The 56,052-nt window shown below is 67.1% G+C and carries 52 protein-coding genes (2 of these 52 running past the window's edge); 32 read left to right on the top strand and 20 right to left on the bottom strand.

Annotated elements, in window-relative coordinates; genetic code table 11:
- Positions 1-613, bottom strand: the 5' portion of a protein-coding gene (locus tag ACSFCA_RS30545; protein ID WP_258351659.1) for a transporter substrate-binding domain-containing protein. 191 nt of this gene lie to the left of the window's left edge; the window shows 613 of its 804 coding nt (coding positions 1-613); its start codon is at positions 611-613; its stop codon lies beyond the left edge, outside the window.
- Between the two features lie 418 nt (positions 614-1,031).
- Here ACSFCA_RS30545 and ACSFCA_RS30540 point away from each other — a divergent pair, with 418 nt between their 5' ends.
- The 3 genes from ACSFCA_RS30540 to ACSFCA_RS30530 all read left to right on the top strand — a co-directional run bounded on the left by ACSFCA_RS30540 (position 1,032) and on the right by ACSFCA_RS30530 (position 5,936).
- Positions 1,032-2,174, top strand: coding sequence for a saccharopine dehydrogenase family protein (locus ACSFCA_RS30540; RefSeq protein ID WP_258351658.1), 1,143 nt, complete (start codon positions 1,032-1,034; stop codon positions 2,172-2,174).
- Between the two features lie 73 nt (positions 2,175-2,247).
- Positions 2,248-3,507, top strand: a complete 1,260-nt coding sequence (locus ACSFCA_RS30535; protein ID WP_435462107.1) for an NAD(P)/FAD-dependent oxidoreductase — start codon at positions 2,248-2,250, stop codon at positions 3,505-3,507.
- Positions 3,508-3,683: 176 nt separating this feature from the next.
- Positions 3,684-5,936, top strand: a complete 2,253-nt coding sequence (locus ACSFCA_RS30530) for a LamG-like jellyroll fold domain-containing protein (RefSeq protein ID WP_435462106.1) — start codon at positions 3,684-3,686, stop codon at positions 5,934-5,936.
- Between the two features lie 7 nt (positions 5,937-5,943).
- Here ACSFCA_RS30530 and ACSFCA_RS30525 read toward each other — a convergent pair whose 3' ends face one another.
- The 9 genes from ACSFCA_RS30525 to ACSFCA_RS30485 form a co-directional block, all read right to left on the bottom strand.
- On the bottom strand, positions 5,944-7,428 hold the full coding sequence (locus ACSFCA_RS30525; protein ID WP_435462105.1) for an NAD-dependent succinate-semialdehyde dehydrogenase: 1,485 nt from the start codon (positions 7,426-7,428) through the stop codon (positions 5,944-5,946).
- A 21-nt stretch (positions 7,429-7,449) separates the two neighbouring features.
- Positions 7,450-8,538: a tartrate dehydrogenase gene (locus ACSFCA_RS30520; protein WP_258355380.1), complete on the bottom strand. Its 1,089-nt coding sequence runs from the start codon at positions 8,536-8,538 to the stop codon at positions 7,450-7,452.
- A gap of 11 nt (positions 8,539-8,549) precedes the next feature.
- Positions 8,550-10,178 (bottom strand): ABC transporter ATP-binding protein, encoded by a 1,629-nt coding sequence (locus ACSFCA_RS30515; protein ID WP_435462104.1) that lies wholly within the window; start codon positions 10,176-10,178, stop codon positions 8,550-8,552.
- Positions 10,178-11,095, bottom strand: coding sequence for an ABC transporter permease (locus ACSFCA_RS30510; protein ID WP_258351653.1), 918 nt, complete (start codon positions 11,093-11,095; stop codon positions 10,178-10,180). The genes ACSFCA_RS30515 and ACSFCA_RS30510 overlap by 1 nt, the downstream gene beginning before the upstream one ends.
- A gap of 16 nt (positions 11,096-11,111) precedes the next feature.
- Complete coding sequence (locus ACSFCA_RS30505; protein ID WP_097200506.1) at positions 11,112-12,068, bottom strand: ABC transporter permease; 957 nt, start codon at positions 12,066-12,068, stop codon at positions 11,112-11,114.
- 10 nt (positions 12,069-12,078) lie between these two features.
- Positions 12,079-13,701: an ABC transporter substrate-binding protein gene (locus ACSFCA_RS30500; protein WP_258351652.1), complete on the bottom strand. Its 1,623-nt coding sequence runs from the start codon at positions 13,699-13,701 to the stop codon at positions 12,079-12,081.
- A 69-nt stretch (positions 13,702-13,770) separates the two neighbouring features.
- Entirely contained in the window at positions 13,771-15,063 is a 1,293-nt protein-coding gene (locus ACSFCA_RS30495) for an NAD(P)/FAD-dependent oxidoreductase (protein ID WP_435462103.1), read from the bottom strand.
- Positions 15,064-15,091: 28 nt separating this feature from the next.
- On the bottom strand, positions 15,092-15,757 hold the full coding sequence (locus ACSFCA_RS30490) for a haloacid dehalogenase type II (protein ID WP_097200503.1): 666 nt from the start codon (positions 15,755-15,757) through the stop codon (positions 15,092-15,094).
- A gap of 216 nt (positions 15,758-15,973) precedes the next feature.
- The gene (locus tag ACSFCA_RS30485; protein ID WP_435462102.1) at positions 15,974-17,455 is read right to left on the bottom strand and encodes an aldehyde dehydrogenase family protein; all 1,482 of its coding nucleotides are present in this window, start codon (positions 17,453-17,455) and stop codon (positions 15,974-15,976) included.
- Positions 17,456-17,678: 223 nt separating this feature from the next.
- On the opposite strand from ACSFCA_RS30485, the gene ACSFCA_RS30480 reads away from it, so the two are divergent.
- From ACSFCA_RS30480 to ACSFCA_RS30450, 7 genes are all read left to right on the top strand, one after another.
- Entirely contained in the window at positions 17,679-18,557 is an 879-nt protein-coding gene (locus ACSFCA_RS30480) for a GNAT family N-acetyltransferase (protein WP_435462101.1), read from the top strand.
- A gap of 180 nt (positions 18,558-18,737) precedes the next feature.
- Positions 18,738-19,670, top strand: coding sequence for a 2-hydroxyacid dehydrogenase (locus ACSFCA_RS30475; RefSeq protein WP_435462100.1), 933 nt, complete (start codon positions 18,738-18,740; stop codon positions 19,668-19,670).
- Positions 19,671-19,832: 162 nt separating this feature from the next.
- A complete protein-coding gene (locus ACSFCA_RS30470; RefSeq protein WP_435462099.1) occupies positions 19,833-21,236 on the top strand; it encodes an aspartate aminotransferase family protein in 1,404 nt (467 codons plus the stop codon).
- Between the two features lie 78 nt (positions 21,237-21,314).
- Complete coding sequence (locus ACSFCA_RS30465) at positions 21,315-21,809, top strand: Lrp/AsnC family transcriptional regulator (RefSeq protein WP_097200498.1); 495 nt, start codon at positions 21,315-21,317, stop codon at positions 21,807-21,809.
- 19 nt (positions 21,810-21,828) lie between these two features.
- On the top strand, positions 21,829-22,209 hold the full coding sequence (locus ACSFCA_RS30460; RefSeq protein WP_435462098.1) for a (2Fe-2S)-binding protein: 381 nt from the start codon (positions 21,829-21,831) through the stop codon (positions 22,207-22,209).
- Entirely contained in the window at positions 22,206-23,621 is a 1,416-nt protein-coding gene (locus ACSFCA_RS30455; RefSeq protein ID WP_435462097.1) for an FAD/NAD(P)-dependent oxidoreductase, read from the top strand. The genes ACSFCA_RS30460 and ACSFCA_RS30455 overlap by 4 nt, the downstream gene beginning before the upstream one ends.
- On the top strand, positions 23,618-24,775 hold the full coding sequence (locus ACSFCA_RS30450; RefSeq protein ID WP_435462096.1) for an NAD(P)/FAD-dependent oxidoreductase: 1,158 nt from the start codon (positions 23,618-23,620) through the stop codon (positions 24,773-24,775). Before ACSFCA_RS30455 ends, ACSFCA_RS30450 begins: the two co-directional genes overlap by 4 nt.
- A gap of 16 nt (positions 24,776-24,791) precedes the next feature.
- Here the strand turns inward: ACSFCA_RS30450 and ACSFCA_RS30445 are convergent, their stop codons facing one another.
- From ACSFCA_RS30445 to ACSFCA_RS30430, 4 genes are all read right to left on the bottom strand, one after another.
- Positions 24,792-25,145, bottom strand: a complete 354-nt coding sequence (locus tag ACSFCA_RS30445; RefSeq protein ID WP_258351644.1) for a cupin domain-containing protein — start codon at positions 25,143-25,145, stop codon at positions 24,792-24,794.
- A 5-nt stretch (positions 25,146-25,150) separates the two neighbouring features.
- Positions 25,151-25,849 carry an HAD-IA family hydrolase gene (locus ACSFCA_RS30440; protein ID WP_435462095.1) on the bottom strand — a complete coding sequence of 233 codons (699 nt, stop codon included), beginning with the start codon at positions 25,847-25,849 and terminating at the stop codon, positions 25,151-25,153.
- A gap of 140 nt (positions 25,850-25,989) precedes the next feature.
- Entirely contained in the window at positions 25,990-26,388 is a 399-nt protein-coding gene (locus tag ACSFCA_RS30435) for a GFA family protein (RefSeq protein ID WP_258351643.1), read from the bottom strand.
- 21 nt (positions 26,389-26,409) lie between these two features.
- A complete protein-coding gene (locus tag ACSFCA_RS30430) occupies positions 26,410-27,123 on the bottom strand; it encodes a YebC/PmpR family DNA-binding transcriptional regulator (RefSeq protein WP_258351642.1) in 714 nt (237 codons plus the stop codon).
- A gap of 114 nt (positions 27,124-27,237) precedes the next feature.
- Between ACSFCA_RS30430 and ACSFCA_RS30425 the strand changes: the two genes are divergently transcribed.
- The 5 genes from ACSFCA_RS30425 (at position 27,238) to ACSFCA_RS30405 (ending at position 31,873) form a co-directional block, all read left to right on the top strand.
- On the top strand, positions 27,238-28,941 hold the full coding sequence (locus ACSFCA_RS30425) for a M14 family zinc carboxypeptidase (RefSeq protein WP_435462094.1): 1,704 nt from the start codon (positions 27,238-27,240) through the stop codon (positions 28,939-28,941).
- 95 nt (positions 28,942-29,036) lie between these two features.
- The gene (locus ACSFCA_RS30420) at positions 29,037-29,873 is read left to right on the top strand and encodes an isocitrate lyase/PEP mutase family protein (protein WP_435462093.1); all 837 of its coding nucleotides are present in this window, start codon (positions 29,037-29,039) and stop codon (positions 29,871-29,873) included.
- Between the two features lie 42 nt (positions 29,874-29,915).
- Complete coding sequence (locus ACSFCA_RS30415; RefSeq protein ID WP_435462092.1) at positions 29,916-30,662, top strand: energy-coupling factor ABC transporter ATP-binding protein; 747 nt, start codon at positions 29,916-29,918, stop codon at positions 30,660-30,662.
- Positions 30,655-31,248, top strand: a complete 594-nt coding sequence (locus ACSFCA_RS30410; protein WP_435462091.1) for an energy-coupling factor transporter transmembrane component T family protein — start codon at positions 30,655-30,657, stop codon at positions 31,246-31,248. The genes ACSFCA_RS30415 and ACSFCA_RS30410 overlap by 8 nt, the downstream gene beginning before the upstream one ends.
- Before the next feature lie 31 nt (positions 31,249-31,279).
- Entirely contained in the window at positions 31,280-31,873 is a 594-nt protein-coding gene (locus ACSFCA_RS30405; RefSeq protein WP_435462090.1) for a biotin transporter BioY, read from the top strand.
- A gap of 1 nt (position 31,874) precedes the next feature.
- Here ACSFCA_RS30405 and ACSFCA_RS30400 read toward each other — a convergent pair whose 3' ends face one another.
- Positions 31,875-32,351 carry a DUF6314 family protein gene (locus tag ACSFCA_RS30400; RefSeq protein WP_435462089.1) on the bottom strand — a complete coding sequence of 159 codons (477 nt, stop codon included), beginning with the start codon at positions 32,349-32,351 and terminating at the stop codon, positions 31,875-31,877.
- Positions 32,352-32,606: 255 nt separating this feature from the next.
- Here ACSFCA_RS30400 and ACSFCA_RS30395 point away from each other — a divergent pair, with 255 nt between their 5' ends.
- Entirely contained in the window at positions 32,607-32,987 is a 381-nt protein-coding gene (locus ACSFCA_RS30395; RefSeq protein WP_258351635.1) for a helicase SNF2, read from the top strand.
- An 85-nt stretch (positions 32,988-33,072) separates the two neighbouring features.
- Here ACSFCA_RS30395 and ACSFCA_RS30390 read toward each other — a convergent pair whose 3' ends face one another.
- Complete coding sequence (locus tag ACSFCA_RS30390; RefSeq protein WP_258351634.1) at positions 33,073-33,765, bottom strand: hypothetical protein; 693 nt, start codon at positions 33,763-33,765, stop codon at positions 33,073-33,075.
- Between the two features lie 279 nt (positions 33,766-34,044).
- Between ACSFCA_RS30390 and ACSFCA_RS30385 the strand changes: the two genes are divergently transcribed.
- Genes ACSFCA_RS30385 through ACSFCA_RS30365 form a run of 5 tightly spaced genes read left to right on the top strand, consistent with a single transcriptional unit; the run spans position 34,045 to position 39,817 of the window.
- Positions 34,045-34,650: a DUF6891 domain-containing protein gene (locus ACSFCA_RS30385; RefSeq protein WP_435462088.1), complete on the top strand. Its 606-nt coding sequence runs from the start codon at positions 34,045-34,047 to the stop codon at positions 34,648-34,650.
- A complete protein-coding gene (locus tag ACSFCA_RS30380; RefSeq protein ID WP_435462087.1) occupies positions 34,647-36,437 on the top strand; it encodes a VanW family protein in 1,791 nt (596 codons plus the stop codon). The genes ACSFCA_RS30385 and ACSFCA_RS30380 overlap by 4 nt, the downstream gene beginning before the upstream one ends.
- Positions 36,438-36,450: 13 nt before the next feature.
- Positions 36,451-37,047, top strand: a complete 597-nt coding sequence (locus ACSFCA_RS30375; protein ID WP_435462086.1) for a hypothetical protein — start codon at positions 36,451-36,453, stop codon at positions 37,045-37,047.
- A gap of 46 nt (positions 37,048-37,093) precedes the next feature.
- The gene (locus ACSFCA_RS30370) at positions 37,094-38,776 is read left to right on the top strand and encodes an FxLYD domain-containing protein (RefSeq protein ID WP_435462085.1); all 1,683 of its coding nucleotides are present in this window, start codon (positions 37,094-37,096) and stop codon (positions 38,774-38,776) included.
- 45 nt (positions 38,777-38,821) lie between these two features.
- The gene (locus tag ACSFCA_RS30365) at positions 38,822-39,817 is read left to right on the top strand and encodes an LLM class flavin-dependent oxidoreductase (RefSeq protein WP_435462084.1); all 996 of its coding nucleotides are present in this window, start codon (positions 38,822-38,824) and stop codon (positions 39,815-39,817) included.
- Positions 39,818-39,820: 3 nt separating this feature from the next.
- On the opposite strand, the gene ACSFCA_RS30360 is transcribed toward ACSFCA_RS30365, so the two are convergent.
- Complete coding sequence (locus tag ACSFCA_RS30360; protein WP_435462083.1) at positions 39,821-41,548, bottom strand: long-chain-fatty-acid--CoA ligase; 1,728 nt, start codon at positions 41,546-41,548, stop codon at positions 39,821-39,823.
- Positions 41,549-41,732: 184 nt separating this feature from the next.
- Here ACSFCA_RS30360 and mnmA point away from each other — a divergent pair, with 184 nt between their 5' ends.
- Positions 41,733-42,839, top strand: a complete 1,107-nt coding sequence (gene mnmA / locus ACSFCA_RS30355) for a tRNA 2-thiouridine(34) synthase MnmA (protein ID WP_435462082.1) — start codon at positions 41,733-41,735, stop codon at positions 42,837-42,839.
- A gap of 8 nt (positions 42,840-42,847) precedes the next feature.
- On the opposite strand, the gene ACSFCA_RS30350 is transcribed toward mnmA, so the two are convergent.
- The 3 genes from ACSFCA_RS30350 to ACSFCA_RS30340 form a co-directional block, all read right to left on the bottom strand.
- A complete protein-coding gene (locus tag ACSFCA_RS30350) occupies positions 42,848-43,336 on the bottom strand; it encodes an NUDIX hydrolase (RefSeq protein WP_435462081.1) in 489 nt (162 codons plus the stop codon).
- Between the two features lie 23 nt (positions 43,337-43,359).
- The gene (locus tag ACSFCA_RS30345; protein ID WP_435462080.1) at positions 43,360-43,794 is read right to left on the bottom strand and encodes a DUF4019 domain-containing protein; all 435 of its coding nucleotides are present in this window, start codon (positions 43,792-43,794) and stop codon (positions 43,360-43,362) included.
- A 76-nt stretch (positions 43,795-43,870) separates the two neighbouring features.
- Positions 43,871-44,584 carry a response regulator transcription factor gene (locus ACSFCA_RS30340; protein WP_258351624.1) on the bottom strand — a complete coding sequence of 238 codons (714 nt, stop codon included), beginning with the start codon at positions 44,582-44,584 and terminating at the stop codon, positions 43,871-43,873.
- A gap of 441 nt (positions 44,585-45,025) precedes the next feature.
- Here ACSFCA_RS30340 and ACSFCA_RS30335 point away from each other — a divergent pair, with 441 nt between their 5' ends.
- From ACSFCA_RS30335 to ACSFCA_RS30290, 10 genes are all read left to right on the top strand, one after another.
- Positions 45,026-46,156 carry a Re/Si-specific NAD(P)(+) transhydrogenase subunit alpha gene (locus ACSFCA_RS30335; RefSeq protein WP_435462079.1) on the top strand — a complete coding sequence of 377 codons (1,131 nt, stop codon included), beginning with the start codon at positions 45,026-45,028 and terminating at the stop codon, positions 46,154-46,156.
- Between the two features lie 20 nt (positions 46,157-46,176).
- Positions 46,177-46,509 (top strand): NAD(P) transhydrogenase subunit alpha part 2, encoded by a 333-nt coding sequence (locus ACSFCA_RS30330; protein ID WP_093053957.1) that lies wholly within the window; start codon positions 46,177-46,179, stop codon positions 46,507-46,509.
- Positions 46,506-47,930: an NAD(P)(+) transhydrogenase (Re/Si-specific) subunit beta gene (locus ACSFCA_RS30325; RefSeq protein WP_258351622.1), complete on the top strand. Its 1,425-nt coding sequence runs from the start codon at positions 46,506-46,508 to the stop codon at positions 47,928-47,930. Before ACSFCA_RS30330 ends, ACSFCA_RS30325 begins: the two co-directional genes overlap by 4 nt.
- 102 nt (positions 47,931-48,032) lie before the next feature.
- Positions 48,033-49,712 (top strand): long-chain-fatty-acid--CoA ligase, encoded by a 1,680-nt coding sequence (locus ACSFCA_RS30320; RefSeq protein WP_258351621.1) that lies wholly within the window; start codon positions 48,033-48,035, stop codon positions 49,710-49,712.
- Between the two features lie 63 nt (positions 49,713-49,775).
- Positions 49,776-50,780 carry an ABC transporter permease subunit gene (locus ACSFCA_RS30315; protein ID WP_093053963.1) on the top strand — a complete coding sequence of 335 codons (1,005 nt, stop codon included), beginning with the start codon at positions 49,776-49,778 and terminating at the stop codon, positions 50,778-50,780.
- Positions 50,781-50,784: 4 nt separating this feature from the next.
- A complete protein-coding gene (locus tag ACSFCA_RS30310; protein WP_435462078.1) occupies positions 50,785-51,690 on the top strand; it encodes an ABC transporter permease subunit in 906 nt (301 codons plus the stop codon).
- Positions 51,691-51,707: 17 nt separating this feature from the next.
- Positions 51,708-52,733: an ABC transporter ATP-binding protein gene (locus ACSFCA_RS30305; protein WP_258351618.1), complete on the top strand. Its 1,026-nt coding sequence runs from the start codon at positions 51,708-51,710 to the stop codon at positions 52,731-52,733.
- Positions 52,730-53,776 (top strand): dipeptide ABC transporter ATP-binding protein, encoded by a 1,047-nt coding sequence (locus ACSFCA_RS30300; RefSeq protein WP_258351617.1) that lies wholly within the window; start codon positions 52,730-52,732, stop codon positions 53,774-53,776. The genes ACSFCA_RS30305 and ACSFCA_RS30300 overlap by 4 nt, the downstream gene beginning before the upstream one ends.
- 35 nt (positions 53,777-53,811) lie before the next feature.
- The gene (locus ACSFCA_RS30295; RefSeq protein WP_093076939.1) at positions 53,812-55,443 is read left to right on the top strand and encodes an ABC transporter substrate-binding protein; all 1,632 of its coding nucleotides are present in this window, start codon (positions 53,812-53,814) and stop codon (positions 55,441-55,443) included.
- 3 nt (positions 55,444-55,446) lie between these two features.
- Positions 55,447-56,052, top strand: partial view of a 5'-methylthioadenosine/adenosylhomocysteine nucleosidase gene (locus tag ACSFCA_RS30290; protein WP_258351615.1) — the 5' portion only. 165 nt of this gene lie beyond the right edge of the window; 606 of the gene's 771 nt are visible here — the first part of the coding sequence; it begins with the start codon at positions 55,447-55,449; its stop codon lies off the right edge, out of view.

Raw genomic sequence — 56,052 nt, 5'->3', positions numbered from 1 at the left:
GGATGTACATGGTGCCGATGGAGCCGCGCTTGGCGAGCAGCGGCTGGGCCAGCAGGATCACCAGCACCTGGCAATCGGAGCGGCCGGCCTGCAGCGACATCGTGGCGGCGCCGGAGTTTTCCAGGCGCGAGACATCGGCCTTGGGCAGCACGCGCGTTGCCAGCTGGTCGTGGCTGGAGCCGACGTCCACCACGATCTTCATGTCGGGCGAGTTCAGCTGCTCCCAGGTCTTCTGCGGAATGCCCTTCTTGCACACCACCGTGTAGGTGTTGTCGAAGAGCGTGTCGGAGAAGCCCACCACTTCCTTGCGGGCCGGCGTGGGGGCCATGCCGAACATGGCGTCGATCTTGTTGGACTGCAGGTCGAGCACCGCGTTGCCCCAGGTGGTCTCGACGTACTCGACCTTGGCGCCGAGCTTCTGCCCCAGGCTTTCCGCGAAGTCGGGGCCGAAGCCTTCCCACTTGCCGGTGGTGATGTCCTTGGCGAAATACGGAATGGCGCCTGCGACCGCACCGACGCGCAATACCTTGGTGCGCTGCACGCGGGCCAGCGAGCTTTCTGCTGATTCCTGCGCGAAGGCCGAGCCCAGCGCGCAGACGGTTGTCACAGCCACGAGGGCACGGAAAAGGATTCGTTTGGTAAGCACGTTCACTCCAAGCAAGAAGCTCGCCATAAAAAGAAAAGGAAAGTATCGCTTCCCAGCCCGAGTCCGAGTCTAGAAGTGCGGACTGTCACAAGCAACGCGGCACATCGTCAGGACGACGGATTTCTCTCGTCATACCGTCAGAGTCTTCGGCGATATGCAGTCTGCCGCGTCGTTTCGACGGTTCCGGCCGGGCACGCAGCGCTTCGTTGCGCGCGGCGACTTCGGATCTGAAAAGACGTTACTCCTGCCGATAGTCCAAGCTGACGAACGGCGTCGTCGTATCGACGAAGCGCGCAGCCCTTTCGCCGATCTGCTCTCTATCAACTGCCAGGACTCACTTTTACAGTTCTTTTACAGGGCAACGGTGCCCCGCAGGAGAAATGAAATGACCAAAGTGAAGATCGAGAAAGTTCTGGTTCTGGGTGCCGGCAAGGTCGGCAGCACCGTGGCCGACATGATTGCGGAATACCACCGCCTGCCCGTGACGCTGGCCGACGTGAGGCCGGGCCGCGGCGACGAAAACGACCCGCTGGTGCAGCGCATCGCGCTCGACGTCGAAAGCACCGAAGACCTGCGCACGGCGCTGCGCGCGCACTCGGTGGTGATCAACTGCCTGCCGTTCTTCCTCGCGCAGCGCGTGGCCACCGAAGCCGCTGCATGCGGCGTGCATTACTTCGACCTCACCGAGGACGTGGCGGCGACCAAGGCCATCCGCGAGATCTCGAAGACGGCGACCTCGGTCCTCATGCCCCAGAGCGGCCTGGCGCCCGGCGTGATCGGCATGCTCGGCGGCTACCTCGCCAGCCGCTTCGACGAGCTCTACGACCTGCGCCTGCGGGTGGGCGCACTCACGCGCAATGCCACCAACAGCCTGCGCTACAACTTCACCTGGAGCATCGACGGCGTCATCAACGAGTACTGCAATCCGTGCGACGCCATCGTGAACGGCCAGCTGGTGTCGGTGCAGCCGATGGAAGGGCACGAGACCTTCACGCTCGATGCCGAGGCCTTCGAGGCCTTCAACACCTCCGGCGGCCTGGGCACGCTGTGCGAGACGCTCGAGGGCAAGGTCCGCAACCTCGACTACAAGACCATCCGCTATCCCGGCCATCGCGACGCGATGAACTTCCTGCTGCACGACCTGCGCCTGATCGAGCGGCGCGACCTGCTGCGCCAGGTGCTCGAGCATGCGGTGCCGCACAGCCGCGAAGACGTGGTGATCCTGTTTGCATCGGCCTCGGGCATGCGCAATGGCCGCTTCGAGCAGGAGACGCGCGTCGGGCGCGTGTTCGGAGCGCCGCTGCGTGGCAAGGACCGTACCGCCATCGAACTGACCACGGCCGCCGGCGTCGTCGGCGTGTTCGAACTGCTGCGGCAGGGCCAGCTTCCCGCGCACGGTTTCGTCGGGCAGGAGCAGGCGCCGCTCGGGCAGTTCCTTGCGACCAAGGTCGGCCACTACTACCAGGGCCTGGGCGTGGCGTCGTTCGCTCCCGCGCCAAGGCCCAAGGGCGAACCCGCGCACGCCTGATCGATCCGTCCATCTGCAGGCCGAGGACGTCGCGTACCTGGCCTGGCCCTCGCCGCCGACGAAAATCGAGGGAATGAACAAGAACACTGTTGCCATTCTGGGCGCCGGCATCGTCGGCGTGTCGTGCGCCCTGGAGCTTCAACGCAGAGGGCATGAGGTCACGCTCTTCGACCGCACTGCCCCGGGCCGAGAGACCTCGTATGGCAACGCTGGAGTAATCGCACGCAGCTCGCTGATGCCGTTCAATCATCCCGGGTTGTGGTCGGTACTGCCGAAGCTTTTGAAGAACACTGCGGCGAGCTTTCGCTACGACCCCGCGTTCCTTGCGAAGAATCTTTCGTGGGCCGTGCGCTTTCTTGCCAGTGCGCGCGTCAGCGTGTTCCAGGAAACCACCACCGCGCTGGATGCGCTGATCCGGCTCTCGACGTCGGAACACCGGCGCCTGCTCGTCGAGGCCGAGGCGGCGCATCGCCTGCGCACCAACGGTTGGCTGTTTCTCTACCGCAACGAAGAAGGCTTTGCCGGCAGCCGTCTTTCGCGCGAGACCTTCGATCGCTTCGGCGTTGCCACGCGCGTGCTGGATGCGAAGGAGCTCTCGGACATCGAGCCTCATCTGAAGCCTCTTTTTCCGCGCGCGCTGTGGATCCAGGACACCGATTCGGTGGACAGCCCGGGCCGCGTCGTGGAGGCGTACGCCAGGCTTTTCGTCTCACGCGGAGGGCAGATCAAACAGGCGTCGATCAGCGGACTCGGCCGCTCCGGCGCAGGCGATGCCTGGCAGCTCCGCGAGGAGGGCGGCGCGATGCACGAGGCGTCGAAGGTCGTGCTCGCGTTGGGGCCGTGGACCCGGGAGTTCGCGAAGAAGTCGCTCGGCATTTCTGTGCCGATGGCGTTCGAGCGCGGCTATCACATGCACTACAGCGCGGTGGGCAACGCCTCGCTCGGACGGCCCGTGTACGACACCGGCGGCGCCTATGTGCTGTCGCCCATGGAGCAGGGCCTGCGCCTTTCCACCGGCGTGCAGCTCGCGCAGCGCGATGCGCCCAAGAACTTCGTTCAACTCGACCTTGCGGAACGCGCGGCACGCGAAGCGTTTCCGCTGGAAAGCCGTCTCGAACCGGAGGCCTGGATGGGAAGCCGGCCCACATTGCCGGACAGCCGGCCGATCGTCGGTGAATGCCCGCGGCATCCCGGCCTGTGGCTTGCGTTCGGCCATCAGCACATCGGCTTCAACACCGGTCCGGGAACAGCCCGCCTGCTGGCATCGCTGATGCACGGTGAGCCTTGCGACATCGATCCGCTGCCGTTCGCGCCCGGTCGCTTTCTTCGATAGCCGACATTTCTGGCGCTGTCGCAAGCCGCCTGTGACATCAATGTCATGGGATTGCGCGATTCGCCAAAGCAATCCGCGCCCAATGCATTCGTCCGTGTTACCAATGGCACGCGGTTGTGCGGCGCAAACGATTGGCATGCATGTTGCTGAATTAAATTTTTACAAAAATTTGGCAGATGGCACATCCGTTGGACGACAAGAGCGGCTTTTCTCTGGACCGCCGTACGTTTTTTCTGGGCACGGCAAGCGCCCTGGCACTGGGAACAACGGCTTGCGGCGGTGGAGGAGGCAGCTTCTCGGTCGCGTCGGGCGCTGGCACCTCTGGCGCCGCACAGCAGGGAACGGTCGCGGCAGGGTCGGCCGATGCAGCAGCCGTTGCCGATGTCGTTGTCCCTGAATCGACGACCCCATCCGTGGAGGCGCGCAAGTTCGTGCACCCCGGCCTGCTGCACACCGAAGCCGACTTCGAACGCATGCGCCAGAAGGTCAAGGACAAGGCGCAACCCTGGCTCGACGGCTGGAACGCATTGACGGGCAACGGCCGCGCGCAGCTCGGTGCGAAGCCGCGCCCGCTGGCCACCGTGATCCGCGGCGGCGACGGCCAGAACTTCGCGCAGATGTACATCGACATCGCGCGCGCCTATCAACTGGCGCTGCGCTGGAAGGTCTCGCAGGACACGCGCTATGCCGATCTGGCCGTGGTCTTCCTGAACGAATGGTCATCCACGATGACCACGCTCACCGGCAATGCGGACCGCTTCCTGGCCGCTGGTATCTACGGCTACCAGTTCGCCAACGCGGCCGAGATCATGCGCACCTACGAGGGCTGGGCCGCCTCCGATTTCGCGCGCTTCCAGAAGATGATGCTGGACATCTTCTACCCGCTCAACCACAGCTTCCTCACCGACCATAACGGCACCAACGTCACTGGCATCACCAACTACTGGGCCAACTGGGACCAGTGCACCCTGGCCGCGATGCTGGCCATCGGCGTGCTGTGCGACCGGCAGGACATCTACGACGAGGCAATGAGCTACTACAAGACAGGCCAGGGCAACGGCGCGGGCCTGCAAGCGGTCTATTACGTACATCCCGGCTACCTTGGCCAATGGCAGGAAAGCGGGCGCGACCAGGGGCACAGCACGCTCGGCATCGGGCTTGCGGGCGCATTCTGCGAGATGGCCTGGAACCAGGGCGACGACATCTACGGCTACGAGAACAACCGCTTCCTGGCCGGTGCCGAGTACGTGGCGAAGTCCAATCTTCGCGATGGTGCGGGCGCTTTCTACACGGTGCCGTACGTCACCAACATCAACAGGCAGGGCACGCAATCCGTGCTGTCGACGGGAAGCCAGGGGAGCCGCCGACCTGTCTGGGAGAGCGTGCACAACCACTACGCGAATCGCCTGGGCATCGCGACGCCCTACACCGCCCTGCAGGTCGCGCAGATGTACCCTGAGGGGGACGGTGGCAACGGCGACCAGTTGGGCTTCGGCACGCTGACCTTCACGCGCGATCCGCTCGCGGCACAGGGAAAGCCGAGCGGGCTCACGGCCCGGGTGCGCGGCACGCAGGTGGTGCTGTCATGGTGGGGCTGCCCCGACGCGCAGAGCTATTCGGTCAAGCGCGCGAGCACCGCGGGCGGGCCGTACAGCACCATCGCCCCGGACATCACTGACACGCTCACGTTCACGGACAGCAGCGTCGTTGCCGGAGAAGTCTGGTACTACGTGATCGTTGCGGTGACTGCGTCGGGTGAGAGCGCTGCCTCCAATGAAGAGAGGGCAGCGATCAAGGCCGAGCTGCTGATGCAGCTCAAGTTCGATGAAGCGAGCGGCACCACAGCTGCCGACGCGACCGGCCGGTTCGGCGCCAGCGCATTGCAAGGCGGCGCGGCCTGGGTTGCCGGACGCGAAGGCAATGCAGTTGTGCTCGACGGCAAGGCCGGCAGCTATGTCGCCCTGCCTGCGGGCGTGGTGTCGAAAGACCTTGCCGACTTCAGCATCACCGCATGGCTGTACATCGACAGCCTCGCGACGTGGTCGCGGGTCTTCGACTTCGGCTCCGGCGAGCGCCGCTACATGATGCTGACCGCCCGCAGCAACAGCGGCACGCCGCGTTTCGCGATCTCCACCGTCCACGGCTACAACGAGCAGGTGATCGACGGATCGGCGGCGCTGCCGACCGGCAAGTGGGTGCACGTTGCGGTGACCGTGTCTGGCGCGCTCGGCACCTTGTACGTGGACGGCGTCGAGGCCGGCTCCAACGCGCAGATGAGCCTGGGGCCCTTCGACCTCGGCTCGACAACGCAGAACTGGCTGGGGCGTTCGCAGTTCTCCGGCGATTCGTATCTCAAGGGGCGCATCGACGACTTCCGCATCTACAGCGGCGCGCTGGGCAGCGCGGACGTGGCGGCGCTGGCCCAGTAGGAAGTTTCTAGCCCAGCCCGCCCTGGCAGACGTACTTGATGTGCATGTAGTCCTCCAGGCCATGCACCGAGCCTTCGCGGCCGTAGCCTGATTCCTTCACGCCGCCGAAGGGCGCGGCCTCGGCGGCCAGCGCGCCTTCGTTGATACCGACGATGCCCGACTCCAGCGCATCGGCCACGCGCGAGATGCGGCGCACGTCGGTCGAATAGAAGTACGCCGCGAGCCCGAAGGGTGTGTCGTTGGCTGCGGCAATCACTTCGGCCTCGGTCTCGAAGCGCATGACGGGCACCACGGGGCCGAAGGTTTCCTCGCAGCTGCATTCCATCGTCGAGTCGGCATTCACCAGCACGGTGGGCGCGTAGTAGTTGGGCCCATCGCAGCGTGCATTGCGCAGCCGCTCGCCGCCGACGACGATGCGCGCGCCCCTGGAGACGGCGTCGCGCACGTGGCGCTCGATCTTGTCGACCGCGCGCGCGTTGATCATCGGACCGATCTGCGAGTCTGACTCGGTGGCGGGCCCCACGCGCAGCGCACCGACCCGCGCGGCCAGCTTGTCGACGAAGGCGTCGTGCACCCGGGCCTGCACGAACACGCGGTTCGGGCACACGCAGGTCTGGCCGCCATTGCGGAACTTGGAGGCCATCAGGCCTTCCACCGCGGCGTCGATGTCGGCGTCGTCGAACACGATGAAGGGCGCGTTGCCGCCGAGCTCGAGAGAGAGCTTCTTCAGCGTGTCGGCCGAAGCCCGCGCCAGGTGCTTGCCCACGGGCGTGGAGCCGGTGAAGCTGATCTTGCGCACGCGCGCATCGGCCAGCCACACGTCCACCACCTCGGGTGTGCGTTCGCGTGATGCGGTGACGATGTTGAGCACGCCTGGCGGCACGCCGGCTTCCTGCGCCAGCTTCACGAGGGCCAGCGAAGTCAAGGGCGTGTCTTCGGCCGGCTTGCACACCACCGTGCAGCCCGCTGCGAGGGCTGGTGCGATCTTGCGCGCGATCATGGCTGCCGGAAAATTCCAGGGCGTGATCGCTGCGACCACGCCGACCGGCTCTCTCAACGCGAGCATGCGGCGGCCAGTTACCGGCGCGGGAATCACTTCGCCATTGGCGCGCGTGGCCTCTTCGGCAAACCACTCGACGTAGCTGGCCGCGTAGGCGATCTCTCCAACTCCCTCGGCCAGCGGCTTTCCTTGCTCGCGCGAGACGAGGCGGCCCAGGTCCTGCTGATGCGCCAGCATCAGGTCGTTCCAGCGCTTGAGGATCTGCGCGCGCTGCTTCGCAGGCACTGCGCGCCATGCGGGGAAGGCCGCGTGCGCGGCGTCGACGGCCGCGCGTGCGTCGGCGGCCGTGCCGTCGGGCACGCTCGCGAAGACGGCGTCGGTTGCGGGGTTGGTCACGTCGAGGCGGCGGGCGTCGCTGGCCTCGCGCCATTCGGCGCCGATGAGATGCCGGCCGGGCATCAGGTCTTTGTGTTCGAGTTCGAGTGTCGTCATGGTCGAAAAGTCTTTCTTGTTTCAGGCGGCCGCAACGAGCTCGGCAATCGCGATGCCCACTTCGGTGGTGCTCGCCGTACCACCGAGATCGCGCGTGCGCGGACCCTCGCGCAGCACCGCCTCGATGGCGCCCAGGATCGCATCGTGCGCCGCGCGGCCTGCGCCTTGCCCCTGCGTGAGAAAGTCCAACATCAGCGCGCCAGACCAGATCATCGCGATCGGGTTGGCGATGTTCTGGCCGTAGATGTCGGGCGCCGAGCCGTGCACCGGCTCGAACAGCGACGGAAACTTGCGCTCGGGGTTCAGGTTGGCCGACGGCGCAAGGCCGATGGTGCCGGTGGTCGCGGGCCCGAGGTCGGAGAGGATGTCGCCGAACAGGTTGCTCGCCACCACCACATCGAAGCGCGTGGGCTGCAGCACGAAGCGCGCCGACAGGATGTCGATGTGCTGCTTGTCGACCGTCACGTCGGGGTAGTCGAGGCCCACCGCATCGGCACGTCCGTCCCACCAGGGCATGCTGATCGCGATGCCGTTGCTCTTGGTGGCCACCGTCAGGTGCTTGCGCTTGCGCGCACGCGCGGTCTCGTAGGCGTACCGCAGCACGCGGTCGGCGCCGTGGCGCGAGAAGACCGATTCCTGGATCACGATCTCGCGCTCGGTGCCCTCGTACATCACGCCGCCGAGCGAGGTGTACTCGCCCTCGGTGTTCTCGCGCACCACGAGGTAGTCGATGTCGCCGGGCTTGCGGCCGGCCAGCGGGCAGGGCACGCCCTCGAACAGGCGCACCGGGCGCAGGTTGATGTACTGGTCGAACTCGCGGCGGAACTTCAGCAGCGATCCCCAGAGCGACACGTGGTCGGGCACCGTCGCGGGCCAGCCGACGGCGCCGAAGAACAGCGCATCGACGCCCTTGAGCTGTTCCTTCCAGTCGTCCGGCATCATCTGGCCGTGCGCTGCGTAGTAGTCGGCGCTGGCCCAGTCGATGGTGCGGCAGTCGAGCTCGAAGCCGAAGCGCTCCGCGGCGGCCTGCACCACGCGCAGGCCCTCGGGCATTACTTCCTTGCCGATGCCGTCGCCGGCAATCAGCGCGATGCGGAAGGTCGGTGTCATTTCGGTCCTTCTCATGATGTGAGGGCCGCCGTGCGGTCCATGTCGTCGAGCCAGCCCTGGCGCAACTCGGGGACCGAGCGCGCCAGCAGTTCGTAGTAGGGGTGATGCGGGCCGCGGTCGTAGTCGGCGCGCGCCACCTGCGCGAGCTTGCGGCCGTGCTGCATCACGACGATTTCGTCGCACACCGCACGCACCGTGTGCAGGTCGTGGCTGATGAAGAGGTAAGACACGCCCAGTTCGCGCCGCAGCTCCGCCATCAGGTCGAGCACCGCCGCACCGACCACGGTGTCGAGCGCCGACGTGACTTCGTCGCACAGGATCAGGTCGGGGTCGGCCGCGAGCGCGCGCGCCAGGTTCACGCGCTGCTTCTGCCCGCCAGAGAGGCCGCCCGGCAGGCGTCCGGCCACGGTCTGGGGCAGCTTCACCAGGTCCAGCAATTCACGGATGCGCTTGCGCAGCGGCTCGCCGCGCAGGCCTTTGTAGAACTCCAGCGGCCGCGCCAGGATGCGCTCGATGGTCTGCGACGGGTTCAGCGCCGTGTCGGCCATCTGGAACACGATCTGGATGCGGCGCAGCTCGTCGCGCTCGCGCCGCTGCAGCGTCGGTTTCAGTTCGCGGCCGTGGAACAGCACGCTGCCGTGGCTGGGCTTCAGCAAGCCAGCCACCGCGCGCGCCAGCGTGGTCTTGCCCGAGCCCGATTCGCCGATCACGCCGATCGCCTGGCCGCGGTAGAGCTTCAGGTCGATGTCCTGCAGGATCGGCTTGGCCGGGCGTCCCTGCGCATCCACCGGGCCGTAGCCGGCCGAGAGCTGGCGCACCTCGAGCAGCAGCTCCCGGCCGTCGTCGGTGGCCCCGGCTGAAGCACGCGGCACCGGCCGCGCGGCGGCCAGCAGGCTCTTCGTATATTCGTCGGCCGGCGCGGCGAGGATCTGCCCCGTCGCGTTCATCTCGCGCATGCGGCCGTTGCGCAGCACCAGGATGTGGTCGGCCATCTGCGCCACCACCGCCAGGTCGTGGCTCACGTACACCGCGGTGGCACGGCGCTCGCGCACCACGCGGCGGAAGGCGCGCAGCACTTCGATTTGCGTGGTCACGTCGAGTGCGGTGGTCGGCTCGTCGAGGATCACGAGGTCGGGGTCGCCGATCAGCGCCATCGCCGCCATCAGCCGCTGCAACTGGCCGCCCGACACCTGGTGCGGATAGCGCGCGCCGATGCTTTCCGGATCGGGCAGCGCCAGCTCGCGGAACAGCTGCACCGCTTTCGCCTCCGCTTCGGCCCGCTTGCACAGGCCATGGATCACGGTCGGCTCGACCACCTGGTCCATGATCGTGCGCGAGGGGTTGAAGGAGGCCGCCGCACTTTGCGCGATGTAGGCCACGGTGCGCCCGCGCAGCGCGCGCTGCGCACGTGCATCGAGCGCCAGCACGTCGGTGTCGCCGATCTGCACCCTGCCCGCCGAAATGCGGCAGCCGTGGCGCGCATAGCCCATCAACGCCAGCGCAGTGGTGGTCTTGCCGGAGCCCGACTCGCCGATCAGCGCCAGCACTTCGCCGGGCTGCACGGAGAAGCTCAGGTTGTCGACCAGCGTGCTCGCGCCGGCGCAGATGCTCAGGCCCCGGACTGTGAGTGGTGCTCCCATCAGCGTGTTCCTTTTTCTCGCGCGGCGCCGCCGGGCAGGTTGTCGATGACGAGGTTGACCGCGATGGTCAGGCTCGCGATGGCCAGCGCCGGCACGATCACCGAGGCACCGCCCATGGCCAGCGCGCCGATGTTCTCGCGCACCAGCGATCCCCAGTCGGCGGCCGGCGGCTGGATGCCCAGGCCGAGGAAGCTCAGGCTCGCCAGCAGCAGCACGGTGTAGACGAAGCGCAGGCCCAGGTCGGCCAGCATCGGGCCGACGATGTTGGGCAGGATCTCGCGCAGCATGATGTAGAGCGTGCCTTCGCCGCGCGTGCGCGCCACCGTCACGTAGTCGAGCGCGTTGATGTTCACGGCCAGCGAGCGCGCGATGCGGTAGGCGCCGGGCACGTAGATGATGGCCGCGGTAACCACCAGCATCGGCACCGAGGAGCCGAAACCCGCCACCATGATGAGCGCGAACATCTTGCTCGGAATGGCCGTCAGGGTGTCGAGGCAGCGGCTGAGCGTTGCGTCGATCCAGCGGCCGCTGGCGGCTGCCAGCAGCGCCAGCACGGTGCCGGTGCCGCTGGCCACGAGCGTGGCGAGCAGCGCGACGCCGACCGTGTAGCGCGCTCCTTCGATCACGCGCGCCAGCATGTCGCGGCCGAGGTAGTCGGTGCCGAGCCAATGCGCTGCGCCGATCGGCATGAAGACGTTCGAGGTGCCCGTGGATGCCGTGCTGTACGAGAGCAGCCAGGGGCCGAACACCGCAGCGAGCATCCAGAAGAGCAGCACCGCGAGGCCGAGCAGGCCGGAGACGCCGAAGCCTGCAAGCCAGTGCAGACGGCTGCGTTTCCGCTCGGGCGGCGGCACGGCAGCAGCGGAGGCCGCGGCATTCACGGCCGGAGAAGAGGAGGGGGAAGTGGACGGTTCCATGCTTGCTGCCTCTTCTTCAGCGGTGCCGCAGCCGCGGGTTGGCGACGATGCCGCAGATGTCGGCGGCAGTCACCAGGATCAGGTAGGCGCAGCAGAAGATCATGGCGCAGGTCTGCACCAGCGGCATGTCTCGCTGCGAGACACCGTCGACCATCAGCTTGGCGATGCCCGGGTAATTGAAGATGGTCTCGACGATGATCACGCCGCCGAGCAGGTACGACAGGCTGAGCGCCACCGCATTGGCGATCGGCCCCACCGCGTTGGGCAGCGCATGCGCCAGCACCATGCGCATCGGCGAGGCGCCCTTCAGGCGCACCATCTCGATGTAAGGCGCTTCGAGCTGGTCGATGACCGCGGCGCGCGTCATGCGCATCATCTGCGCGACGATCACGCAGCACAGCACCAGCACCGGCATCGCGAAGGCCTGCAGCATCTGGCCCAGCGAATCGATGTCGCTGACGAAGGAAAGCGCCGGCAGCCAGCGCAGCTTGACCGCGAACACCAGCACCGCCAGCGTCGCGACCAGAAACTCCGGCACCGACACCACCGCCACAGCCGAGGTCGAGGCCACTCGATCGAACCAGGAGCCGCGCCACACCGCCGAGGCGATGCCCAGCGCAAGCGCGATCGGCACCGAGAACAGGGCCGTGACAGCGGCCAGCAGCAGCGAGTTGGGCAGGCGGCTGGCGACCAGCTCCGACACCGGCATCTGCGTGGTGGCCGAGCGGCCGAGATCGCCCTTCGCGATGCCCAGCAGCCACTGCGCATAGCGCTTGGGCGCGGGCACGTCCAGGCCCATCTGCGCGCGCAGCGCGGCCAGCGCCTCTGGCGTGGCGTCCTGGCCGAGTTGCTCCTGGGCCGCGTCGCCGGGCAGCACCGCGGTGATCGAGAACACGATCACCGACACCGCCAGCAGCGACAGCAGCGCCAGCGCAATGCGCTGGCCGAGCAGCTTGAGGATCTGTCGGTTCATGTCAGCAGGCTCATGCTTCGAGCCATACGTTCTCGGCGAAGTTGTAGCCCATGAGGCCGCCGAGCGGAATCGGCGACAGCCCCTTGAGCTTGGAGGTGTGGCCGTCGATGCTCGCCAGGAAAAGCGGAATGCCGATGCCGGCGTCCTGGTGGATCATGGTCTGCATGTCGGCGTACATCTGCTTGCGCTTGGCCAGGTCGGTCTCGGCGCGCGAGGCGAGCAGCAGCTGGTCGAACTTCTCGCTCTTCCAGCGCGACTCGTTCCAGGCCGCACCCGACTGGAAGAACTGCGTGAGCAGCACATCGGCGCTCGGGCGCGGGTTGACGTTGCCGAAGCCCACCTGGCTGTTGAGCCAGTGGTTCGACCAGTAGCCGTCGGCCGGCATGCGCTTGATGTCGAGCTCCAGGCCGGCGCGCTGCGCGGTCTGCTGCAGCATCAGGGCAATCTCTACCGAGTAGAGCGCCGCGGGAGACGCCACCACCGGCACCTTGCCCGTGACGCCGGCCTTCTGCAGGTGGAACTTCGCCTTGTCCAGGTCGAAGGGGCGCTGCGGCAGGCCGCCGAAGTAGAAGCGGTTGGTCGGGTCGATCGGCTGGTCGTTGGCGACCACTGCGTAGTCGAGCGCGATGGTCTTCTTCATCTGCTCGCGGTCGAACAGGTGCTTCATGCCGAGCACGAAGTCCGGGTTGGCGCCGGGGCCCACGTCCTTGCGCATCACCAGGTCGGAATACTGGCCCGACTGCGTGACGAAGATGCCGAAGCCGGCCGTGCCCTTCACGCGTTCCACCGAGCGCGGGTTGACCGAGCCCACCAGGTCCATGCCGCCCGACAGCAGCGCGTTGACGCGCGCGCTCTCGTCGCCGATGCCGACAAACTCGATCTCGTCGAGGTAGGGCTTGCCGGGTTTCCAGTAGGCCTCGTTGCGCACCACCAGCGAGCGGATGCCGGGCTTGAACTCCTTGAGCTTGTAGGGGCCGGTGCCGATGCCGGCGTTGAAGTCGGTGGTGCCGTCCTTGACGATGTGGAAGTGGAAGGTGCCCAGGATCACCGGCAGGTCGGCGTTGGGCGCGCTCAGCACTATCGTTACCTCGTTCGCGCCCGTGGCCTTGACGCTCTCGATCTGGTCGGCGAGCACCTTGGCCTTGGAGGCGATGGCCGGGTCCTTGTGGCGCATCACCGAGAAGACAACGTCGGCGGGCGAGAGCGCCTTGCCGTCGTGGAACACCACGCCCTTGCGCAGCGTGAACACCCAGGTCTTGGCGTCCTTCGTGGTGAACGACTCGGCCAGCGCAGGCTGCGGCGTGAGGCTGCCGTCCAGCGAGGTCAGGCTGTTGTAGATCATGTTGCAGCGCGAGTAGTCGGTCTGGTTCGACTGCTTGGCCGGATCGAGCGTGTCGGTCGCGGCGGCGGTGGCCCCCGCCACCCGGATGCGCCCGCCGCGCCGCGGCGTCTGCGCGTGGGCCGACACCGCCATGCCCGCCAGGCTGCCGGCCAGCGTGGCCTGCATGCCGCCGGCCATCAGCATCGTCAGGATGTCGCGCCGCGAGGCGCCGCGTCGCAGCGATGCCATCACGCGAAGGCTTTCGTCTGGGCCGACGAGGTTTTCGAAGCTCTTGTTGCTGCTGTCGCTCATGGTGGGTGCTCCTGAGGGGCCGTGGGGTGGAAGAAATCGGAAACGAACGAAAGAGATGACTGCAAGCCTTCAGGCCAGCCTGTCCTTGAGCCGGTAATAGAAGCCCACCGCCGGCAGGAACCACGGTGGGCCGAAGTGGCCGGGAATGGCGGGCCACTCGCGGCCCTGCCAGGGGTTGGCGCCCGCGTTGCCGCCCATCACGGCGGCCATGCGTTCGCCCATGTGCACCGACATCTGCGTGCCGTGGCCGCTATAGCCCATGGCGTAGTAGAGGCCGTCGCGTTCGCCGGCGTGCGGCAGGCGGTCTTGCGTCATGTCGACCAGTCCGCCCCAGCAATAGTCGAGCCGCACCGCGCCGAGCTGCGGAAAGGTTTCGGCCAGCCCCGCGCGCAGGATGTCTCCGCTCGCGGCATCCGACTGCGGGCTGGAGACCGCGAAGCGCGCGCGCCCGCCGAACACCAACCGGTGGTCGGCCGTGAGCCTGAAGTAGTGGTGGATGTTCGCGATGGTCGTGTACGTGCGGCGGGCCGCAAGCAATGCCTGCGCGCGCTCGGCGCCCAGCGGCTCGGTGACGACGATGAAGCTGCCGATCGGCACGATGCGCCGGCGCAGCCAGCCGAAGCTGCCGTAGCCGCCATGGCGCGTCGCGCCTGTGGCCAGCAGCACCTGCTGCGCCGTGACCATGCCGCGCCCGGTGTGCAGCCGGTGCGCATGGCCCTGGCCCACGCGTTCGATGCGGCTCACCTCGGTGCCGGTGTGGATCTGTGCGCCGTTGCGCTGCGCGGCCATCGCCAGTCCGTGCGCGAAGCGGCCCATGTGCATCTGGCCGCTGCGCTTGTAGAGCAGGCCGCCGTGAAAGCGCTCGCTCTGCACCTCGGCGCGCACGCGTGCCGCGTCGAGCAGTTCGACGTCGCAGTCCACGCCGTCGTCGACCAGGCGCCGGGCGCTGTGTTCGAGCGCGGCCATCTGGTTCGCCCGCGTGGCGAGCTTGAGCTTGCCGTGGCGCATGAAGTCGCAGTCGATGGCTTCCTCGCGCACCAGTCGCGCTACCGTGTCGACCGCCGCGTCATACGCGTGATACCAGCCGCGCGCGCGCTCGACGCCGACCTTGGCCGCTACATCGGCATAGTCGACAGCCAGCCCGTTGTTGACGTGCCCGCCGTTGCGCCCCGAGGCTTCGGCCGCCACCCGCGTGCCGGCTTCGAGCACAGCGACGCTGGCGCCGCGCCGTGCCAGCGCCAGCGCCGCCGACAGGCCGGTGAAGCCGCCACCGACGATCGCGACATCGACCTGCGCCGGCAACGCATGTGCCTCGGGGACGAAGGCTGGCGCCGAATCGGTCCAGTAGGAGTCGAGCTTCATGGCGTGAGAGCGGTGCTTGAAGAAAAGATCAGAGACCGACGACGCCGGGCAGGCCGCCGATGTCCTGGATCTCGGTGTAGCGATACGCCGGGTTGCCGGGGCCATGGCCACGATTCACGAACACCTTGTTGACGATGCCCAGGTCGTCCGCCGACATCAGGTCGTAGCGCAGGCTGGACGACACGTGCAGCACGTCTTCCGGGTTGCAGCCGAGCGAATCGAGCATGTATTCGAAGGCCGTCAGGCGCGGCTTGTAGGCTTGGGCCTGCTGCGCGGTGTACACGCGGTGGAAGGGCGCGCCGAGCATCGCGACGTTCTTCTGGATCTGGTCGTCCGATGCGTTCGACAGAATCACCAGCGGGATTTCCTTCGCGACCTTGGCCAGGCCGGCCGCCACGTCGGCGTGCGGGCCCCAGGTGGGCACCGCGTCATAGATCTTCTGCGCGTCCAGGTCGAAGTACTGGATCTTCCATTTGCGGCACAGGCGGCGTACTGCGTTTTTCAGCACCACCTCGTAGGGCTGCCAGGCACCCAGCACTTCATCGAAGCGGTAGGCCGCGAAGTCGGCGATGAACTGCTCCATGTGCTCGGCCGGAATGCGATCGGCGAAGAGATCACGCGACATCTCTTTCATGCGGAAACGCGTCAGCGTTCCGTAGCAATCGAAGGTCACGTATTTGGGCTTGAAGGTCATGGTCTCGAGTCCTTGGGTTCATTCAAACCGGTCGCCGGCCGGGTCGGGTCGCTTGCTTTGGATGGCAATTGCGACAAGCTCATTACGAATTGATTGCAGCACGCAGCCGCTCTGGAGTTGTAGGGAAAAACGTTGCCCGCCGCGACAAAGCTGCGGTTTGAAGGGGGCGCGGCGGCATGCCATGCGGTCTGCCCTCCATGCGTGCGGCGGCGCACCTCAGTGCGTCGCAGCGAAGTCGATAAGCACGCTTTTGAAGCGCAGGTTGGCCTCGACCGCCTGGCGCCCCAGGTCCTTGCCGATGCCCGATTGGTGATAACCCCCGGTAGGGATCACGAAGTCGGCGCTGCGCCCGTAGCGGTTGATCCAGACCGTGCCGGCGCTGATGCCGCGCATCGCCCGCAACGCGCGGCCGATGTCAGCGGTGTGCACGCCGGACGCGAGGCCGTAGTGCTCGTGCGCGGCAAGCGCCAGGCCTTCTTCTTCGTCGGCAAAGGTCTGTACCGTGAGCACCGGGCCGAAGATCTCTTCGCGCACTGCGGGGTTGGCGCCGTCCACGCCCTCGATCAGCGTGGGCTGGAAGTAGGCGCCACCTGGCCCGCCGTCGAACAGGCCGCCGCCGCAGCGCACGGTGGCGCCGGCGTCGCGCGCGCGATCGACGATCTCCAGGATGCGGCCGGCCTGCGGCGTCGAGATGATGGGCGGCAGCGTGGCCGTGTCGTCCCAGGTCGCGCCCGGACGCATCGCCGCGAAGCGCGCCGCGATGCGCTCCACCAGCGCCTCGGCGACGCCGCGCTGCACGATCAGCCGCGACCCGGCCACGCACACCTGCCCCGCGTTGCCGGTGATGGCGCCGGCGATCATGCCGGCCAGGCGGTCGATGTCGGGCGCGTCGTCGAACACCAACTGCGGGCTCTTGCCGCCGAGCTCCAGCGTCACCGGCTTGGGGCCGGTCATGGCGCAGGCGGCCATGATGGCGGCGCCGGTGCGGGTGGAGCCGGTGAAGGTCATCTTCGAGATCAGCGGGTGCCGCGAGAGCGCGTCTCCAGTCGTACGGCCGTCGCCCTGAACGACGTTGAAGAGCCCGGGCGGCACGCCGGCCTCGATGGCCAGCTCAGCCAGCCGCAGCGCCGACCATGGCGTGAGCTCCGATGGCTTGAGCACCACCGCATTGCCGGCCGCGAGCGCCGCGCCCACCTTCCACGACACCATGACCAGCGGAAAATTCCACGGCGTGATCGCACCGATGACGCCGTAGGGCTCGGCCACCACCATGCCGAGGTGGTCGTGGCGCGTTGCCGCGACCTCGCCGCCGAGCTTGTCCGCGTACTCGGCGAAAAAGCGCAGGCCCTCGGCCGTGAACGGAACGTCCCACGCGATGGCGTCGCGCACCGGCCGCGTGGAGCACACGGCTTCCAGCGGGCCGAGATTCGCCGCATCGGCCTCGATCAGCTCGGCCCAGCGGCGCATCACGCGAGCACGTTCGCGTGGCGCGCGGCGTGCCCAGTCGCTGTGGCGCCAGGCATTCCATGCGTCGCGCACGGCGGCGTCCACCGTGTCGGCGTCGGCCAGCGGGAGCTCGGCATGCGCCTGCGCATCGGAGGGCCTGTGCACCACGATGCGGCCGGTGTCGGGCACGAGGCGCCCACCGATGAAATGGCCCGAAGGCACGTGGATCTGTCGCGGGTCGAAGGCTTGCATGGGCGTAGGTTGCGAGAACACCGCAAGAGCGGCGATCGATCCTAGGCAGATTGGCACAGCATTTGTATGCGTACGCAGGCACCGCACCGCAGCGAATTGCAAAACCCGGCCACGCGACAGCCGAAGCTTGCAAGTTGCAATGAACGTCGATTTCGGTCTGGCACCGTGCGCCGATGTCGTCCAAGATGGAAGGAACATCCTCTTCGCTACCGAGACTTTTCCAATGCCCGATCAGACCCCGAATGCATCCACCGGCGACGGCGTGGTGCTGAGACCGATGACGCCTGCCGACCTGCCGTTCGCGCAGGCGCTGACGGACCTGTTGCGCTGGCCGCACCGGCTGGCAGACTGGGAGCAGGTGTTCGCGCACGCCGAGGGCATCGTGGCCGAGCGTGACGGCGAAATCGTCGCCTCCGCCCTGCGCTGGCGCTGGGGCGAACGCCACGCCACCCTCGGCCTCGTGGTCGTGACGCCGGCCTGCCAGGGGCGGCGCATCGGGCACCGTTTGATGAGCGCGCTGCTCGAAGGCCTGGAAGACCACACGGTGCTGCTGCATGCCACCGCCGAAGGTCGCGGCCTCTACGAGCGGCTGGGGTTCGTGCGCACCGGCGAATTGCGGCAGCACCAGGGCATCGCGCAGTCGGCGCCGCTGGTGGCCTTGCAACCGGGCTGGCGTCTGCGACCTGCTGGCGTTCACGAGGCAGCGGCGTTGCAGGCCCTCGACACCGCGGCGCGTGGCATGCCGCGCGATGCACTGATCGCCGACCTGCTGGCCAGCGCCGAAGCCTGCGTGGTGCTGGACCACGACAACGAACCGCGCGGTTTCGCGATGCTGCGTCGCTTTGGACGCGGTCATTCGATAGGGCCGGTGGTTGCGCCTGATGTCGATGGTGCCAAGGCGTTGATTGCGCATCTGGCCAGTGTGAATGCCGGGCACTTCACGCGCATCGACATCGACTTCGACAGTGGGCTGTCCGAGTGCCTGGAGAGCATCGGGCTGCTGCGCGTGGATGCGCCCACGACGATGGTGCGAGGGGCACCGCTTGTCACGCCGGCGGGTGGGCCTTCGCTCTTTGCCATCGTTACTCAGGCTGTTGGATGAGCGCTTGCTGTTCAGGGAGCGATCACGCCGATGGGGTGCCTTGCTCCGCGAATGTCCCCCGGCCTTCGGCCTCCTCCTTTATTTCGCTGCGCAAGGCACCCCATCGACGTGATCGTCGGGCGCTGCGGTCGAACCACCGGCACGCACCCTGAACGCGTTCCCAGTCGAGTCCAGTCGATCATGAAAACTACTTTCCTCTACAAGTCCGACCCGGCGAGAGGCCGCCTGTGGGCCGAAGTGTTCCGCCGCCGCGCGCCGGACATCGACTTCCGCATCTGGCCCGACATAGGCGATCCGGCACAAGTGCGCTTTCTCGCAGCGTGGGAGCCGCCGGAAGATCTGGCGACGCGCTTTCCCAATCTGGAAGTGCTGTTTTCTTCCGGTGCGGGCGTCGACCAATTCGACTTCGCGGCACTGCCAGCCTCGTTGCCAATCGTGCGCATGGTCGAGCCCGGCATCGTGCGCGGCATGGTCGAGTACGTGACGCATGCGGTGCTCGGCCTGCATCGCGACATGCCGCAATACCGACGCCAGCAGCAGGAAGGCCTGTGGAAGCCGTTGCCCGTGCGGCCCGCTGGTGAGCGGCGCATCGGTGTGCTCGGACTGGGCTCGCTCGGGCAGGCCGTGCTGGCGCAGCTTGTTGCACTGGGCTTCGACTGCGCGGGGTGGAGCCGTTCGCGGCACGAGGTCGACGGCGTGCAATGCCATGCCGGCGCCGATGAGCTGCCGGCCTTTCTGGCGCGCACCGACATCCTCGTGTGCCTGCTGCCGCTGACCGATTCGACACGTGGCTTTCTCGATGCGCGGCTGTTCTCGCTGCTGCCCACGGGCGCCGGGCTGGTGCATGTGGGGCGCGGGCCGCAGCTGGTGGATGCCGACCTGCTGGCCGCGCTCGCAAGCGGGCATATCGGCGATGCGGTGCTCGACGTGACCGACCCCGAGCCGCTGCCGCCAGAGCATGCCTTCTGGCGCCATCCGCGCATCCAGCTCACGCCGCACATCGCGAGCATGACGCAGCCGCTGAGCGCGGCGGAAGTGGTGCTCGACAACCTCGAGCGCTTCGAAGCCGGCGAGCCGATGGTCGGGCTGGTCGATCGCGCACGCGGCTATTGAAGAAGGGAAGAAGGAAGACCGACCGCACGATCTGCTGCGTGCCATGCACACAACCGCAGCCTGCTTTGTGCGGCACCCCCAAAGCAGCACCACCTCGCGCGGTGCGCCGCCTAAGCTGAGGGCATCGAAAGCTCCTTCGCTCTCGCTCCCTCCAACACCGCCATGACGCACCCCACCGCATTGCCCCACCAAGCCGCACTCGACGCGATCGACCGCGCGCATCTGATCCACCCCGTCTCGCCCTGGCGCGTGCACGAGCAGCGCGGCCCCACCGTGCTGTCTTCGGGCCGTGGCGCCTGGCTGACCGACGGCAACGGCCACGAACTGCTCGACGCCTTTGCGGGCCTGTGGTGCGTGAACGTGGGCTACGGGCAAGAGAGCGTGGTGCAGGCCGCCACCGAGCAGATGCGCAAGCTGCCGTACGCGACCGGCTACTTCCACTTCAGCAGCGAGCCGGCCATCCGTCTTGCTGAAAAACTGGTGCAGATCACGCCTGCCTCGCTGACGCGCGTGTACCTCACGCTGGGCGGCTCCGAGGCCGTCGATGCCGCCGTGCGCTTCATCGTGCAGTACTACAACGCGACCGGCCGGCCGTCGAAGAAGCAGTTCATTTCGCTGGAGCGCGGCTACCACGGCTCGTCGTCCACCGGCGCGGGCCTCACGGCGCTGCCGGCCTTTCATCGCGGCTTCGACCTGCCGCTGCCCACGCAGCACTACATTGCGTCGCCCTACGCCTATCGCCATGCCGACGGCGCCGATCCGCAGGCGCTGATCGCCTCGTCGGTCGCGGCCTTGCGCGCCAAGGTGGCGGAGCTGGGCGCGGACAACGTGGCTGCCTTCTTCTGCGAACCCATCCAGGGCTCGGGCGGCGTCATCGTGCCGCCCAAGGGCTGGCTGAAGGCCATGCGCGAGGCCGCGCGCGAGCTCGACATCCTCTTCGTCGTGGACGAAGTCATCACCGGCTTTGGCCGCACCGGTCCCATGTTCGCCTGCGAGGCCGAAGGCGTGGAGCCCGACCTGATGACCATGGCCAAGGGTCTCACGGCCGGCTACGTGCCGATGGGCGCGACCATGATGTCGGAGAAGGTCTACGCCGGCATCGCCGACGGCGCGCCCGAGGGCGCCTCCATTGGCCACGGCGCGACCTATTCGGCGCACCCGGTCGGCGCCGCTGTTGCGCTCGAAGTGCTGCGGCTCTACGAGGAAGGCGGCATCCTCGCCAACGGCCAGCGCGGCGCGGCGCACTTCGCGGCCGGGCTCGACGCACTGCTCGTGCATCCGCTGGTGGGCGATTCGCGCCACCGCGGCCTGCTGGGTGCGCTGGAGCTGGTGAGCGACAAGGCCAGCAAACGCCGTTTCGATGCGGCGCTGGGGCTGTCCGATCGCATCTTCGCCGCCGGCTACCGCAACGGCCTGGTGTTCCGCTCCTTCGGCGACCACATCCTCGGCTTTGCGCCCGCGCTTACCTTCACCGAGGACGAGTTCGCGCAGACGTTCGCGCGGCTGAAGAAGACGCTCGACGAAGTGCTCGATGCACCCGACGTCCGCGCCGCGATGGCTGCCTGAACGAACAGGCACGCAAAGCCCGCAAGACCGGCGGCCGACGACGCAGAATCGGGCTTTCTCTCGTTATCAGGCACCGCCATGTCAGAAGCTTTCAAGATCGACCGACTCGACCTTCGCATCCTGGCCCAGTTGCAGAAGAACGGGCGCATGACCAACGTCGACCTGGCGGATGCGGTGGGGCTCTCGCCCAGCCCCTGCCTCATTCGCGTGAAGCGGCTGGAGCAGGCCGGCTACATCGCCGGCTACGGCGCGCACCTGCGGCTCGAAAAACTCGGCGACACGCTGACCGTGTTCACCGAGGTCACGCTGTCCGACCACCACCGCGAGGACTTCGTGCGCTTCGAGTCCGCGATCCGCGAGGTCGACGAGGTGCTCGAATGCCACCTGGTCAGCGGCGGCTACGACTACCTGTTGCGCTTTCTCACCCGTGGCGTGAACCACTACCAGGAAGTGATCGAGGGGCTGCTCGAACGCAACATCGGTATCGCGAAGTACTTCAGCTACATCGTCATCAAGTCGCCGTTCATCAAGACGCACTGTCCGATCGAGCGGCTTTTTCCTCACGAGCGCTGACTGGCGCCTTCGACCGTCCATGCCCGAACCCAAGCCTCGCTTCCAGCCACCCGCCCGCTTCGTGCGGCTCGCGGAAACCAACCGGCCCGAGCTGACTCTGCACATCGACGGCGAGGCCCGCACCGCGCTGGCCGGCGACACGCTGCTGGTGGCGCTGCTGAGCAACGGACGGCGAGTGCGCGACAGCGAGTTCGGCGACGGGCCGCGCGCCGGCTTCTGCCTGATGGGCGCCTGCCAGGACTGCTGGGTGTGGACGCCGGCCGGCGAGCGTTTGCGCGCCTGTTCGACGACCGTGGAGGCGGGCATGTCGGTGCTCACGCGCCCGCCGGCGGACCACTGGTTGCCGACACCGGACTTGCAGCAGTCGCTGTCTCGCCATGCGCCGGAGGGCGGCGCATGAGCGGGGCGCCTCCTTCTTTTCCTTCTGCTTCACCGCGCATCGTGGTGGTTGGCACCGGCCCCGCCGGCGTGCGCGCCGCGCAGGCGCTGGTGCGTGCCGGCGTGCGGCCCATCGTCGTCGACGAAAGCCGGCGCGACGGCGGCCAGATCTACCGTCGCCAGCCCGAAGGCTTCAAGCGCCCCTACGCCAAGCTTTACGGCACCGAGGCCGAGAAGGCGCAGGCGCTGCACCGCGACTTCGACGCGCTGCGCGATCACGTCGACTACCGCGGCGACACGCTGGCCTGGAACGTGAGCGAAGGCGCGCTGCACGTCGTGCATGCCGGCGAGCCGCAGACGCTGCCCTTCGATGCCTTGCTGGTGTGCAGCGGCGCGACCGACCGGCTGATGCCCGTGGCGGGCTGGCACCGCGCCGGCTGCTACAGCCTGGGCGCTTCGCAGATCGCACTGAAGGCGCAGGCCTGCGCCATCGGTTCGCGCGTTGTCTTCCTGGGCAGTGGCCCGTTGCTGTATCTCGTGGCCTCGCAGTACGTACAGGCCGGCGCGCAGGTGGCGGCGGTGTTCGACACCGCACCGGCCGCCAAGCCCTGGGGCGCAGTGGCCGGTTTGCTTGCAAGGCCGCGATTGGCGCTGCGCGGGCTTGCGCTGATTCGCAGCCTGCGCCGCGCGGGCGTGCCGGTGCTGCAGGGCGTGGCGCCGCTGCGCATCGACGGCGACGACAGCTTGGGCGTGCAGGCCGTGGCCGTGCGCGATGCGCAGGGGCGCGAGCAGCGCTTCGAATGCGACGCCGTGGGCCTCGGCTGGCATCTGCGCGCCGAAACGCAGCTGGCCGACATTGCGCGCTGCGACTTCGAATTCGAGCCGCTGAGCCGGCAGTGGCTGCCACGCATCGACGCCGATGGCCGCAGCAGCACCAAGGGCGTGTACCTGGCCGGCGACGGGGTTCGCATTCTCGGGGCCGATGGCGCGGAGGCCGCTGGCCGGCTGGCAGCGCTCGCCGCGCTGGCCGATCTCGGCCATGCGCCGGGCCGTGCGCTCTACGACGCCGAGTCCACCGCGCTGCGCCGCACGCTGGCGCAGATGAATCGCTTCCGTGAAGGCCTGGCACGTGCATTTCCGTGGCCGCATGCACAGGTTGCAGCACTGCCCGATGACGCGGTCGTGTGCCGCTGTGAGGCCGTGACGGCAGGCGAACTGCGCCGCTGCGTCAATGAGATGGACAGCCATGAAGTCAACCGCGCCAAGGCCTTCAGTCGCGTCGGCATGGGGCGTTGCCAGGGCCGCTTCTGCGGCCACGCATCGGCCGAGATCGTGGCGCAGGCCAGCGGCGTGCCGGTGCAACTGGTGGGGCGCCTGCGCTCGCAGGCGCCGGTCAAGCCGCTGATGATGAACACGCGCGAGGTGCAGGCATGAGCGATACGACGACCACCACCGACGTGCTGGTGCTCGGCGGCGGCCTGATGGGCACCACTGCCGCTTTCTTCCTGCGCCGCCAGCATGGCCTGTCGGTCACGTTGCTCGAACGCGAGCTCGTGGGCCGCCAGGCCAGCGGCACCAACTTCGGCAATGTGCGCAGGCAGGGCCGCGCGCTGGCGCAGATGCCGCTGGCCAACCGCGCGCGCGCTGTCTGGGGCCGCGTGAAGGAGCTGCTCGGCGAAGACCTGGAGTTCGTGCCCTACGGCCACCTGCGCGTCTGCTACACCGAGCAGCAGGCCGCGGTGCTGGAGCAGCACGCAAGAGACGTGAAGCCGCTCGGCCTCGATCTCGAACTGTTCGATGCGGAGCATCTGCGCCGGCGCTGGGGCATCTTCGCGCCCGGCATCGTGAGCGGATCGCTGTCGCCGAACGACGGCCATGCCAATCCGCGCCTGGCCGGCCCGGCATTTGCGCGGGCAGCGCGGCGCGCGGGCGCGAACATCGTCGAGCAGGCCGAGGTGATGCAGGTCGAGCGCGATGGCGCGGGCTTCGTCGCCCACACGGCGGACGGCCGGCGCTTTCGCGCGGCGCAGCTTTTCGTGGCCTGCGGCGCGTGGTCGAACCGCATGGCCGAACAGTTCGGCGAGGCCGTGCCGATGGATGCGCGCGGGCCGCAGATGGGCGTGACCGAGCCGCTGCCCTACGCCATCGGCCCATCCATCGGCATCTCGTCGCCCATCGAGCATGAAGGCCTGTACTTCCGGCAGATCGCGCGCGGCAACATCGTCTTCGGCGGCGGGCTCAAGGGGCCGGCGCATGCGGAGCACATCCGCGCCTATGTGAAGCCCGACAACGTGCTGCGCCAGCTGCGCGAGCTGCGCCGCTCCGTGCCGGCCTTCGAGCATGTGCAGCTGATCCGCGTGTGGAGCGGCATCGAGGGCTACACCGCCGACTGGCAACCCGTGATGGGCCCGAGCGCCCGCGTGCCGGGCCTGCACTACGCCTTCGGCTTCAATGGAGAGGGCTTTGCGATCAGCCCGGGTGTGGGCGAGACGATGGCCGAGCTGATCGCCACCGGCCAGACGTCGACGCCCATCGAGAGCTTCTCGATCAGCCGGTTTGCGCAAGAGCTGACGAAGCAGGCGGCCTGAGGCCGCGACCGCTTGCCTACAGCGTCATCACGACGAAGACCTTGCGCAAGGTCTCGTGCACATGCCACTCGCCGGTGGTGTGCGCCGGAAAGAACAGCGTGTCGCCCGCGCGAATCTCCAGCGCGGCGCCATCGGTCGGCGTGAAGGTGCAGGCACCGGCCAGGATGTGCATGACCTCGGCATTGGCCAGCTGGCGCTCGAAGCGGCCGGGCTCGCATTCCCAGATGCCGCTCTTGTTGTCGCCTGCGCCTGCAAGTTCGACATCGATGCCGCTCAGCCGGCAGGGCGGCTGGCTCAAAGGGCGCGCAGGCGTGCCCTGGTCTTGCAGGCCGCCGATGGTGGCCGATTGGCGCAGGATGGTGATACCCACGGTGCTCAACGCCCCGCCTCGACCGCATCTGCCAGCTCGGCCAGCGTGTGGAAGTGGTAGTCGGGCACGGTGTGCTTCGACTCGATGGTGCCGCCCGAACCCTTCTGCGCATGGCGACGCTCGATCCAGCAGGTGGTGATGCCCAACTGCTTGGAGATGCCGATGTCGTGGTACTGGCTTTGCGCCACGTGCAGGTTGTCGGCCTGCTTGTAGCCCCAGGCGCCTTCGAAGCGGCCGCGGGCATAGGCGAAGTAGCGCGCGTCGGGCTTCTCGCACAGCGCGTCGTCGCAGCTCAGCAGCATGTCGAAGGGCGAGCCCAGGGTCTTGTCGAAATGCGCCAATGCCCAGGCCTGCGCATTGGTCATCGTCACCAGCTTGAAGCGCTTGCCGAGCCGCTTCAGCGCGTCCACCGAATCAGGGAAAGCCGGCCATTGCGCGACCGAGTCGCGCAGGCCCTGTGCGATGGCGTCGGTGTCGGGCAGGCCCAGTGCGGGCGCGACGGCGTGCCAGCAGCGCTCCAGGTCGTCGGGGTACCAGCCGGCGTTGCCGTCGGCGCGCGCGCGCCGGTAGGCGGCGAGGAAGTCGTCGTCGCTCACGTCGGCATCGGGCGCCGCGCTGCGCAGGTAGGCGAGCATGCCGCCCTCGAAATCGATCAGCGTGCCGACGACGTCGAAGGTGAGGACCTTGAAATCTTGCAGGGACATGGAAACGCTCCAGGGATGAAGAAGAGGACTTCATCGAGCATAGGTGCGCACCCTGCGAATGCCGGCCCGAAGTGGGGCCGCGTCACGGCACAGGATGCGGTTGTCGGCGCCGCGGTGGCATCTTCTTGCGCGGGCGGCGCTCAGTTCTCGCCGACGTGGCCCTTGTGCTGCGGCAGGTCGTCCGTGATCGTGAACCACGGCGCCTTCGAGCCGACGAAGATGTGCGCGGTCGGGCGAATCGCTGGCGCATCGACCAGCGTGCCCAGCGTGACGTGCACGAACTGGCCGTCGCGCACCACCGAATAGAGCAGCGAGCCGCACTTTGCGCAGTGAATGTCGCCCGCGTCCTTCTTGCCGTAGATCATCACTGCGTCTTCGCCCTGCGTGATGGCGAGCTTGCCGCGCTCGATGCCCGCGAAGGGCTTGAAGGCTGAGCCCGTCGCGCGCCGGCAGTCCGAGCAGTGGCAGTTCAGGGCGTAGGCGAATTCATCCGCCACCGTGTAGTGGACGGCACCGCAGAGGCACTTTCCCGCGAGCATGCGGCCGATGAAGAAGCTGCCTCAGCCCGCCAGGCCCACGAACACGTTCTGCACGTCGTCGTTCGCGTCGATGGCCGCCAGGAAGGTTTCGACTTCTTCCAGGTCGTGCGCGCTCAGGCTCGCCGGATCGACCGGGTTCTTGGGCTTGTAGCCCAGCTTGGCCGACAGCACGGTGAAGCCCTGGGCCGGAAGTGCGCGGCTCACGAGGTCGAGGTCGGTGGGGTCGGTCAGGAAGACTGCGGGATGGCCTTCGCTGGCCGGTTCGAAGTCTTGCGCGCCGGCTTCGATGGCGGCCACTTCGGGGTCGGCGTCGGGCTTGGCGGGCTCGGCTTCGATCATGCCGACGTGGTCGAAGTCCCACGACACCGAGCCCGAGGTGCCCAGCTGGCCCTTGCGGAACAGCACGCGCATTTCAGGCGCGGTGCGGTTCACGTTGTCGGTCAGGCATTCGACCATCACCGGCACGCGGTGCGGCGCGAAGCCTTCGTACATCACATGCTCGAAATGCACGGCCTCGCCAGTGAGGCCCGCGCCTTTCTTGATGGCGCGGTCGAGCGTGTCCTTGGGCATCGAGGCCTTGCGCGCCTGCTCCACGACCAGCCGAAGGCGCGAGTTGGAGGCCGGATCGGCGCCGTTGCGCGCGGCCATCATGATTTCCTTGGCAAGCTTGCTGAACAGCCGGCCCTTGGCATTGGCCGCCAGATCCTTGTGTTTCGCTTTCCATTGGGCGCCCATGTCTGTTTCCTTGAATGTGTGTTGTGCGTGCGGCCGTGCCTGGCAGGCTCCTGGCTCTTTGCAGAAAGAAGGGCTGGATGACCGGATCGGGGCGACTACTGTAGCCTTCTTCCCATGACTGCTCCCACAGACACCCGGTACCCCACGCCGTTCGAATCGGGCAACGGCAACCAGACCACCACTTGGGCCGAATGCATCGCTTTCTACGAGCGGCTGGCCGGGCAGTTTCCCGGCGTGCTGCGCTGGGGTGAGATCGGCGTGTCGGACACAGGCGTTCCCCTTCACGCCAGCGTGGTCACTGCCGATGGCGTGTTCGACCGCGAAGCGCTGAAGCAGCAGCGTCGCCCGGTGTTCTTCAACAACAACGGCATCCACCCCGGCGAGCCAGAAGGCATCGACGCCTGCATGGCGCTGGTGCGCGATTTCTGTACGCAGCCCGAGCGGCTGGCGGCGCTGGGCAATACGGTGTTCCTGTTCATCCCTGTCTACAACGTGGACGGCAGCATCAACCGGCAGAACACCTCGCGCGTGAACCAACTCGGGCCCGAGTCGTTCGGCTTCCGCGGCAACGGCCGGCACCTGGACCTGAACCGCGACTTCATCAAGTGCGACAGCCTGGCGGCGCAGGTGTTCAACCGGTTCTTCACCGCGTGGGACCCGGACGTGATGGTCGACACCCACACCTCCAACGGCGCGGACTACAGCTACACCATGACGCTGATCCCGACCCAGCCCGACAAGCTGGGCGGCGGGCTCGGGCAGTTCCTGCGCGAAAGCATGCTGCCTGCGATCTACGGCGACATGGCGCAACGCGGCTGGCCCACCTGCCCGTACATGAACCTGCTGGCCGAGACGCCCGACGACGGCATCGAAGACTTCCTCGACCTGCCGCGCTTTTCCACCGGCTATGCGGCGCTGCACCACACCATCGGCTTCATGCCCGAGACCCACATGCTCAAGCCCTTTGCCGACCGCGTGGCTTCCATGCGGACGCTGGTCGAGGTGGTGCTGGAGTTCACCGTCGCGCACGCGGCGCAGATTCAGGCGCTGCGCCGCGACGCCAGGGCTGCTGCAGCGCAGCAGGCGCGCTGGCCGCTGACATGGCGCAACGACCGCAGCCGGCCGGCCAGCTTGCGCTTCAAGGGCTATCGCGCGGTTCGCATGCCGAGCCGGCTCGGAAACTACGAGCGCCTGGCCTACGACCGCAGCCAGCCGTGGGAGAGGGACATCGTGCACTTCGATCGCTGCGTGGAAGAGCTGGCGGTGGCGGCGCCCAAGGCCTACCTCGTGCCGCAAGCCTGGCGCGAAGTGATCGAGCGGCTGGCGTGGAACGGCGTCGAGTCGCAGCGCCTGGAAGCGGACCAGTTGTTCGATGCTGCTCGGGTGTACCGCGTGCAGAGCGTGACCTCGCGCGCGAGCGCCTACGAAGGCCACATGTTCCATGACCAGCTGGTGCTCGCCACGCACACCGAGCGCTTCCAGGCGCGCGCGGGTGACGTGCTGGTTCGGCTGGATCAGCCCAACGCCCGCTACGCGGTCGAAACGCTGGAGCCCGAAGCCCACGACAGCTTCTTCCGCTGGGGCTTCTTCAACAGCGTGCTGGAGAAGAAGGAGAACTTCTCGGCCTACGTGTTCGAAGACACCGCACTCCAGATGCTGGAGGACGAGCCCGAATTGAAGCGCCTGTTCGAGCAATGGAAGGCGGACAACCCCGAGAAGCTGTCCGACCAGCAGGCGGTGCTGGGCTTTCTCTTTGCGCACGGCCGGCGCCATGCGGAGTCGGAGTGGCGGCGCTATCCGGTGGTCGCGCTGATGTAGGCAGGTCGCGGCGCGGACAGCAGTTTTTTCCAAGTCCCGGCGGCGCATTGCGTCTAGGCTGCGGTCATCCTTCAACTCCTTTGGAACGACCAGACATGCGATCCAGCGACGCGCAACAGAAGACAGATGCCTTTCACCGGCTGCACGCCGGACCTGATCCATTGGTTCTCGTGAACGCGTGGGACGCCGCGAGCGCCCGCATCGTCGAGCGCGCCGGCGCGACGGCCATCGGCACCACCAGCGCGGGTATGGCCTGGTCGCTCGGCTACGCGGACGGCGAGCGCATGCCCGTCAGCGAGCTGATCGCAGCCTGCGTGCGCATCTGCCGCGTGACGGGCGTGCCGGTGAGCGTCGACATCGAAAGCGGCTTCGGCGACAGCACGCAGGCGGTGTGCGACGTGGTGGGCGCGTTGCTCGACGTGGGCGCGGCCGGCATCAACATCGAGGACGGCACACGACCGGGCACGCGTGAGCTGGCGCCGCCCGAGGTGATGTGCGAGCGCATCGCCGCCATCCGCAAGCTCGATGCGCGCTTCTTCATCAACGCGCGCACCGATGTCTACTTCGTGCCCTGGGACGACCCGGCGGCGCGCTTCGAAGAGGCGCTGCGCCGCGCGAAGCTCTACGCGGCGGCGGGTGCGGACGGCATTTTCGTGCCCGGCATGTCCAGCCTGGAAGAAATCGGGCGGCTCTCCGGTGCGCTGGGCGTGCCCTTGAACGTGTACGCGGGCTATGCCGGCGCACCGTCGGCCGATGGCCTTGCGCAAGCCGGAGCAAGGCGCATCAGCCTGGGCTGCGGCCCGCTGCAGTCGGCGCTGGGGCTGGTAGACCGCATCGCCAAGGAGGCTTTCGAGCATGGCCGTTTCGGCACGATGGGCGAGGGCATGCTGTCGGTGAGCGAGATCAACGGGCTCTTTGCCGCCGCTGCCTGAGCCCCGCATATCCAGGGCGCGTTCGGGTACAGTGGGCGCCCCTTGCCGCAGCCGACCCCGCCCGAAACCAGTTCCCCGCACAGCATCCGCCTCGAGGCGGTGACGCTGGTGCGCGGCAACCAGCATGTCTTCGAGGGGCTGACGCTCAGCCTGCAGGAGACGCGCATCGGCCTGATCGGCGACAACGGAGCCGGCAAGAGCAGCCTGTTCCGCCTCATCAGCGGACTCGATCAGCCGCAGCAGGGGCGCGTGGTCGTGCATGGCTGCGACACGCAGGCCGACCGCAGGCAGTTGTCGAAGCACGTGGGCCTGATGTTCCAGAACCCCGACGACCAGATCATCTTTCCGACCGTGGCCGAGGAGCTGGCCTTCAGCCTCACTGCGCGTGGCGAAACGCGGCAGGCGGCGCGGCAGCAGGCGCGCGATTTTCTTGCGCAGCGCGGGCTCGAAGCCTGGGCCGGGCGCGCCGTGGGTGAGCTGAGCCAGGGGCAACGCCAGCAGGTGTGCCTGTTGGCCTTGCAGATCAGCGAGCCCGCCACGCTGCTGCTCGACGAGCCTTTTGCCAGCCTCGATCTGCTGAGCCAGGCGCGATTGGCCGCGCAGCTCGACGCGAGCGACCACCAGATCCTCGTGTCCACGCATCTGCTCGAGCACGTCTGCGACTTCGAACGCGTGCTGTGGCTCGAACAAGGCAAGGTGCGCGCCGACGGGCCGGGCCGCGAAGTGTGCGAGGCCTATGCCGAGAACGTGCGCGAGCGCGCTGCGGCAGAGCGGGGCCGCCATGCGTAGCCTGTATTCGGAGCAGCCGACGTGGATGCATGCGATGGCGGCGTGGGTCAAGCTCGCAGTGCTGTCGGTGTGCGGCACGCTGCTGGTGCTGGTCGAGCGGCCCGTGCATCTGGCCATCGCCTGTGCGGTGGTGCTGCTGATCTTCGCCTCGCTCGGGCCGCCCGCGTGGCGCCGGGTGCGCATGCTGGTCGGCGTGGCGATCGCTGGCGGGCTGATCGTCGGCTTTCACTGGGCGATGGGCACGACTCCGCTCGGCGTGGCCAGCGCATTGCGCCTTGCCAGCGCGGCCACGCTCGCGCTGATGCTCACGCTGACCACGCGCTTCGAAGACCTGCTGGCTGTGCTCGAAGCGGTGCTGCATCCGCTGCAGCGCCTTGGCGTGCCGACCGAGCGGATCGCGCTGGGCCTTGGCCTGATGCTGCGCTTCGCCGAAAATTTCTATGTGCAGTGGCAGCGCCTCGACGATGCCTACCGCGCGCGTTCGGGCCACGGCGGCGGCCTGCGGCTGCTGGCGCCGCTGACCATCCGCACGCTGCAGACGGCGGAGCGCGTGGCCGATGCGCTGGCCGCGCGGCTCGGGCGCTGAGCTTCTTTCCTTTTTCTCGATTGCGATTGCCATGACCACCACTTCAGGCTCCCTCACTTCTTCCCGCTCCCTGTCGTACATCGCGCTGTTCGCGGCGCTGATGGCGGTGTTCGGCCTGATCCCGAAGATCGACCTGCCATTCGGCGTGCCGATCACGCTGCAGTCGCTGGGTGTGATGCTGGCGGGCTGCCTGCTCGGGCCGCGCCGCGGCTTCCTGGCGATTGCGCTGTTCCTGCTCGCGGTGGCGCTGGGCCTGCCGCTGCTGCCCGGTGGCCGTGGCGGCCTGAGCGTGTTCGTGGCGCCGGCCGGAGGCTTCCTGTTCGGCTGGATGTTCGGGGCCTTCGCCTGCGGCTTGCTGATGCGCCTTGCCGTGCGCCGCATGGCTGGGGCCACGGGCGTGGGGCTGCTGGTGGCGGCTTTTGTGTCGTCGGTAGTCGGCGGGATCGTCGTGGTCTACGCCTTCGGCATCGTCGGGCTTTCGTTGATCGCCCACATGTCGTTGACGCAGGCCGCGCTGGCCATGCTGGTGTTCATTCCTGGCGATCTCATCAAGTGCGGCATCTGCGCGATGCTCGTGCAGACGGTGATGCGCGGCATGCCGGGCTGGCGGCTCGACCGCGACTGAGCTATTTGCCGCGTCGCCTGAAGACGGTGGCCGAGAGGTAGTCCTTGCGCGGGCCGTGGACTGTGTGGCGGATGTTGAAGGAGCCGTCGGCCAGAAAGCGGTAGCTGCTGTCGTAGGTATCGGGCGTGCACAGGTGCGTGGCCGAACCGGCGAGCGCGTCGCCGTCGCGCACGATGCCGATGGCGTGGAACAGGCGCGGCGGGGTCTCGGCAAAGTGCACCACGAAGCCGCCCGGGGCGCGTTCGAAGAGGTATTCGCGGTGGCCGTCGAATTCCTTGCCGTCGGCAAGACGGATCCGGCCCTCTTCGCGGTACCTCAACATCCCTGTCTCGAGCAGCGTGAACACGGCTGTGCCGGTCATGGAGGCCTGGCCCTCGATGGTTCGTTCCAGGTCCCATGCACCCACCAGCCCGTCGAAGACGGTGTCCGCAGTGCTCCAGAAGGACAGGGGTGGAAAGGCAGGGGCCGGCGCGTTCATGCAAAGACTCTACGACAAGCCCTGATCTCCCTTTGAAGCGGCTGATTGTTTCCACTTCGTGAACGCCGTGGTTCTTTTTTCTAAGGGTTTTTACTTAGACAACGGCGCACAATTCATCTCACAGACCGGCCCCCAAGCCGATCTGGGTGAACAGGGCCCCGAGCGAGGTGGCCGCCCCCGGAGGGACGGTGACCCACCCAAGACCGGTTCGAAATCATCCAAGTGCAAAAAACTGAACGAACAAAGGACATCCAAATGACCGCCTCGAAGCTCCTCTCCGCTATCTCCATCGCCCTGTTGGCCGCTGCCGGCGCCGCCCATGCTGAAACGTACGAAGGCGTGCACCAAGTGACCTCGGCCGCCAGCCGCGCCGACGTCGCCGGCCAGGCCGTGGTTGCAGCCCACAGCGCCAACCCCTACGCCACCGGCGCCGACGCTGGCCCCGCTCGCGTGATCGTCTCGACGACCAGCCGTGCCGCCGTTCGCGCCGATGCAGTTGCCGCTGCACACAGCGCTGACCCGTACGCCGAAGGCGCTTCCGCTGGTGTCGCACCGGTCGTGGCGAGCACGGTCGACCGCGCTGCGGTGCGTGCCGCAGCCCGCGCCGCTGCTCGTGGTGACGCACTGCCGCTGTAATCAGTCTCCCCACAGGGTCTGAGACAAAAGGCCGGGCCATGCGATGCATGGCCCGGCCTTTTTGCGTCTGGCTTGCTGCGCCGAGTCAGCGCGCGGGCAGCAGCCGCAGCGCGGCGATGAGGAAGGGCGCGTTGTCGTCGTCGGTCGGGTCGTGCAGTTCGACGAACCATTGAGCGGTGTCGCCGTATCCGGAGCCTGCACGAAGTTCGCAGGCGTAGAGCAGCCTTCCTGCCCTCGCATCCTCCCGGGACGCGATGGCTTCATCGCAGCACTCATTGACCAGCGACCGCGTGCCATCGGGCGCATCAAGAAAAGACCGCCGCATCAGCCGCATGGCGATGTGTTCCGGCGCCACTGTGCGTTCGCCTTCCCGCGCAATGGGCACCGTCGCACGCAGCCGCAGTTCGAACGGCTCGCCGATGCGAAAGCCTTCCCCTCGCTCCAGCGACATGTCTTCGAGCGCCACGCGCACCCGGCGGCGCTCGCGCAGCCTCGTGACGACGAGCAGCACCGCCGACACCGAGAAGACCCCGAAGAAAGGCAGCCCCACCGCCAGCCAGAGCCATTGCCAGCCACCGGCCAGCGCCCAGGTCATCGCCCGCAAGCCGAAGACAGCCATGAACACCAGCACCGCGAGCGCGACCAGCCATGCGGCCCAGTCCGCGACCGACTTCGGCGCGCGCTCCGTGGCCTGCAGGGCGCGCGAGGTCCATTCGGTGGGCAGCCTTTCATCGTCCGGCTGGGCGATCGGGTCAATGGAGGAATGGCGCTGCAGCATGAAGAGCCGCCGAGCATAGCCAGTCGCGCAGCATGCAGGCAGGCAGCACTACGCCGGTGCGGCTCCCGGCCAAGTGGCAGAGCCGCCTTCGCCAAAAGGCGCATTGCCTTGCCACGGCGCATCCTTCATGATTGCGCGGCGCGGAAGGGGTGGCCGCAAGACTTCATGCTTTCGCATTAGTGCGTCATCGTGGTGCGGCCGGGTGAAAATACGAGCACGCTTCCGTCAGGAAAAAAGAAAGCATGATCCCGTTGCAGCCGAGGCGGCAACCCAACACGCATGGCCCTTACTCTCGACCCCGAAGACACGCGCGGACGCATCCACGACCTGGTGTGGAGCGGCTTTTATCCCGACGCCGATGTCGAATGGCTGATCACCGACGAGTATCTCGATCCCGATGAGATCACCGCCGAAGACCGGGCCTGGGTCAAGGCCGAGGCCGCAAGTGCCTGTGCCGCCAAGCGCGCGGCCGAGGCCGGGTGGCCCGCGCAGACCGAATACGACCGGCTCGAAGCCGTGTTCGCGCAGCTGCGCAGCGAAAAGATCATTGCGCTGCACCGCGCAGGCAACACGCTGGCCGATGGCCACGACGACGTGCGCGAGCACTGGCGGGCCGCGGGTCGCATGGACTCGGGCATTCGCGGCTGCTGCTTCTATCACGCGCAAGACCTCGACGCGGCGGTGCGCACCGGCCGCCTGCACCTGGCCTTCAGCGGCGGCATGATCCCCGAGATCGAGCAGCGCGAAGCCAACACCGTGGTGGTGGGCCACCGTATCGTCGAGCTGCTGCGCGCGGCCGGCTTCAGCGTGCAATGGAGCGGCAACATCGACCAGCGCATCGAAGCCGACCTCGGCCAATGGCGCAAGCGCGGCCCCTCCGCGTGAGCGTGCAACAGGCCTGGCAGCCGCCGCGCCGCATCGACGCGATCGACTTCTGGCTGCGCTCGCGGCTGCTGGCCACGGCCCATGCGCTGCGCGAGACGCTGCGGCCTTCGGCCCGGCGATGGCATGGCGGCGACAACGCACTGGCTGGTGCGCCGGTGCTCGCGCAATACCGAACCCCTTTGTGGTCCGACGGCCGCGCCGAAGAATTTCCGCTCGTGGCCGGCAAAGTGCAGAACCTGCGCGTGGCGCGGCGCGCCTTCGATGCCATCGAGGTGCCGGCCGGCGAAGTGCTGAGCTTCTGGCGCCAGCTGGGGCGGCCGGGCGCATGGCGCGGCTTCGTGCAGGGCCGCGAGTTGCGCGGCGGCTGCGTGGTGCCGACGCTGGCTGGCGGGCTCTGCCAGCTGTCGAACGCGCTCGCCACCGTGGCGGTGCGCGCTGGCTTCGAACTGGTCGAGCGCCATGGGCACACGGCGCGCATCGAGCAGGCCGGCGCGGCCGACGGCGACGCGGTCGATGCGACGGTGTTCTGGAACTACGTCGATCTCAAGCTGCGCGCCAGGCATGCGTGGCGGCTCGAAGTGGAACTGACCGACAGCGAACTGGTGCTGCGCATCCGTGCGCGTTCTCCGCTGGCGGCACTGGCTGCGCCAGTCGTGCTGCGCCGAACAGATGACGACGCGGGCACAGCATTGCCATCGGCGCGCGGTTGCCTGAGCTGCGAACAGACCACGTGCTTTCGCCATCGTCCCCAGGTCGCCGTCGGACCCAAGGGCCGCGCGGCGGTGCTGGTCGATGGCTGGACGCCGGAGTTCGCCCGCTACCTGCGCGAGAAACATCCGGACGCGCAGCGCCTGCAGCCGGCGCCGCTGCGGCTTGCGTTCTGGCGTCTGCCCGAGACGGGCTGGCACCGTGAGACGGCAGTACCCGCGCAGACACTGTGGGCCGTGAGCCTGCGCCGCGCGCTGTGGCAGCGGCTCTGGGTGCGGCATGCAGGCCGGCGGCAGGCGAGCCTGATCGACGGCCAGCGCTGGCTCGCGCACGCCCTGGCAAGCCGCCTGACGCCGGAGCACACGGAGCTGGTGGTCGAGCAGGCACTGCTGCCGCACCTGCAGCGCATCGGTGCGCTCGACGGGCGCCGCATCACCGTGCTGGCCAGCGCGCTGCCGATGGCCGAAATCGAACAGCGGCTCGATGCTGCGGCCCAGCGCTGGCCCGGCGACGCGACGCTGCGCGACTTCCGTGCCGATCCGTCGCTGGTGCGCGCCGAGGCGCTGGCGCTTGCCCGTGCGAAGGCCGTGGTCACGCCGCATGCAGATGTCGCCCGGCAGCTCGCGAAGGCGGCGCCGCAAGCAGCATTGACGCGGCTCGACTGGATGCTGCCCCCGATCAAAGCCGTGGCCGTCGAACGCAAGGGCCCGCCGCTCGTCGTGTTCGCCGCAAGCGCACTGGCACGCAAGGGCGCGCGCGAACTCGCCGCGGCACTGCAAGGCTGGCCGTACCGGCTGCGCGTGCTTGGTTCGCCTTCGGATGACGCCCAACTCTGGCGTGGCATCGCGCACATCGAACACATGAACTGGCAAGGCGACTGGTTGGCTGGTGCCAGCGTCGTCGTGCTGCCTGCGCACGTCGAGCACGCACCGCGCGCGGTGCTGCGCGCTGTGGCTGCCGGCGTACCCGTGGTGGCCTCGACCGCATGCGGCCTCGCAGGCTTGACCGGCGTGCGCGAGGTAGCACCGGGCGACGTCGAGGCCCTGCGCGCCGCATTGCAGGCCGCTTGCATCCCTTGAACGGAGAGGACAGATGGCATCGATCGAACAGGCCCGCGCGGCGCTGGCTCCCCATGGTGCGCTGGCGCCGCAATCTGTTGCCGAGCATTGGCGCGGAGAGATCCCGCTGCCGGCCGCCATCGAAACCTTCTACGCACAGGTCGGCCCGCTCGGCGAGTGGATCAACGACCGCGTGGGCCATGCGGGCCTCACGGTGCCGACCGCTGGCAACCCCTTCAGCATTCCGACGCTCGCGCGCCTGTGGGAACTGCAGGCCGGCTACCGCTGGCACGGCATCACTGGCGAGCGCATTGCCGAATGGCCCGATCACTGGCTGGTGGTGGCCGACCAGGGCGCGGACCCCTTCATCTTCGACCTGAACACGGGCGCGATACAGTTCGCCCGGCACGGCGCGGGTGCGTGGAAAGACGATGCACCGATCTTTGCCGACATCCTCGAGATGGCCGCGTGCCTCGGCACCATCGGCCAGGTCTGGGACGAGGCGGGCGACGACATCTTCATGGACGACTGTTCCGTCAACCCGGTGCACCGCGCGCGCCTGATCGAGCGGCTCACGCCGCTGATCGGCGCCAGCGAGGCCGGCGACATCGCGGACCTGTTCGACTGGTAGTCCGCTGGCGCGTCGCAGGTAAAAACAACACGGGAGCAGCACTTCAATGACCATCGACCTCCAGACGCTCAAGTGCGGCGAATGCGGCAGCAGCGTGCTCAAGCGCACCGGCCTCAACGAATACACCTGCGACCACTGCGGCTCGGTCACGCTGGTGGAAGACAACGTGTCCGACCGGCTGGAGCGCGTGCTCAACCAGGTGAAGAGCGAAGCGGGCCGCCAGCTCGCGGCCGAAGAGGCGCTGAGGCAGAAGCTGGTGCTGCGCAAGGTCGGCATAGCCATAGCCATCCTGCTGGGCGTGGTGCTGGTTTTTCGCGTGGTCGGGCTGTTTCTCTTCGACTCCCGCGATGCCGCGTCCGGCGCGCCGCGCTCCGTGGTGGCCGCTGCGGTCGACCGCACCATTTCCGTCGATGGCCTGAAGCTCAACGAGCCGCACCAGGTGCTGGTGGGCAGCGGTAGTTCGGCCATGCCCAAGCTGCTGGTGGTGGCGCGCAACGAAACCGGCAAGTCGTTGTCGCGCGCGGGCATTCGCGCCACGTACTACGACGGCGACAGCAAGCTCGACGAGCGCAGCGAGATGCTGCCGGTGTCCGTGCTGGAGCCCGGCGAGAGCGCGCCCGTGCTGATCGACATGCCCAGCGGCAAGAACGTCACGCGGCAGGAGCTGCGCGTGCAGAAGCTCGCCGAGCCCTACAGCGCGGTGCAGGGGCCGCGCATGGCCTTCTCGCGCGTGCGGCTCATCCAGCAGGGCGAGCGCGTGCGGCTGGTGGGCCGCATCGCCAACGACCGCAAGGACGCCACCGTGCTCGGCGGTTTCGAGGTGCTGGTCACGCTGTACGACGATGCGGGGCAGGTGATCGGCTTCGGCCATGGCTACGGGCAGGCCAACGAGATCCAGCCGGGCACGCGGACCTCGATGGATGTGAGCATCGCGCGCTTCGGCCGCGCGACGGCCATCGCGGCATGGGACTACCGCATCGGCTACAGCACGGTCGAGTCTTCGGGTACGCGCACGCCGGTGCTGAACGCCGACCGCGTGATCCGCACGGCGGGCGGCCCCGAGGCCTTCAACCCCGAACTGCGCCTGGGCACTGACGACCTGCTGGCCGACGACAGCGAGCGCTTCGACGACAAGCAGCTCGAACTGCTGCCGCTGGTAGACGGGCGCAACAACATCCAGCAGCGGTTGTTCCTGGGCGAACTGGTGAACCGCAGCGCCGATGCAGTGGTGCTCGCGCCGGGCGGCGTGATCTCCCGCTTCAGTGGCAGCAAGGCGCATGGCACGACCAACATCGCGGGGCTGGCGTACCTCTATCCGGGCGAGCGCTTTCCGATCTTCCTCGAGCCCGAGGACATGGAGCGCATCACCGCGACCCGCATCGAATGGAAGCCGATGCGCCGCGCGGCATTGCCGGGCCCGCGCAAGCCGCTGGAAGTGAAGGTGACGGGCACCAAGGCCGAGACCGGCAGCGTGCTGCTCAACTTCAGCCAGCGCTTCACCTACAAGAGCGTGGAAGTCACGGGCAGCGTGAAGAACCCGGGCACGGGTATCGTTGGCAAGGTGCGGCTGTGGGTCAGCCTGCGCGACCGCAACGGGCAGCTCACGGGCTTCAAGCTGGTGGAGAACCTGCCGGCCATCGCGCCGGGCGAGAGCGTGCCGTTCCAGGTGAACGTGGAGCAGAACGGCCGCGACTTCGCGAGCGTGACGACGCTATACCAAACCGAATAGCCCCTCGGGCGACGGCGTTGGGCGGTTCGCGCCATGATCGCGCCCATGATTCCGTTATCGATCCTCGACCTTTCCCCGATCACCGAGGGCAGCGACGCCGCGCAGTCGTTCCGCAACTCGCTCTCGCTGGCGCAGCATGGCGAGAAGCTGGGCTACACGCGCTACTGGCTGGCCGAGCACCACGGCATGCCGGGCATTGCGAGCGCGGCCACTGCCGTGCTGCTGTCGCATGTGGGGGCGGGCACTTCCACCATCCGCATCGGTGCAGGCGGCGTGATGCTGCCGAACCATTCGCCGCTGGTGATTGCCGAGCAGTTCGGCACGCTGGAGTCGCTGTACCCGGGGCGCATCGATCTCGGCCTGGGGCGCGCGCCCGGCTCCGATCAGCGCACCGCGCGGGCCTTGCGGCGCAACCTCGAATCGGACGCGGACCAGTTTCCGCAGGACGTGATCGAGCTGATGGACTTCATGTCGAAGACGCCGCAGCAGCCGGTGCGAGCCGTGCCCGGCGCGGGGCTCGAAGTGCCGGTGTGGATCCTCGGCTCCAGCACCTTCGGCGCGCAGCTGGCGGCGCACCTGGGGCTGCCCTATGCCTTTGCCTCGCACTTCGCGCCGCAGCAGATCATGCAGGCCATCCAGATCTATCGCGAGACCTTCAAGCCGTCGGCACAGCTGCAGAAGCCGTATGTGATGCTGGGCTTCAATGTGTTCGCGGCCGACACCGATGAAGAGGCCGAGTTCCGCGCCACCTCGTGGCAGCAGGCCTTCGTGAACCTGCGCAGCGGCCGGCCGGGGCGCCTGCCGCCGCCGGTGGAAAACTATCGTCAGAAGGTCGGGCCCGCGGAGAACGCGCTGCTCGACTCGGTGCTCTCGTGCTCCGCGGTGGGGTCGGTCGAGACGGTGAAGAAGGGCGTGGAAGCGTTCGTCGCGCGCACCGGCGCTGACGAACTCATGATCACCTCGCAGGTGTTCGACCACGCTGCCCGGCTGCGCTCTTATGAGCTGCTGGCCGGCGCGTTCGGACAGACGCCGAAGCAGTAAAGCTCAGGCCCGCTTGCGGGCTTCCTCGTCCACGAGGTCTTTCTTCGAGAGCTTGCCCACGGCGGTCTTGGGCAGCTCCGGCCGGATCTCCAGCGCGCCGATCATCTCGTGCTTGCCCAGGCGGTCCTTCAGGAAGGCCTTGAGCGCATCGAGCGTCAGTTCGCTCGCGCCTTCCTTCAGCTTCACGAAGGCCTTGGGCGACTGGCCGCGGTACTCGTCTGGTATGCCGATCACGCAGACCTCGGCCACCGAAGGGTGCTCGTACACCGCCTCTTCCAGCACGCGCGGATAGACGTTGTAGCCGCCGCACAGCAGCATGTCCTTGGTGCGGTCGACGATGTAGAAGTAGCCGTCGGCGTCCATCTTCGCGACGTCGCCGCTGCGGAAGTAGCCGTCGGCCGTCATCGACTCGGCGGTTGCCTTCGGGTTGTTCCAGTAGCCCTTCATCACGTTCGGGCCCTTGATGCACAGCTCGCCCGGCTCGCCGAACGCGGTGACGTCCTTCGCCGGATCGTCCAGGCTCACGAGCTTGATGCGCACCTGCGGCAGCGGCATGCCGCACGAGCCCGCCTTGCGCACGCCGCGCGCGGGCGTGAAGGTGCCCACGGGCGAGGTCTCGGTCATGCCCCAGCCTTCGTTGAGGTGGCAGCCGGTGAGTTCGAAGAAGCGCTGCTCCACCTCCACTGGCAGCGGCGCGCCGCCCGATCCGCAGAACTTGAGCGAGCGCAGGTCCATCTCCTTGGCCTTGGGGTGCGAGAGGATCGCGGTGTACATCGTTGGCACGCCGGGGAACACGCTGATCTTGCTGGCCGCGAGCTCGTTCATCACCGCGTCGACATCGAAGCGCGTGTGCAGCACCAGCGCTGCACCCAGGCGCACGCCGAGCAGCATCGCGGCGCTGAGCGCGAAGATGTGAAAGAGCGGCAGCACGACCAGGAAGCGTTCTGCCCCTTCGGCCAGGATGGGCGGATCGCCCTTGGTCGATTCGTAGTACTGCGCCGAGGCCGACGTGAGGTTGGCGTGCGTGAGCATCGCGCCCTTGGGCAGGCCGGTGGTGCCGCCGGTGTACTGCAGCACCACGATTTCTTCGGCAAGGTCGCCAAGCGGGTGGGTTTTGTGCCTGCCTTCGCTTTTCAGCAGCTCGGTGAAGCGCACATGCCGCTCGTCGGTGGGCACGGGGGCGATCTGGCCGGCGCCCTGCAACTGGGCCTGCACCTTGTCGCCCATGGCGCCGTAGTCGCCGAGGCTGCCGACCACCAGCTTTTGCAGGCGCGAGTTGTCGAGCAGGCGCGCCATCTGCGGGTACAGGTTGACGAGGTCGAGCGTGATGAGGATGTCGGTGCGGCTGTCCTCGATCTTGTGGGCCAGCACGCGCTCGGCGTCGAGTGGCGAGTAGTTCACCACCGTGCCGCCGGCCTTGAGCACAGCGAAGAAGGCGATCGGGTAGTGAGGCGTGTTGGGCAGGTAGAGGCCGACGTGCACGCCAGGCTTCACGCCCAGGTCCTGCAGGCCCTTGGCGGCATGGTCGACTGCGGCGCCGAGCTGGCGGTAGGTGATGGCCTGGCCCATGAACTCGACGGCGGAGTTGTCGGGCCAGCGCTCGACAGCCTCGTCGAGCATCTGCTGCACCGGCTTCACGGGCAGTTCAGCGTCCCAGCGCATGCCCGGCGGGTAGGCGCGTGTCCAGGGGGTGTTGTCGCCGGAAAGGGCGGCTGGGGAGGGGGTGGCCATGCGTCTTGTCTCCGCTGTGCTGTTGTTGCAAATCGCGTGGCGGGTCTGCGCCGCCTTCTTCAGCGGCACTGTAGCGCCGGGCCTTTGCGCTGTGGACCTGGGCCTGACAAGCCGGCGACAGGGGTTTTCCCGATTTCCCACACGCCGGAAGCCCCTACCGCCGGGCTGGGACAATGGCGGGCTTATGGCAAAGCAACGGATCGTGGTGGGACTGAGCGGCGGAGTGGACTCCGCGGTCACGGCGCACCTGCTCAAGCAGCAGGGGCACGAGGTGGTCGGCATCTTCATGAAGAACTGGGAAGACGACAGCGAATACTGCTCGTCGAACATCGACTTCGTGGATGCCGCCAGCGTGGCCGACGTGCTGGGCATCGAGATCGAGCACGTCAACTTCGCGGCCGACTACAAGGACCGCGTGTTCGCCGAGTTCCTGCGCGAATACAAGGCCGGCCGCACGCCGAACCCCGACGTGCTGTGCAACGCCGAAATCAAGTTCAAGGCTTTTCTCGACCACGCCATGCGATTGGGCGCAGAGAAGATCGCCACCGGGCACTACGCGCGCGTGCGCCTGAACGAGGCCACCGGCAAGCACGAACTGCTGAAGGGGCTCGACCCGTCGAAGGACCAGAGCTACTTCCTGCACCGCCTGAATCAGGCACAGCTGTCGAAGACGCTGTTCCCGGTTGGCGAGCTGCACAAGACCGAGGTGCGCCGCATCGCGGAGGAAATCGGCCTGCCCAACGCGAAGAAGAAGGACTCGACCGGCATCTGCTTCATCGGCGAGCGGCCGTTCCGCGATTTCCTCAACCGCTACATCTCCAAGGAGCCGGGCCCGATCAAGGACGACCGCGGCCGCAAGCTGGGCGAGCACCAGGGGCTGAGCTTCTACACGCTGGGGCAGCGGCAAGGGCTGGGCATTGGCGGCGTGAAGGAGAAGGGCGCGCAGCGCGGCTCGGGCGACCACTTGCCGTGGTTCGTGGCGCGCAAGGACGTCGAGAAGAACACGCTCTGGGTGGTGCAGGGGCACGACCATCCGTGGCTGCTGTCGTCGGTGCTGAAGGCGGACGATGCGAGCTGGGTTTCTGGCGAGGCGCCGGTGCCGGGCGGTTATGGCTCGAAGGCGCGCTACCGGCAGGCCGATGCGGCCTGCGAGATGGATGCGGGGGACGAAGGCGCGAATGTTGCCGCGTTCGGCTTGCGTTTCGGCGAGCCGCAATGGGCCGTGACGCCGGGGCAATCGGCCGTGCTCTATGACGGCGAACGCTGCCTTGGCGGCGGCGTCATCGTCTGATTGATTGTTCAGGGCGCTGATCGCACCGATTCGTCGACGTGGATCAGGTCCAGCGGGTGGCGCTTGCCGGCCAGGTGGTCTTCGATGCACTGCAGCAGCAGCGGGCTGCGATGCCGCGCCACGCTGGCGCGGATTTCGTCCGCTGTCATCCAGATGGTGCGCACGATGCCATCGTCGAGCGGTCGGCCTTCTTCGAACGCGCCCAGGGTGCCCATGAAGGCGAAGCGCATGTAGGTGGTGTCTTCGCCGCGCTCGGCCAGTGGCCGGGAACGCGCCATATAGACGCCGATGAGCGCTGTTGGCGTGAAATGATGGGCGGTTTCTTCGAGAGTCTCGCGTGCGCATCCCTCGGCCGGGGATTCGCCGGGATCAAGGTGCCCGGCGGGCGTGTTGAGCCGCAGGCCGTCGCTGGTCTGCTCCTCGACCAGCAGGAAGCGCCCATCGCGCTCGATTACCGCGGCCACGGTGACGTTGGGTTTCCAGCGCTGGCTTGCCATGGGATTTGCCGTGTTTTGGGCGCTTATTTCAGCACGTAGCCACTGAAGCGCCAGACGCGGTCGCTGTCGAGGTGAAAGCTCACGAGTTCGCGCAGCGTGCCGTCGGGCTTGTTCGCGAAGCGGGTCTCGTATTCGACGCTGACGTACTGTCCGGCCGTCTCGCTGTCGGGGTCGGCCACGACCTGGCGATTGACCGCCACCCAGGTGCGCATTTGCGGTGCACCAATTGGGGCGCGGCTCCTGGCGACCTGGCCGGTGAAGTCGGCGCGCGTCACGCGCTTGCGGGTGGCCGGGGTGGCGCCGTCCCACAGTTCGCCGGCCTTGCCCTGGTCGATCATCTGAATCGCCAGCATGCCGCCGCGCACCATGTCGCTGGCTTCGACCTCCTGCGCAGCGGCCGGGCTGAGCCAGCTCCAGAACAACGTGGTGGCGAGCAGCAACCGGATCATCGGATTCATTCGTCTCATTCCTTGTGGCGCAAGCACATGACGGCGGGGTGCCGTTGGAGACTGTAGCGTGCCGGAGATTCCCGGCTCAGCGCGCACCGATGCCGGACAAGGCATCGGCTTCGATTGTTTCCAGCCGATAGCCCAGGCCGTAGATGGCCAGCAGCAGGAAGCCGTTTGCGGGGCGCAGGTCGAGCTTGGTTCGCAGGCGCGAGACATGGGTGTCGAGCGAGCGCGACAGCGCCTCGATGCCAAGGCCCCAGACGGCCTCGTGCAGGTGCTCCCGCGAAAGCAGTCGCCCGACGTTCTGGAACAGGAACAGCGCGAGCTCGTACTCCCGGTTCTTCAGCTCTACCTGCACGCCGCGAACTTTCAGAACGCGCGAGGGCGGATAGAAGTGGTAAGGGCCGAAGACCAGTTCCATCTCGTGCTGGGCCGGGTAGGACCGGCGCAGCAGCGCGTTCACACGCGCTTCGAGTTCGCCGGCACGGGTGGGCTTGACCATGAAGTCGTCCGCGCCCGCGTTGAGGCCTTCGACCATGTCCGCCTCGTCACGCTTGTCGGTCACGAAAAGAATGGGAAGCCGGCTGTTGAGTTCGTGACGGATGGACCTCACCACGTCTGGGCCCTCCATGTCGGACAGGTTCCAGTCGAGTATCAGCAGGTCGAAGGTCTGCCGGCGCATTGCCTGCAACAGCGCTTTTCCTTCCGTGTAGGGATGGCACTCGTGTTCGAGTGCCGCCATGGTTCGATTGATTCGCTTGAATTGATCTACACCGTCATTGAGTACCGCGATTCGCATTCCATCCCCTTCTTCCTCCCCTTCGTCAGTCTCTGCGAACTGGCGATTGGGCTGAAGTGTATCTATCTGCGACTAACGTAAAGTTTTTGAATTGCAACTAATGCACGCAAATCGTGGTTTTCAGTTCACTTGTTAACGAAGTTAACGGCAGTTGAATACAAATCGAGATCTTGAATGGAGGGCGTTATTGGTGGCCATCGGCAATTTCTCGCTGGACAAACCGCCTGGAGTTCGGCCGGCGCGAGGTCGAACACGTGCTGCGGTCTGCGCGAGGCGGCTATCGAATACCCGAATCTGCTATCAATTGAATAGCAATGCCGGCAGCATTCATCGGCACTTTGGGGTCAAAACCACAGAGCGTTTTGGCGACGGCGGGCGGCTGTAATCTTGCTGTAAGCTCTGCCCGCATTCCCTGTGCCCCCTTGCTCTGAGGAGATCTCTATGCTGATAGGCGTGCCCGCCGAGACACTGGCTGGCGAAACCCGCGTGGCTGTTACACCTGAGACGGTGAAAAAACTGGTCGCTTCAGGGCACTCCATACGGGTGCAGTCGGGGGCCGGCGTTGCAGCCAGCGTCACCGATGCCGCGTACCAGGCCGCAGGCGCCGAGATCACCGACCAGGCCGGGGCCTTCTCCGCCGACATGGTGCTCAAGGTGCGCACGCCCACCGATGCCGAGGCCGCGCTGCTGAAGTCCGGTGCCGTCGTCATCGGCATGCTCAACCCCTTCGACGCAGCCGGCCTTCAGCGCCTGGCGGCTGCCGGCGTCGTCGGCTTCGCGCTCGAAGCCGCGCCGCGCACCACCCGCGCCCAGAGCATGGACGTGCTCTCGTCGCAGGCCAACATCGCCGGCTACAAGGCCGTGATGATCGCGGCCGACAAGTACCAGCGCTTCTTTCCGATGCTCATGACGGCGGCCGGCACGGTGAAGGCCGCGCGCGTCGTCATCCTCGGCGTGGGCGTGGCGGGCCTGCAGGCCATTGCCACGGCCAAGCGCCTGGGTGCCGTCATCGAGGCGTCCGACGTGCGCCCCAGCGTCAAGGAGCAGATCGAATCGCTCGGCGGCAAGTTCATCGAAGTGTCCTACGACACCGATGAAGAAAAAGAAGCCGCGGTCGGCGTCGGCGGCTATGCCAAGCCGATGCCTGCGAGCTGGCTCGCGCGCCAGCAGGTCGAAGTCGCCAAGCGCGTGGCGCTGGCCGACATCGTCATCAGCACCGCCCTCATTCCGGGCCGTGCCGCGCCGACCCTCATCACCGAGGACATGGTCAAGTCGATGAAGCCGGGTTCCGTCATCGTCGACATCGCCGCAGGCAAGGGCGCGGGCGGCGTGGGCGGCAACTGCCCGCTGTCGGAAGCAGACAGGACGGTGGTGAAGCACGGCGTGACCATCGTCGGTGAAACCAACCTCGCGGCGCTCGTGGCGGCCGATGCCTCGGCGCTCTACGCGCGCAACGTGCTCGACTTTCTCAAGCTCATCGTCACCAAGGAGGGCGCGCTGAAGATCGACCTCGAGGACGACATCGTCGCCGCCTGCCGCGTCACGCAAGACGGCCAGGTCACGAAGAAATAACGCCCGCCGAGGAGAAGAACATGGACATCGTTTCGCACACAGTCATCAACCTGATCATCTTCGTGCTGGCCATCTACGTCGGCTACCACGTCGTGTGGACCGTCACGCCCGCGCTGCACACGCCGCTGATGGCCGTGACCAACGCCATCTCGGCCATCGTGATCGTGGGCGCCATGCTGGCGGCCGCGCTCACCGACACGCCGCTGGGCAAGACCATGGGCGTGCTGGCCGTGGCGCTGGCCGCGGTGAACGTCTTCGGCGGCTTCCTCGTCACGCGGCGAATGCTGGAGATGTTCAAGAAGAAAGAAAAGAAGGCCGTCGCACCGAAGGCTGAAGAGGGAGCCGCCAAGTGAGCATGAACCTCGTCACGCTGCTGTACCTCGTTGCCAGCATCTGCTTCATCCAGGCCCTGAAGGGCCTGAGCCATCCCACCACCTCGATCCGCGGCAACATCTTCGGCATGACCGGCATGGCCATCGCCGTGCTGACCACCGGCGCGCTGATCTACAAGCTCGCCAGCGGCAACCTCAACGGGCTGAGCTATGTGCTGGTCGCGCTGGTGCTCGGCGGTGGCCTCGGCGCCTACATGGCCAACAAGGTCGAGATGACCAAGATGCCCGAGCTGGTCGCCTTCATGCACAGCATGATCGGCCTGGCTGCGGTGTTCATCGCGGTGGCCGCAGTGGCCGAGCCGCATGCCTTCGGCATCGCGATCAAGGGCGACCCGATCCCGAGCGGCAACCGGCTCGAACTGTTCCTGGGCGCGGCCATCGGCGCCGTCACCTTCAGCGGCTCGGTCATCGCCTTCGGCAAGCTCTCGGGCAAGTACAAGTTCCGCCTTTTCCAGGGCGCGCCGGTGCAGTTCGCGGGCCAGCACATGCTGAACCTCGTGCTGGGCCTGGCCACCGTCGGCCTGGGCCTGGTGTTCGTCTTCACCGAAAGCTGGCCGGCCTTCTTCGCGATGCTGGCGCTGGCCTTCGTGATGGGCGTGCTCATCATCATCCCGATCGGCGGCGCCGACATGCCGGTGGTGGTGTCGATGCTCAACAGCTACTCGGGCTGGGCGGCCGCGGGCATCGGCTTCAGCCTGAACAACGCGATGCTGATCGTGGCCGGTTCGCTTGTGGGCTCTTCGGGTGCGATCCTGAGCTACATCATGTGCAAGGCCATGAACCGCTCGTTCTTCAACGTGATCCTGGGCGGCTTCGGCGGCGAGGCGGCCACGGCCGGCGGCGCGGCCAAGGAACAGCGCCCAGTGAAGACCGGCAGCGCCGACGACGCGGCCTTCGTGCTCGGCAATGCCGAGACCGTGGTGATCGTGCCGGGCTACGGCCTTGCAGTCGCACGCGCGCAGCACGCGGTGAAGGAACTCGCGGCCAAGCTCACCGAGAAGGGCATCACCGTGAAGTACGCGATCCACCCGGTGGCGGGCCGCATGCCCGGCCACATGAACGTGCTGCTGGCCGAGGCCGAGGTGCCGTACGACCAGGTGTTCGAGATGGAAGACATCAACGGCGAGTTCGGCCAGGCCGACGTGGCGATCATCCTGGGCGCCAACGACGTGGTGAACCCTGCCGCGCACACCAAGGGCAGCCCGATCTACGGCATGCCGATCCTGGAGGCCTACAAGGCCAAGACCGTCATCGTGAACAAGCGCTCCATGGCCGCCGGTTATGCCGGTCTGGACAACGAGCTCTTCTACATGGACAAGACCATGATGGTCTTTGGCGATGCCAAAAAAGTAGTGGAAGATATGGGCAAGGCCATCGAATAGGCCGAAGGTCCCTGCCCGCACGGCGGGCGAGTTCTTCGCGGCGCCACTTCGAGCGCCGTTTTCGTTTTCAACAAGTCCGACTTCCTGGAGGAGACAAATCCAATGACCGATCGTCCCTGGCTCAGCAGCTACCCGCAGGGTGTGCCCGCCGATATCGATGCCTCGCAGTACCCCTCGCTGGTCGCGCTCATGGAAGAGAGCTTCACGAAGTACGCCGATCGCACGGCCTACAGCTTCATGGGCAAGGACATCAGCTACGCGGAAACCGACAAGCAGAGCAAGGCCTTCGCGGGCTACCTGCAGGGCCTGGGCCTCGCCAAGGGCGACCGCGTGGCGGTCATGATGCCCAACTGCCCGCAGTACCCGATCTCGGTCGCGGGCATCCTGCGCGCCGGGCTGATCCTGGTCAACGTGAACCCGCTGTATACGCCGCGTGAACTCGAGCACCAGCTCAAGGACTCGGGCGCCAAGGCGATCATCATCATGGAGAACTTCGGCACCACGCTGCAGCAATGCATCGGGGCCACGCCGGTCAAGCACATCGTGCTCGCTTCGATGGGCGACCGCCTCGGCTTCCTGAAGGGCGCGCTCGTCAACTACGTGGTGCGCAACGTCAAGAAGATGGTGCCCCAGTTCAACCTGCCGGGCGCGGTGCGCTTCAACGACGCGCTCGACAAGGGCGCGAGCGCATCGCTCAAGCCCGTGGCCATCGGCCCCGACGACGTGGCGGTGCTGCAGTACACGGGCGGCACCACCGGCGTGTCGAAGGGCGCGGTGCTGCTGCATCGCAACGTGATCGCCAACGTGCTGCAGTCCGAAGCCTGGAACGAGCCGGTCATGAACAAGGTGCCGGCCAACGAACAGCCCACCAGCGTGTGCGCGTTGCCGCTGTATCACATCTTCGCGTTCACGGTCGGCATGATGCTGAACATGCGCACGGGCGGCAAGCTGATCCTGATTCCGAATCCACGCGACATTCCCGGCGTGCTGAAGGAACTGTCGAAGCACACCATCCACAGCTTCCCTGCCGTCAACACGCTGTTCAACGGACTGGCGAACCACCCCGACTTCAACACCGTCAACTGGAAGAACCTCAAGGTCTCGGTCGGCGGCGGCATGGCGGTGCAGGCTGCGGTCGCGAAGCTCTGGCTCGAGAAAACCGGCTGCCCGATCTGCGAAGGCTACGGCCTGTCGGAGACATCGCCGTCAACCACCTGCAACCCGACCAACAGCACCGCCTACACCGGCACCATCGGCCTGCCGCTGCCGAGCACCTTGCTCAAGCTGCTCGACGATGACGGCAACGAAGTGCCGACCGGCGAGCGCGGCGAAATCGCCATCAAGGGCCCGCAGGTGATGGCCGGCTACTGGCAGCGCCCCGACGAAACTGCCAAGGTCATGACGCCCGACGGCTACTTCAAGAGCGGAGACATCGGCGTGGTCGACGAGCGCGGCTACTTCAAGGTGGTCGACCGCAAGAAGGACATGATCCTGGTGTCGGGCTTCAACGTGTACCCGAACGAGATCGAAGACGTGGTCGCACTGATTCCGGGCGTGCTCGAATGCGCTGCGGTCGGCGTGTCCGACGACAAGACCGGCGAGGCCGTGAAGCTCGTGATCGTGAAGAAAGACCCTTCGCTCACCGAGGCACAGGTGCGCGAATACTGCAGAGCAAACCTTACGGGTTACAAGCAGCCGCGAATCGTAGAGTTTCGTAGCGACATGCCGAAGACGCCGGTCGGCAAGATCCTTCGCCGCGAGCTGCGCGACGCCAAGAAGTAAGCGCTGAAGTAAGGGTTCGGCCCGGGTGGGGCCGCGGCATCGATCTTGCATATTCGCGGGTCGATGTTTCGATTCCTACTGACCCGTGTGAGCCTGCTGGTGCCGACTTTCATCGGCATGACACTGCTCGCCTTCTTCCTCATCCGGCTCGTGCCGGGCGATCCCATTGAAACGATGGCCGGCGAGCGCGGGATCGACCCCGCGCGCCATGCCGAGCTGCGCACCGCCTACGGCTTCGACAAGCCGGTGATCGTGCAGTACGGCATCTACATCGGCCGCGTGCTGCACGGCGACCTCGGCAAGTCGCTCATCACGCAGGACACGGTGATGAGCGAGTTCCTCGCGCTCTTCCCGGCCACTGTCGAGCTTGCGGTCTGCGCCATTCTTTTCGCGCTGCTGCTGGGGTTGCCGGCCGGCATTCTTGCGGCGGTGCGGCGCAATTCCATCTTCGACCACGGCGTGATGGCCACGTCGCTCACCGGCTATTCGATGCCGATCTTCTGGTGGGGACTGCTGCTCATCCTGTTCTTCTCGGTACAGCTCGGATGGACGCCCGTGTCGGGGCGCATCGCGGTGCAGTACTACATCGAGCCCGACACCGGCTTCCTGCTGATCGACTCGCTGCGTGCCGGCGACGTCGATGCCTTCTGGTCGGCGCTGCATCACCTCATCTTGCCGGCCATCGTGCTCGGCACGGTGCCGCTTGCAGTCATTGCGCGCATGACGCGCTCGGCCATGCTCGAAGTGCTGGGCGAGGACTACATCCGCACCGCGCGCGCCAAGGGCCTGTCGCGCTTTCGCGTGGTGGGGCTGCATGCGCTGCGCAATGCGCTGATTCCGGTCGTCACCGTCATCGGGCTGCAGGTGGGTGTGCTGTTCACGGGGGCGATCCTCACCGAGACCATCTTCTCCTGGCCCGGCGTTGGCAAGTGGCTCATCGAGGCCATCGGCCGGCGCGATTACCCGGTGTTGCAGGGCGGCATGCTGCTGCTTGGCGGCATCGTGATGCTGGTCAACCTGCTCGTCGACGTGGCTTACGGCGTCATCAACCCCCGCATCCGGCGCTGAGCTCATGGCCTCGACACAAACCATTTCCACCGGTGCGAAAAGCACCGCCCCTCCCGGTCCGTGGCGCGAGTTCTGGACGGCGTTCTCGGCCAACCGCGGCGCGGTCATCGGGCTCGTCACCATCGTCGTGCTGCTGCTCGTTGCGCTGTTCGCGCCGTGGATTGCACCGCACGCACCGAACGAGACCAACAGCGCCGTCTTCCTGCAGCCGCCGGCGTGGCAGCAGGGCGGCTCCATCAGCTACCTGCTGGGAACAGACGCGATCGGGCGCGACATTCTTTCGCGGCTGATGTACGGCGCGCGGCTGTCGCTGTCGATCGGCGTCGCGGTGGTGGCGCTGTCGGTGGTCGTGGGCGTGGTGCTCGGGCTGATCGCGGGCTTTTTCCGCGGCGTGCTCGAGATCGCGATCATGCGGCTGATGGACATCGTGCTCACGCTGCCGAGCCTGCTGCTGGCCATCGTGATCGTCGCGATCCTCGGGCCGGGGCTGGTCAACGCGATGCTCGCGGTGGCCATCGTCGTGCTGCCGCACTATGTGCGCATCACGCGCGCCGCCGTCATCGCCGAGGTCTCGCGCGACTACGTGACCGCCGCGCGCGTGAGCGGCGCCGGCACGCTGCGGCTGATGTTCCGCGAGGTGCTGCCCAACTGCGCCGCGCCGCTGATCGTGCAGGCCTCGCTCGGCATCTCGACCGCGATCCTTGATGCGGCAGCGCTCGGCTTCCTCGGGCTCGGCGCGCAGCCGCCTTCGCCCGAGTGGGGAACCATGCTGGCCGATGCGCGCGAGTTCGTGCTGCGCGCGTGGTGGGTCGTCACCTTCCCGGGCATGGCGATCCTCGCGGCGGTGCTGGCTTTCAATCTTCTGGGCGACGGTCTGCGCGACGCGCTCGACCCCAAGCTCAAGCGCTGAAGCAAAGGAAAGAAAAGATGCCTTTGCTTGAAATAAAGGATTTGCACGTCGAGTTCCCCACCCAGGGCGGCGTGCTGCATGCGGTCGACGGCGTGAGCCTCACGCTCGAAGAGGGCGAGGTGCTCGGCATCGTCGGCGAATCGGGCTCGGGCAAGAGCGTCACGATGATGGCGCTGATGGGCCTTGTCGGCTTTCCGGGCCGCGTGCGCGCGGACCACATGCGCTTTGCGGGCAAGGAGCTGCTCGGCATCTCAGACAAGGCGCGCCGCGCGCTGGTAGGCAAGGAGGTCGCGATGATCTTCCAGGAGCCGACCACCAGCCTCAACCCCTGCTTCACCATCGGCTTCCAGCTGATGGAGACGCTGCGACTGCACCTGAAGCTCGACAAGCGCGAAGCGAAGAAGCGCGCGACCGAACTGCTCGAGCAGGTGGGCATACCGGCCGCGTCGTCGCGCCTGGGCAGCTATCCGCACCAGCTTTCGGGCGGCATGAACCAGCGTGTGATGATTGCCATGGCCATCGCCTGCAACCCGCGCCTGCTGATCGCTGATGAGCCGACCACCGCACTCGACGTGACCATCCAGGCGCAGATCCTCGACCTTCTGCGCGACCTGCAGAAGGAGCGCGGCATGGCGCTTGTGCTCATCACGCACAACATGGGCGTGGTCAGCGAAATGGCGCAGCGCATTGCCGTGATGTACGCGGGGCAGGTGATGGAGCACCAGCGCGTCGACCGGCTCTTCGCGTCGCCGCAGCATCCGTACACCGAGGCGTTGCTCGCGGCGCTGCCCGAACGCGCCGCGCCCGAGGGCCGGCTCGCCACCATCAGCGGCGTGGTGCCGGGCGTGCACGACCGGCCCGCGGGCTGCCTGTTCGCGCCGCGTTGCAGCTACGTCACCGAGCGTGCCTGCCAGGTGCGGCCCGCGCTGCGCGAGTGGCAGAGCGCCGAGGTGCGCTGCCACTTTCCGCTCGGCGAACCGGGGCGCAAGGCGGCCATCGAGAGCGATCCGCCGAAGCAGCAAGCGGCCGAGGTGCTGTCATGAGCGAAGCATCGACCAGCGCATCGAATGAAGTGGTTGTCGAGGCGAACAACCTCCAGCGCACCTACGACATCCGCCGCGGGCTGTTCCGCGCGCCGTCGCATCTGCGCGCGGTGGGCGACATCTCGTTTCGCATCGAGCGCGGGCGTACGCTGGCCGTGGTCGGCGAATCGGGCTGCGGCAAGTCGACCCTGGCGCGCATGGTCGCGCTGATCGAAAAGCCCACGGCAGGCCAGCTCACGCTGGTCGGCGCCGACGCGGTGAACCCGCCGCCAGAGCGCAAGCGCGAGCTGCGCCAGGCTGTGCAGCTGGTGTTCCAGAACCCGTACGGCTCGCTCAATCCGCGCAAGAAGATCTCGACGGTGCTCGAAGACCCGCTGGCCATCAACACCACCATGGGCAAGTCGGAGCGCGCTGCCAAGGCCCGCGACATGCTCGCGCGCGTGGGCCTGCGGCCCGAGTACGCCAACCGCTATCCGCACATGTTCTCGGGCGGCCAGCGCCAGCGCATCGCGATTGCACGCGCGCTGATGCTGAGCCCGCGCCTGCTGGTGGCCGACGAGCCGGTGTCGGCGCTCGACGTGTCGATCCAGGCGCAGGTGCTGAACCTGCTGGCCGACCTGCAGGCCGAACTGGGCTTGGCGTATCTCTTCATCTCGCACGACCTCGGCGTGGTGCGGCACATCGCGCACGACGTGCTCGTGATGTACCTCGGCCACGCGGTGGAGCAGGGCCCCAAGTCGCGCATCTTCGCGCGGCCGCTGCATCCGTACACGCAGGCGCTGCTGGCCTCGACGCCGGGCCTCAGCAGCCAGCGCATCGTGCTCAAGGGCGAGCTGCCGTCGCCGCTGAATCCGCCTTCGGGCTGCGTGTTCAGCACGCGCTGCCCGCACGTGGCGCCGCGCTGCCACGAAGAACGGCCGCTGTTGCGCATGCTCGACGAGCGGCTGGTGGCTTGCCACTTCTCCGAGAAGTTTCTCGACGGCGCGCCGCTAGTGCGCGCCGATGTCCCCTCCGCCGCCATCGCGATGGCGACGAACCCTTAACGTTCGCTTTTTCAACCGTGTCTCAAGGAGTCCATATGAAGACCCAGCCCACCGTTTCGCGCCGCTCACGAAGCCTGGCGCTCCTGGCACCGACAGCGCTTGCGGCCCTTACCCTGGCCTGTGGCGCAGTGTCTGCCAAGACGCTGGTGTATTGCTCGGAAGGCAGCCCCGAGAACTTCTACCCGGGGATGAACACCACCGGCACCTCGTTCGACGTGACCACGCAGGTCTACAACACCATCGTCGAATTCGAGCGCGGAGGCACCAAGGTCGTGCCGGGCCTGGCCGAGAAATGGGACATCTCCGCCGACGGCACGGTCTACACCTTCCACCTGCGCAAGGGCGTGAAGTGGCACACCACGAGCAAGAGCTTCAAGCCCACGCGCGACTTCAACGCCGACGACTTCATCTTCATGCTCGAGCGCCAGTGGAAGGAGAGCGATCCCTTCTTCAAGGTCACGAGCCAGAACCACTCCTACTTCAACGACATGGGCATGCCCAAGCTGCTGAAGACGGTGGACCGCATCGACGACTACACGGTGAAGATCGTGCTCAACCAGCCCGAGGCGCCGTTCCTCGCAAACCTGGCCATGCAGTACGCGGGCATCCAGTCGAAGGAATACGCCATTGCCATGCTGAAGGCCGGCACGCCCGAGAAGGTCGACCAGGACCCGATCGGCACCGGCCCCTTCTACCTTGTGCAGTACCAGAAGGACGCGATCATCCGCTTCAAGGCCTTCCCGCAATACTGGGGCGGCAAGGCGAAGATCGACGACCTCGTGTTCGCGATCACGCCCGATGCCTCGGTGCGCTGGGCCAAGCTGCAAAAGGGCGAGTGCCACGTCATGCCGTACCCGAACCCGGCCGACCTTGACGCGATCCGCAAGGACCCGAACGTGCAGCTGCTGGAGCAGCCTGGCCTGAACGTCGGCTACCTCTCGTACAACACGACGAAGAAGCCCTTCGACGACGTGCGCGTGCGCAAGGCCATCAACATGGCGATCAACAAGAAGGCCATCATCGACGGCGTGTATCTCTCGACCGGCGTGGCCGCGAAGAACCCGATTCCGCCCACCATGTGGTCCTACAACGATGCCGTGAAGGACGACCCGTACGATCCCGAAGCCGCCAAGAAGCTGCTGGCGCAGGCCGGTTTCCCCGACGGCTTCTCGACCGACCTGTGGGCCATGCCGGTGCAGCGCCCGTACAACCCGAACGCCAAGCGCATCGCCGAGCTGATGCAGGCAGACCTCGCCAAGATCAACGTCAAGGCCGAGATCAAGAGCTTCGAGTGGGGCGAGTATCGCAAGCGCCTGCAGGCTGGCGAGCACCAGATGGGCATGCTGGGCTGGACCGGCGACAACGGCGACCCGGACAACTTCATGTACACGCTGCTGGGTTGTGCTTCTGCCAAGTCGGCCAGCGGCAGCAACATCTCGAAGTTCTGCTACCAGCCGTATGAAGACCTCGTGGTGAAGGCCAAGAGCACGACCAAGCAGGCCGACCGCGACGCGCTCTATAAGAAGGCCCAGCTGATCTTCAAGGAGCAGGCGCCGTGGTTCACGATCGCGCATGCGGTGCAGCTGAAGCCGGTGCGCAAGGAAGTGGTCGATTTCAAACTGAGCCCGTTCGGGCGCCACACCTTCTACGGCGTGGACATCAAGTAACAGGTGGTTGCGCCCATCGCCATCGTCGCGGCAATGCACGAGGAGCTGAGCGCGCTCCTCGCGCAGATGCCCGATGAGCAGCGCGTGCGCATCGCCGGGCGAGACTTCTGGGTCGGCCATCTGCATGGCCAGCCTGTGGTCGCGGTGCTGTCGCGCATCGGCAAGGTCGCGGCGGCGGTGACGGCCACGATGCTGCTCGAGCGATTCGCCGTCGGGGCCATCGTCTTCACCGGCGTCGCAGGTGGACTCGCACCGGGGGTGAATGTCGGCGACGTGGTCGTTGCCACGCAGTTGCTGCAGCACGACCTCGATGCCTCGCCCATCTTTCCGAAATACGAAGTGCCCTTGCTGGGCCTTTCGCGCTTTACGGCCGATGCGGCGATCAGCGATGCATTGGCGGGCGTTGCCAAAGTGACGCTGCATGACCCGGTGGCCCTGGTGGGGCAGGAGGCCGTCGACGAGTTCGGCCTCCAGTCGCCGAAGGTGCATCGCGGCCTGCTGGTGAGTGGAGATCGCTTCGTTTCGACTGCCGCCGAAAGCGAAGCGCTGCGCCTCAGCTTGCCCGAAGCGCTCGCGGTCGAGATGGAAGGTGCCGCGGTGGCGCAGGTG

The organism is Variovorax multivorans (assembly GCF_051216835.1).
Lineage (GTDB): Bacteria > Pseudomonadota > Gammaproteobacteria > Burkholderiales > Burkholderiaceae_C > Variovorax.
This window is presented reverse-complemented; position numbering and strand designations above follow the sequence as displayed.

Coding starts and splice junctions, on each gene's coding strand:
- ACSFCA_RS30305 (WP_258351618.1), top strand. CDS start 51,708: ATGCCTTTGCTTGAAATAAAGGATTTGCACGTCGAGTTCCCCACCCAG.
- ACSFCA_RS30535 (WP_435462107.1), top strand. CDS start 2,248: ATGAACAAGAACACTGTTGCCATTCTGGGCGCCGGCATCGTCGGCGTG.
- ACSFCA_RS30320 (WP_258351621.1), top strand. CDS start 48,033: ATGACCGATCGTCCCTGGCTCAGCAGCTACCCGCAGGGTGTGCCCGCC.
- ACSFCA_RS30440 (WP_435462095.1), bottom strand. CDS start 25,849: ATGTCCCTGCAAGATTTCAAGGTCCTCACCTTCGACGTCGTCGGCACG.
- ACSFCA_RS30360 (WP_435462083.1), bottom strand. CDS start 41,548: ATGGCCACCCCCTCCCCAGCCGCCCTTTCCGGCGACAACACCCCCTGG.
- ACSFCA_RS30425 (WP_435462094.1), top strand. CDS start 27,238: ATGACTGCTCCCACAGACACCCGGTACCCCACGCCGTTCGAATCGGGC.
- ACSFCA_RS30525 (WP_435462105.1), bottom strand. CDS start 7,428: ATGACGACACTCGAACTCGAACACAAAGACCTGATGCCCGGCCGGCAT.
- ACSFCA_RS30365 (WP_435462084.1), top strand. CDS start 38,822: ATGATTCCGTTATCGATCCTCGACCTTTCCCCGATCACCGAGGGCAGC.
- ACSFCA_RS30540 (WP_258351658.1), top strand. CDS start 1,032: ATGACCAAAGTGAAGATCGAGAAAGTTCTGGTTCTGGGTGCCGGCAAG.
- ACSFCA_RS30485 (WP_435462102.1), bottom strand. CDS start 17,455: ATGCAAGCCTTCGACCCGCGACAGATCCACGTGCCTTCGGGCCATTTC.
- ACSFCA_RS30310 (WP_435462078.1), top strand. CDS start 50,785: ATGGCCTCGACACAAACCATTTCCACCGGTGCGAAAAGCACCGCCCCT.
- ACSFCA_RS30430 (WP_258351642.1), bottom strand. CDS start 27,123: ATGGGCGCCCAATGGAAAGCGAAACACAAGGATCTGGCGGCCAATGCC.
- ACSFCA_RS30500 (WP_258351652.1), bottom strand. CDS start 13,701: ATGAGCGACAGCAGCAACAAGAGCTTCGAAAACCTCGTCGGCCCAGAC.
- ACSFCA_RS30335 (WP_435462079.1), top strand. CDS start 45,026: ATGCTGATAGGCGTGCCCGCCGAGACACTGGCTGGCGAAACCCGCGTG.
- ACSFCA_RS30510 (WP_258351653.1), bottom strand. CDS start 11,095: ATGGAACCGTCCACTTCCCCCTCCTCTTCTCCGGCCGTGAATGCCGCG.
- ACSFCA_RS30370 (WP_435462085.1), top strand. CDS start 37,094: ATGACCATCGACCTCCAGACGCTCAAGTGCGGCGAATGCGGCAGCAGC.
- ACSFCA_RS30435 (WP_258351643.1), bottom strand. CDS start 26,388: ATGCTCGCGGGAAAGTGCCTCTGCGGTGCCGTCCACTACACGGTGGCG.
- ACSFCA_RS30505 (WP_097200506.1), bottom strand. CDS start 12,068: ATGAACCGACAGATCCTCAAGCTGCTCGGCCAGCGCATTGCGCTGGCG.
- ACSFCA_RS30515 (WP_435462104.1), bottom strand. CDS start 10,178: ATGGGAGCACCACTCACAGTCCGGGGCCTGAGCATCTGCGCCGGCGCG.
- ACSFCA_RS30470 (WP_435462099.1), top strand. CDS start 19,833: ATGACGCACCCCACCGCATTGCCCCACCAAGCCGCACTCGACGCGATC.
- ACSFCA_RS30530 (WP_435462106.1), top strand. CDS start 3,684: ATGGCACATCCGTTGGACGACAAGAGCGGCTTTTCTCTGGACCGCCGT.
- ACSFCA_RS30475 (WP_435462100.1), top strand. CDS start 18,738: ATGAAAACTACTTTCCTCTACAAGTCCGACCCGGCGAGAGGCCGCCTG.
- ACSFCA_RS30295 (WP_093076939.1), top strand. CDS start 53,812: ATGAAGACCCAGCCCACCGTTTCGCGCCGCTCACGAAGCCTGGCGCTC.
- ACSFCA_RS30460 (WP_435462098.1), top strand. CDS start 21,829: ATGCCCGAACCCAAGCCTCGCTTCCAGCCACCCGCCCGCTTCGTGCGG.
- ACSFCA_RS30315 (WP_093053963.1), top strand. CDS start 49,776: ATGTTTCGATTCCTACTGACCCGTGTGAGCCTGCTGGTGCCGACTTTC.
- ACSFCA_RS30350 (WP_435462081.1), bottom strand. CDS start 43,336: ATGGCAAGCCAGCGCTGGAAACCCAACGTCACCGTGGCCGCGGTAATC.
- ACSFCA_RS30300 (WP_258351617.1), top strand. CDS start 52,730: ATGAGCGAAGCATCGACCAGCGCATCGAATGAAGTGGTTGTCGAGGCG.
- ACSFCA_RS30345 (WP_435462080.1), bottom strand. CDS start 43,794: ATGAATCCGATGATCCGGTTGCTGCTCGCCACCACGTTGTTCTGGAGC.
- ACSFCA_RS30450 (WP_435462096.1), top strand. CDS start 23,618: ATGAGCGATACGACGACCACCACCGACGTGCTGGTGCTCGGCGGCGGC.
- ACSFCA_RS30455 (WP_435462097.1), top strand. CDS start 22,206: ATGAGCGGGGCGCCTCCTTCTTTTCCTTCTGCTTCACCGCGCATCGTG.
- ACSFCA_RS30330 (WP_093053957.1), top strand. CDS start 46,177: ATGGACATCGTTTCGCACACAGTCATCAACCTGATCATCTTCGTGCTG.
- ACSFCA_RS30340 (WP_258351624.1), bottom strand. CDS start 44,584: ATGCGAATCGCGGTACTCAATGACGGTGTAGATCAATTCAAGCGAATC.
- ACSFCA_RS30495 (WP_435462103.1), bottom strand. CDS start 15,063: ATGAAGCTCGACTCCTACTGGACCGATTCGGCGCCAGCCTTCGTCCCC.
- ACSFCA_RS30390 (WP_258351634.1), bottom strand. CDS start 33,765: ATGCTGCAGCGCCATTCCTCCATTGACCCGATCGCCCAGCCGGACGAT.
- ACSFCA_RS30400 (WP_435462089.1), bottom strand. CDS start 32,351: ATGAACGCGCCGGCCCCTGCCTTTCCACCCCTGTCCTTCTGGAGCACT.
- ACSFCA_RS30375 (WP_435462086.1), top strand. CDS start 36,451: ATGGCATCGATCGAACAGGCCCGCGCGGCGCTGGCTCCCCATGGTGCG.
- ACSFCA_RS30480 (WP_435462101.1), top strand. CDS start 17,679: ATGCCCGATCAGACCCCGAATGCATCCACCGGCGACGGCGTGGTGCTG.
- ACSFCA_RS30465 (WP_097200498.1), top strand. CDS start 21,315: ATGTCAGAAGCTTTCAAGATCGACCGACTCGACCTTCGCATCCTGGCC.
- ACSFCA_RS30490 (WP_097200503.1), bottom strand. CDS start 15,757: ATGACCTTCAAGCCCAAATACGTGACCTTCGATTGCTACGGAACGCTG.
- ACSFCA_RS30385 (WP_435462088.1), top strand. CDS start 34,045: ATGGCCCTTACTCTCGACCCCGAAGACACGCGCGGACGCATCCACGAC.
- ACSFCA_RS30420 (WP_435462093.1), top strand. CDS start 29,037: ATGCGATCCAGCGACGCGCAACAGAAGACAGATGCCTTTCACCGGCTG.
- ACSFCA_RS30395 (WP_258351635.1), top strand. CDS start 32,607: ATGACCGCCTCGAAGCTCCTCTCCGCTATCTCCATCGCCCTGTTGGCC.
- ACSFCA_RS30410 (WP_435462091.1), top strand. CDS start 30,655: ATGCGTAGCCTGTATTCGGAGCAGCCGACGTGGATGCATGCGATGGCG.
- ACSFCA_RS30520 (WP_258355380.1), bottom strand. CDS start 8,538: ATGACACCGACCTTCCGCATCGCGCTGATTGCCGGCGACGGCATCGGC.
- ACSFCA_RS30405 (WP_435462090.1), top strand. CDS start 31,280: ATGACCACCACTTCAGGCTCCCTCACTTCTTCCCGCTCCCTGTCGTAC.
- mnmA (WP_435462082.1), top strand. CDS start 41,733: ATGGCAAAGCAACGGATCGTGGTGGGACTGAGCGGCGGAGTGGACTCC.